This is a genomic window from Cellulomonas triticagri (genome assembly GCF_003696205.1).
Classification (GTDB): domain Bacteria; phylum Actinomycetota; class Actinomycetes; order Actinomycetales; family Cellulomonadaceae; genus Cellulomonas; species Cellulomonas triticagri.
The window spans coordinates 1-55,402 of sequence record NZ_RFFI01000005.1 but is presented as its reverse complement, the minus strand read 5'-3'; the positions used below and the strand labels follow the sequence as shown (position 1 = coordinate 55,402).

The window sequence follows — 55,402 nt, the reverse complement described above, 5'->3', positions numbered from 1 at the left end:
CGCGCTCCTCGGAGTACGTGGTGGGGCCGCCCCAGTACTGCTCGAGGAACATCGTGAGCCGGCGCCGGGCCGGGCCGAGGTCGGCCTCCGGGTACATCGGGGCGAGCACCGGGTCGGTGGCGACGCCCTCGTAGAACACGTCCACCAGCCGCTCGAACGTCGCGTGCCCGCCGATCGCCTCGTAGAACGACTGCCGCCGCCGGGCCTCGGCGTCGTCCGGTGCGGACGCGGGCGCGGGGGAGGCGGCGCTCAGCGGCAGCGGCGTGCGGGCGGGCTCCGGGGTGGTCATGCCGCCAGTCTCGCACCGCGCGCACCCCGACCCGGGTGCGTGGCCCGCGCCCGGCGGCGGTGCCCCGGACGGCGACTAGGCTGGGGGTCCAGGAGGCCGCCCGTCCCACGGCGGCCCGCGGGGGCCAGATCCGGCACACGGCACGACGGGGGTTCGATGAGCAAGGCAGAGCAGATCCTGGTGGCCCTGGGTGGCGGCGGCAACGTCGTGGACCTGGAGCCCTGCATCACCCGGCTGCGGGTCGAGGTGACCGACCCCGCCCAGGTGGACGAGGCGGGCCTCAAGGCGACCGGCGCGTTCGGCGTCGTCCGGTCCGGCCGCATCGTGCAGGTCATCGTCGGTCCCGAGGCGGACAGCCTCGCGGCGGAGCTCGACGGCCTGCGCTGAGCGCACGCACGACGGCCCCCGGTCACCTGGTGACCGGGGGCCGCGTCGTGCCCGCACCCCGGGGTGCTCAGCCCTCCGGCGACGTGCGCTCGCGGTGGGCCTCCAGGGCCTCGCGCTGCCCGGCGAGCGGGATGTCCGCCGCCTCCAGCGCCTCGCGCACCGCGGTCCGCAGCGCGCGGGCGACGGCCCACTGCCGGGCCGGGGCGGTGCGCTGGATGACCTTGAGGCTGACGGCGTCGAACGTCAGGTCCTCCGCGGTGGTGACGGTCGCGGCGCCCTCGATGGCGGCGCCGATCTCCGGGATGTCGGCGAGGGTCGCCGCCGCCTGGATCAGCAGGTCCTGCACCCGGTCGAGGTCCGCGAAGTAGTCGACCTTGACCTCGACCACGGCGTTCGCCCAGCCCTGGGTCTTGTTGCCGACGCGCAGCATCGAGCCGTTCGGGACGTACCAGAGGGTGCCGTCGCCGTCGCGGATCTTCGTCACGCGCAGCCCCACGGACTCGACGGTGCCCTGCGCGGGGCCGACGTCCACGACGTCGCCGACGCCGTACTGGTCCTCCAGCAGCATGAACAGCCCGGACAGGAAGTCCTTGACCAGGGACTGCGCGCCGAAGCCGAACGCGACGCCGATGATCCCGGCGGACGCGATGAACGGGGCGATGTTCACCCCGAGCTGGTCGAGGACGAGCAGCACCGCGATGGAGCCGACGACGATGGCCGCCGTCGAGCGCAGCACCGACCCGATGGTGCGGGCTCGCTGGGCGCGGCGGGCGTTCGCGACGGGGGTGACCTTGCGCAGCGCGGCGGCGACCTCGGTCCCGCCGAGCGGCTTGCCGATGCCCCGCTGCAGCAGCGAGGTGCCGTCGGCGATGTGCTCGGAGACGGTCTTGATGAGGCGGCGGACCAGCAGCAGGACGATGCCCGCCGCGACCACGATGATCGCGATGCGCAGGCCGGGGCCGAGCAGCCAGTCGAGGAACGCGTTGGCGCCGTCGGCGACCTGGTCGCCGGCGTCGGGTGCCGCCGTGGGCAGCGCGGGGAGGAGGGAGGGGATCACCCCGACACGCTAACGGCAGCCCCCGACGGCACGCCGCCCGTGCTGGGGGCCGCCGGGCGGACGTGCACGCGTCCCGCACACCGCGTGCACGTCCGCCCCGCGCTCTCTTGAGCGCCCGTCAGCCCCGGGCGAGGACCGCGGCCAGACCGGTGCGGTCCGCCACGAACTGCAGCTGCTCGACGGTCAGCGCGATGGTGCGGGACAGGGCCCGCCCGCCGTGCCCGACGCCCTTCTCCCGCCGCACCAGCACGGGCGCGACAGCCGGGTCCGCGGACGTGGCGGCCTGGAGCGCGGCGCCGAGCTTGCGGGCGTGCAGCGGGTCGACGCGGGTGTCGCCGTCGAAGATGGTGAACAGGGTGGCCGGGTAGGCGGTGCCGTCGACGACGCGGTGGTACGGCGAGTACCCGAGCAGCCAGTCGAGCTCCTCCGGGGTGTCGGCGTCGCCGTACTCGTCGGTCCAGGTCACCCCGAGGCCGAACTTCTGGTACCGGACCATGTCGAGCAGCGGGGCGGAGCACACGACCGCCGCGAACGTCTCCGGGTGCCGGGTGAGCGCCGCGCCGACGAGCAGGCCGCCGTTGGACCCGCCCCAGCAGGCGAGCCGGTCCGTGGTGGTCCAGCCGCCGTCCACGAGGTGCCGGGCGACCGCCTGGAAGTCCTCGAAGACGTGCTGCTTGTGCGCGCGGCGCCCGTCGCGGTGCCACGCCTCGCCCTCCTCGCCGCCGCCGCGCAGGTTCGCGACGACGTAGACGCCGCCCGCCTCGACCCACGCGAGCGTGGTCGCGGAGTAGGCGGGGTCCAGGGAGATCTGGAAGCCGCCGTACCCGTAGAGGATCGTCGGCGCGGGCGCGAGGGGCCGCCCGTCGGCGTCCAGGGCATCCGCCCGGGCGACGACGAACGCGCGCACCGGCGTGCCGTCGGCGCTGGGCACGACGACCTGCTGCACCCGGACGTCCGGCAGGTCCGCGAGGGCGCCGGGCGGGGACGCCCACAGCGACGTGGTGCCGGTGGTGGCGTCGTAGCGGTGCACCTCGGTGACGGTGGTGTGGTCGGTGTACGTGAACCACACGTCCGGGCCGCCGTCCGGGCGGGTGACGAGACCGCCGGTGGAGCCGAGGCCGGGCAGCGCGACCCTCCCGGCGTCGCCGGCCAGGCGGGCGCCGGTGACCGGGTCGTGCGCGGTGATCTCGCTGACGGCGTGCCGCCGCCAGGCCGCCAGCAGCCGGACGGGCGTGGTGTCGTCCCCGCCGCCGTCCACGACCGCGACGTCCTCGAGCACCGCCTCCGGGTCCTCGGCCAGCAGCGTCCGCCACCGCGGCACCGCCGGGTCCTGCGGGTCCGCGACGGCGAGCCGCCCCCGGTCGGCGTCGAGCGTGGTGTGCACGTACAGCCGACCGTCCCGCCCGACCCACGCGCCGACCTCGGCGTCGTAGCCGACGGCGACCTCGCGGAACTCCGGCACCGCGCCCGGGGCCACCGCCGACAGGTCGGCGATCCAGACGTCCGTGCGCGGGGCCGTGCCCGCCGAGGCGGAGACGATCAGCCAGCGGCCGTCCCGGGACACCGAGACGCCGTAGTAGTTGGTCATGTCGAGGCCGTCGCCGAACACCTCGACGTCCTGCGCGGCGTCCGTGCCGACGACGTGGCGCCACACCCGGCGGTGGTACTGCTTCTCGCCCTCGGGCAGCAGGTCGGGCGCGAGGCGCCGCACGTAGAAGAACGCGGCGCCGCCCGGCTCCCACGCCACGGGGGAGTAGCGCGCCCGGTCGACGGGGCCGTCCACCAGCGCACCCGTGGTGACGTCGAGGACGTGCAGGACGCTCTCCTCGGTGCCGCCGTGCGACACCTGGTAGGCGAGCAGGTCGCCCTCCTTGCTCGGCTGCCACGCGTCGAGCGTCGTGGTGCCCGCCGGGTCGATCACGACCGGGTCGACCAGCACCCGCTCGCGCTCGCCGCCCGGGGCGTCCGGGTCGGGCTCGGCGACGACGACCACCGCGTGCTCCTGCTCCCCGGTGCGGCGCGCGAAGAACCGGCGGTCCCCGCGCCACGCGGGCGTCCCGACGAACCCGGCGCCGAGCAGCGCGGCCAGCCGCGCGGTCAGCGGACCGGTGCTCAGCGGGCCGTCCGCGAGGTCGCCCGCCGCGGCGCGCGCCCGGTAGGCGGCGTACAGGTCGTCCTGCGCGGTCGACCACGCCTCGGTCTCGTCGGCGTCGGCGTCCTCCAGCCACCGGTACGGGTCGGCGACGGCCCGTCCGTGCAGGTCCTCGACCAGGTCGAGGCGCCGGGCGGCGGGGTACGCGGACGGGGCGCCGGGCACGGCGGAGGTGGGGGCGGCGGGGTCGACGGTCATGCGCGCCACCCTACGGCGCACCCCGCGCGTGCCCCGAGGGGGCCGCGCGGAGCGCGGCGGCTGCCGAGGGGCGCTCGACGTGACGGCCCGCCGTCCGCACCCGGAGGCGGGAAACCCCACGTCGGTAGCGTGTGCGCGGCGCGGTGCCCGGCAGGGGGCGCCGGGCTCTGGCAGGATCGGCGACGTGGCCGACCCCGCACCGCCGCCGACCGAGTCCCTCGTGCGCCTCGCGAGGGCGCACGGTGTCGCCCCGGAGTTCCAGGAGTTCAACGGCGGCCCGAAGCAGGTGTCCGCCGCGACCCTCGTCGGCGTGCTCGGCGCGCTGGGCGTCGACGCCAGCACCCCGGAGCGGGTCGAGGTCGCGCTGCGCGACGCCGAGGACGCCCCGTGGCGCCGCGTGCTGCCCCCCGTCGTGGTGGTGCGGCGCTCGCAGGGCGCGCAGGTCCCGGTGCACGTCACGCACGGGGACGCGGTGCGCGCCTGGATCGAGGTGGACGGCGTCGAGGGGCGCGGCCGCCGCGCCGCGAAGGGCGACGCCGGTCGCGTGGACCTGGAGCAGGCCGACGTCGTCGTCGAGCCCCGCACCGTGGACGGGCGCGAGGTCGGCCGGGCGACGTTCGTCGTGCCCGCCGACCTGCCGCTCGGCTGGCACCTGCTGCGCACCAGCGGGCCGTCCGGCGAGGGGACGGCGCCGCTCGCCGTCACCCCGGACCGCCTCGACCTGCCCGCGGCGCTCGCGGACCGCAGCGTGTGGGGCCTGATGGTCCAGCTGTACTCGGTGCGCTCGCGGGCGTCGTGGGGCGCGGGGGACCTGCGGGACCTCGCTGACCTCGCGTGGCTGTCCGGGCGCGAGGCGGGCGCGCAGTTCGTGCTGGTCAACCCGCTGCACGCGGCCGAGCCGGTCGCGCCGATGACGCCGTCGCCGTACTTGCCGACGACCCGCCGGTTCGTGAACCCGCTGTACCTGCGGGTCGAGGACGTGCACGAGGCCGGGTACCTCGGTTCGGCGGACCGGGCGCTGGTGGACTGGTCGGCGGAGCAGGCGCTCGCGCTGGACACCGACGACGGCCCCATCGACCGGGACGTGGTGTGGACGGCGAAGAAGGCCGCGCTGGACGTGGTGTTCGCGGTCCCGCGGTCGGCGGCCCGGCAGTCGGCGTTCGCGGAGTTCCGCCGCCGGGAGGGTCGCGGGCTGGAGGACTTCGCGCTGTGGTGCGCGCTGGTGGAGCGGGACGGCCCGCCGCCGTGGCCCGCCGACCTGCGCGACCCCGCCGCCCCCGGGGCGCTGCGGGCCCGGGCCGACCTCGCGGACCGGGTGGAGTTCTACTGCTGGTTGCAGTGGCTCGCGGACGAGCAGCTCGCCACCGCCCAGCGCACCGCCCACGAGGCCGGGATGTCCGTGGGCGTCATGCACGACCTGGCCGTCGGCGTGCACCCGTCCGGTGCGGACGTGTGGGCGCTCGGGCCGGTGCTCGCGCGGGGCGCGTCGGTCGGTGCCCCGCCGGACATGTACAACCAGCAGGGCCAGGACTGGTCGCAGCCGCCGTGGCACCCCGCCGAGCTGGAGCGCGTCGCGTACCGGCCGTACCGGGACCTGCTGCGCACCGTTCTGCGGCACGCGGGCGCGGTGCGGATCGACCACATCATCGGGCTGTTCCGGCTGTGGTGGATCCCGCGCGGCAACAGCGCCGCCGACGGCACCTACGTGCGCTACGACCACGACGCGATGATCGGCATCCTCGCGCTGGAGGCGCACCGCGCCGGGGCCGTCGTCATCGGGGAGGACCTCGGCAACGTCGAGCCGTGGGTGCGTGACTACCTGTCCGACCGGGGCGTGCTGGGCACGTCGATCCTGTGGTTCGAGAAGGACGCCGAGGGCCGCCCGCTGCCGCCCGAGGACTACCGGCGGCTCGCGCTGTCGTCCGTCACCACCCACGACCTGCCGCCCACCGCCGGGTACCTGGCGGAGGAGCACGTCGCGCTGCGCGAGCGCCTCGGTCTGCTGACCGAGCCCGTCGCCGACGTCCGGCGGGCCGCCCGCACCGAGCGGGAGGCGATGCTGACCGCCCTGCGGGAGCGCGGCCTGCTGGGCGACGACCCCACCGAGCGCGAGGTCGTCGAGGCCCTGCACCGGTGGATCCGGCGCACCCCGAGCGCGCTCGTCGGGGTGTCGCTCGCCGACGCGGTCGGGGAGCGACGTGCCCAGAACCAGCCCGGCACCGACAACGAGTACCCGAACTGGCGGGTGCCCCTGGCCGACGGCGCCGGCCGGCTGGTGCTGCTGGACGACCTGTTCGGCTCCGCGCGGTTCCGGTCGCTGGCGGCGGCGCTCGCGGAGGGCTGAGCGCCCGTCAGCGCCAGCCGTGAGAGGCGTCCGGCCACGGCTCCGGGCACGGGTCGCCGAGCGGCCCGGTCAGCTCGAAGTGCCACGACTCGTTCGCGTACGTCCGGCACAGGCCCGTCTCCTGCTGCCGGTCGCCCAGCCACAGCACGCCCTCGGTCGGGCCGACGTCGATCGCGAGGCCCTGGACGTGCGCGGACACGTCCGGGGGCAGCACCCAGCGGTGCGCCTCGGCCTCGCTGCCGTACCGGGCGACGGCCTGGTCGACGAGCGCCTGCTGCTCGTCGGCGGACCGCCACCCGGAGGTGATCCGCAGCTCGACGCCGTCCGCCGCCGCGAGGGCCTGGGCCGCCTCGAACCGGGCGAGCAGCTCCGGGTCCAGCCCGCTGACCTCGCGGGTCGCCGGGGGGTCGTCGCCGGTGCCGGGGGACTCCTCGGGGGTGGCGCCGCCGGGTGGGGCGGCTGGGGCGCCGTCGACGGCGAGCGGCCGGTCCGTCGGGCCGACGACCTGGGTGAGCGCCGCCGGGCCCCGGGTGACGAGCCACCCGCCGCCGGCCGCGAGCACGGCCAGGGCGAGCAGCAGCAGGAGCACGGGCACGCGCCGGGACCTGGGGGTGCGGCGCCGGGGTGCGGGTCGGGGTGTCGTCATGCTGCCCAGCGAACCGCCCGGACGGGGCCGCGGTCGTCGCCCCGGGGGAGGTCCGTGCCCGGTCCGCGTCCTGACCGTTCGACCCAGACCCGGGGTCTGCCGTCCACCCCGGGTCTGACCCCCGCCCGCTCGTCGAGCCGCGGCTCGCTCGGGTGGCGCGCATGTCCCCCTCCTGGCCGCCGCGGCGCGTGCGCGTCGTCGGGACCAGCGGGTCGGGCAAGACGACCTTCGGGCGGGCGCTCGCCTCGCGCCTGGGCGTGCCGTTCGGGGAGCTCGACGCGGTGTTCTGGGGGCCGGGCTGGACGCTGAAGGAGCCGGAGGACGGCCGCGCCCTGCTGCGCGAGTTCCTGGCGGCGTCGCCCGACGGCTGGGTGCTCGACGGCAACTGGCGGTCGCGGCGCGACGGGCTGGCGGACGACGCCGACGTGGTGGTGTGGCTCGACTACCCGCGCCGGGTCGTGATGCCACGTGTCGTGCGCCGCACGCTGGCGCGCGGGCTGCTGCGGCGGGAGCTCTGGCACCGCAACCGGGAGGACCTGCGCAACCTGCTGCGCCGGGACCCGGAGGAGAACATCGTGCTGTGGGCGTGGACCAGCCACGGCCCGAACCGGGACCAGCTCACCGCCGACGCCGCGCGGGGCGACGTGCCCGTGGTGCGGCTGCGCACCCCGGGTGCCGCCCGCCGCTGGCTCGCGGCGCTGCCGGGCTGAGGAACGACCGAGCCCCCGGCCGCGACGAGGCGGCCGGGGGCTCGGGGCGAAGGTCGCTCAGACCTCGTGGTAGTGCCGGTCGGCGGCCTGCGCGGCGAGCATCCGCCGCACGCCGTCCCGGGCCTCGACCACGAGCCGGCGCAGCGCGGGCGCGGCGTCCGGGTGCGCGTCGAGCCACGCGTCGGTCGCCCCGGCGACGTCCACCGCGCCCTCGCCCGCGTCGTCCGCGAGCTCGGTCGGGTAGAGGCCGGTGACGATGTTCTGCGCCATCTCGTTGGTCTTCTCGGCCCAGACCTGCTCCAGCGCGGCGAAGTACGGCGCGACGTACGGCCGCAGCAGCGCCCGGTCGTGCACCCGACCGAACCCGCCGATGGTGGCGGCCTGCAGGGCGTTCGGCAGGGCGTCGGACTCCACGACGGCGGCCCACGCGGCTGCCTTGGCCTCGGCGGTCGGCAGCGCGGCGCGGGCGGCCGCGGCGGCGCGCTGGCCGGTCGCGGTCGGGTCCGACTCGAGCTGCGCGTCGATCTCGGCCTCGCCCGCGCGGCCGCCGGCGACCAGCGAGGTCAGCAGCTCCCAGCGCAGGTCGGTGTCGATGGACAGCCCGTCCAGGCGGGTGCCGCCGTCCAGCAGCGCCGCGACGGCGTCGAGCTGCTCGGGCGTCGAGGCCCGGGCCGCGAACGCCTTGACGAGCTGCAGCTGGGTGTCGGAGCCGCCCTCGGCGTCGGTCGCGAGCGTCCACAGCGTGTCGGCGGCGGCGACCTCGGTCGCGGAGCGGTGCTCGGCGGCGACGTACAGGTCGAGGGCGGTGTGCAGCTGGCGCAGCAGCACCAGCACCACCGACGAGTCCGTCTCGTGCGCGATGTTGCCGAGCAGCAGGTCGACGTAGTCCCGCGCGGGAGTCTCGCCGTCGCGGGTCGCGTCCCACACCGCCGTCCAGACCAGGGTGCGGGGCAGCGACTCGCCGAAGTGGCCCAGGTGCGCGACGGCCGTCGCGAGCGAGCGCTCGTCCAGCCGGACCTTCGCGTACGCGAGGTCGTCGTCGTTGAGCAGCAGCAGGTCGGGGCGCTGCTCGCCGACGAGCGCGGGCACCTCGGTGCGCTCGCCGTCCACGTCGAGCTCGACGCGCAGCGTGCGCTCCAGGCGGGTCTCGCCGTCGGCGTCCGCGACGACGTCGTAGCCGCCGACCACCAGGCGGTGCGGGCGCTGCACCGGGTGGGTCTCCGGGACCTCCTGGCGCACGGTCAGGGCGGTGATCCGCTCGACGCCGTCGGTGCCGACCTCGGAGGTGATCTCGGGGCGCAGCAGCGTCACGCCGGACTGCTCCAGCCACAGCGCGGACCACGCGGACAGGTCGCGGCCGGAGGTGGCCTCGAGCTCGGTCAGCAGGTCGCGCAGCTCGGTGTTGCCCCACGCGTGCTTCTGGAAGTACGCGCGCACCCCGGAGAAGAACTGGTCCTTGCCGACCCAGGCGACGAGCTGCTTCAGCACGCTCGCGCCCTTGGCGTAGGTGATGCCGTCGAAGTTGACCTCGACGTCCTCCAGGTCGCGGATGTCCGCGGCGATCGGGTGCGTGGAGGGCAGCTGGTCCTGCCGGTAGGCCCAGCCCTTCTCCAGCGAGGAGAACGTCGTCCACGCCGAGGTCCAGCGGGTCGCCTCGGCGGTCGCGAGCGTGGACGCGTACTCCGCGAACGACTCGTTCAGCCACAGGTCGTCCCACCAGCGCATGGTCACCAGGTCGCCGAACCACATGTGCGCGAGCTCGTGCAGGATCGTCACCGCGCGGCGCTCGACCGTGGCCTCCGGCACCTTGGACCGGAAGACGTACGACTCCAGGAACGTGACCGCGCCCGCGTTCTCCATCGCCCCGGCGTTGAACTCCGGCACGAACAGCTGGTCGTACTTCGCGAACGGGTACGGGAAGCCGAACTGCTCCTCGTAGAACGCGAAGCCCGCGCGGGTGATGTCGAGGATGTTCTCGGTGTCGAGGTGCTGGGCGAGCGACCCGCGGCAGTACACGCCGAGCGGGATCGTGCGGCCGTCGCTGGACGTGAGCTCGCCGTGCTCGTGGTGGTACGGGCCCGCGATCACCGCGGTGATGTACGACGCGATGCGCGGCGTCGGCTCGAACGTCCACGTCGCGGTGCCGTGCTCGGCACCGCCGTTGCGGTTCACGCCGCCCTCGACCGCGACGGGCTCGCCGACCGCGGGGGAGTTCGACACGACCTGCCAGTGCGCGGGCGCGGTCACGGTGAACGCGAACGTCGCCTTGAGGTCGGGCTGCTCGAACACGGCGAACACCCGGCGGGAGTCCGCGACCTCGAACTGCGAGTACAGGTACACCTCGTCGTCGACCGGGTCCACGAACCGGTGCAGGCCCTCGCCGGTGTTCATGTACGCGGCGTCCGCGACGACCACGACCTCGTTCTGCTCCGCCAGGCCGTCCAGGGCGATGCGCGAGTCGGCGACCACGGCGGCGGGGTCGAGCTCGGTGCCGTTCAGGACGACGCGGTGCACCGTCGGCGCGATCAGGTCGAGGAACGTGCTGGTCCCGGCCTCGCGCGCGGTGAACCGCACGGTGGTGGTGGAGGCGAACGTGGTCGGACCCGTGGTGAGGTCGAGCACGACGTCGTACGACTGGACGTCCACGATCGCGGCCCGGGTGCGGGCCTCGTCGCGGGTCAGGTTCTCAGCGGGCACGCGGGTGTCTCCTCGTAGGGTCGGGTCAGCGGCCGTGCCGAGGCATCATTCCACCGATCAGGCCAACATCCGCACTTCGGGCGCAGGTCGGTGACGGCGCCTCCGTGCAGCGCACGGACCCGTCCGGCGTGACACGGGGCGGGGGGTGGGGGGCATGATGGCGGACGGCCCGGTCGACGACCGGGCCGACCCGACCCGCCCGGAACGACCGCAGCGCCGCCGGCGCCGCACCCGTGAGGAGCCCGACCCGTGACCGAGACGCAGCCGCCCGCGACGCGTGACACCGCCGACTTCTGGTTCGACCCCGCGTGCCCCTGGGCGTGGATGACGTCGCGCTGGATGGACGAGGTCACCCGGGTCCGGGACGTCGACGTCCGGTGGCACGTCATGAGCCTGTCGGTGCTGAACGAGGGCCGGGACCTGCCCGAGGAGTACCGGACCCTCATGGACGAGTCCTGGGCGGCGGTGCGGGTGCTGGTCGCGGCGCAGGAGCTCTACGGGCGCGAGCACCTCAAGCCCCTGTACGACGCGCTGGGCACCCGGCGGCACCCGGGCGGGCGCACCGACACCTGGGGCATCATCCGCGAGGCGCTGGACGAGGTCGGGCTGCCCCAGTCGCTGCGGGCGTACGGCGACACCGACGAGTTCGACGAGCAGCTGCGGGCCTCGCACGCCGAGGCGATCGCGCTGGTCGGCGACGAGGTCGGCACCCCGGTGGTCGCGGTGAACGGCACGGCGTTCTTCGGCCCCGTGATGACCCCGGCGCCGAAGGGCGAGGACGCCGGCCGGCTCTGGGACGGGTTCGTGCTCGTCACGGGCGTCCCCGGCTTCTACGAGCTCAAGCGCACCCGCACCAAGGGCCCCGTCTTCGACTGAGCCCGCACGACCTGCACGACACCGCCCACCAGTCCCCCGCCCGGAGGTCACCATGGGAGCGTTCGCGAGCCTGAGCCGCGGCGTGAAGATCTTCCTCGCCGTGGACGTCGTCCTCGTGCTGGTCCTCGTCGTCGCCGCGATCGTGGTGCTCGGCGGCGGCCCGGACGACGGCGACCCCGCCGCCACCGCGCCGAGCACGTCCGCCGCGCCCGCAGCGACCGACGAGGGGTCGGACGGCCCGAGCAGCGGCGACGAGCCGACCTCGGTCGAGACGTCCGACGAGGCGACCACGTTCGCGTCCCCGTCCGGCAACATCTCCTGCACGATGTCGCCCGACGGCGTCACCTGCCAGATCGCGAACAAGCAGTTCGACGTCCCGCCCGCCGAGGGCTGCACCGGCACCACCGGGCACACCATCGTGCTCAGCGAGGCCGACGGGGTCACGACGCCGTGCGTCGAAGGCCCCGCGCCGGTGGCCGCGTCCGCGGACACCCCGGTGCTGGACTACGGGCGCTCGCAGCAGGTCGCCGGGTACACGTGCACGTCCGGGACGGACGGCATGGCCTGCGTGGTCGCGGACTCCGGCGTCGGGTTCCGGGTCGCGACGGCGGCGCTGACGAACCTGCCCTGAGGCACCCTCGGCACGACGACGGGCCGCGACCACCCGAGCGGGGTGGTCGCGGCCCGTGCCATCACCAGATGCGGACGCGGTCCTCCGGGGCGAGGTACAGCCCGTCGCCCGGCTGCACGTCGAACGCCGTGTAGTACTCGTCCACGTTGCGCACGACCGCGTTGCAGCGGACCTCGTCGGGGGAGTGCGGGTCCACCGCGAGGCGGCGGATCACCTCCTCGTCGCGGCCCTTGGCCTGCCAGACCTGCGCCCAGCCGAGCAGGACCCGCTGCGTGCCGGTGAACCCGTCGACCTCGGGCGCCTCGTCCAGCGACGTGCCGAGCGCGATGCGGTACGCCTTGAGGGCGATGGACAGCCCGCCGAGGTCGCCGATGTTCTCGCCGATGGTGAGCGCGCCGTTGACGTGGTGCGACCCGTCGAGCTGCTTCGGCGAGAACGCGTCGTACTGCGCGACCAGCGCCGACGTGCGCTTCTCGAACTCCGCGCGGTCGGACTCGGTCCACCAGTCCTCGAGGCGGCCCTGGCCGTCGTACTTCGAGCCCTGGTCGTCGAAGCCGTGGCCGATCTCGTGCCCGATGACCGCGCCGATGCCCCCGTAGTTCACGGCGTCGTCCGCGTCGGCGTCGAAGAACGGCGGCTGCAGGATCGCGGCCGGGAACACGATCTCGTTCATGCCGGGGTTGTAGTACGCGTTGACGGTCTGCGGGGTCATGAACCACTCGTCGCGGTCGATCGGCTTCCCGATCTTGGCGAGCTCGTAGTCCTGCTCGAACGCCGAGGCGCGGCGCACGTTGCCGACCAGGTCGTCGGCGCGCAGGTCCAGGCCCGCGTAGTCGCGCCACTTCACCGGGTAGCCGATCTTCGGGGTGAACGCGTCGAGCTTGGCGAGGGCCTTGGCCTTCGTCTCCTCGCCCATCCAGTCGAGCGCGGTGATGGACTCGCGGTACGCCTCCACCAGGTGGCCGACCAGCACCTCCATGCGCTCCTTGTGCGCCGGCGGGAAGTGCCGGGCGACGTAGACCTCGCCGACGGCCTCGCCGAGCACGCCCTGGACCAGCGAGACGCCGCGCTTCCAGCGGTCCCGGAGCTCCTGCGCACCGGTCAGGGTGCGGCCGTGGAAGTCGAAGTTCGCCTCCACCAGCGCGGACGACAGGTACGGGGCCCGCGCGGTGATCGCGTGGTACGCCAGCCACGCCTGCCAGTCGGCGACCGGCTCCGACGCCCACAGCGCCGCGAACGCGGTCGCGAACGACGGCTCGCGCACCACCAGGTCGTCCAGTGCCGCCTGCGGGGCGCCGAGCGCGCGCGCCCACGCCTCCCAGTCGAAGCCGGGCGCCGACGTGGCGAGCTCCGCCAGCGTCGTCGGGTTGTACGTGAGGTCCGCGTCGCGGTCCTTCACGACGTCCCAGTGCCCGGCGGCGATCTTCGTCTCGAGCTCCAGCACCCGGCCCGCGCCCTCGTCCGCGGCATCCTGGTCCGCGGCCCAGCCGCCGAGGAGCAGCATCCGCGCGACGTGCGGGCGGTACGCGCCCAGCACCTCGGCGTACTGCTCGTCGCGGTAGTACGACTCGTCGGGCAGGCCCAGGCCGGACTGCGTGAGGTAGACGACGTACCGCTCGGGGTCCTTCGCGTCGTTGTCCACCCAGAACCCGGCCGCACCACCCGCGCCCGTGCGCTGGAGCGTGCCGAGCACGTCGGTGAGGTCCTGGCGGGTGGTCGCCGCCGCGACCGGCGCGAGGTCCGCGCGCAGCGGGTCGGTGCCTGCCGCCTCGACCGCGTCGGTGTCCATGAAGCTCGCGTACAGCGCACCGATCTGCGCCTGCACGCCACCGCCGTCCGCCTGCTCCGCGGCCTCGGTGATGATGTCGCGGACCTGCTCCTCGGCCTGGTCGTGCAGGGCGCGGAACGAGCCGTCCATCGCGCGGTCCGCCGGGATGACGTGCTGCGCGACCCAGCGGCCGTTGACGTGGGCGTACAGGTCGTCCTGCGGGCGCACGGCCGGGTCGAGGGCCGAGGTGTCGATGCCGCTGCGGGTCATGGGTGTCAGGGGTCCCTTCGGTCCGGGCCGGTGCGAGGACTCGCACCGCCGACCAGCCTAGGACGCCCCCGGGGCGGGTGCCGGTGGACGCGGCGGCGCCGGGACCGCCGCGGTGGGGCAGGATGGCCCCATGCGTATCCATGTCGCCGCCGACCACGCCGGGTTCGAGCTCAAGGTCGCGATCGTCGAGCACCTGCAGGCCGCCGGCCACGACGTCGTCGACCACGGCGCCCACGAGTACGACCCCCAGGACGACTACCCGTCCGTCTGCTTCGCCGCGGGCGAGGCCGTCGTCGCGGACCCGGGCAGCCTCGGCGTCGTCATCGGCGGGTCGGGCAACGGCGAGCAGATCGCCGCGAACAAGGTCCCCGGCGTGCGTGCTGCCCTCGCGTGGAACGACGACACCGCGCGCCTCGGCCGCCAGCACAACGACGCGAACGTCGTCGCGATCGGCGCCCGGCAGCACTCTGTGGACGAGGCGCTGGCGCTGGTGCAGGCGTTCGTGGACGAGCCGTTCAGCGGCGACCCCCGCCACCAGCGCCGCATCGACCAGCTCGCCGCGTACGAGTCCGCCCGCGGCTGACGGCCGACGCGCTGGGCGCTGCGCCCGAGTCGCGCGCGACGGCGGGGTGGACCGGGGTCAGAAGACCCAGGTGCAGACCGGGGCGAGCGGGCTGGTGAACGCCGTGGACGCGCGGTGCAGCGTGGCCGCGTCGCGGCCCGTGACCAGGCCGGCCCCGGCCAGCGCGGTGAGCGTCCGGCCGCCGAGGTAGGCCGCGCCGAGCTCCCGCACGTCCAGGGTCAGGTCCGGGGCGGCGTCACCGGCGGGCTGCACCGTCGCCGGGTAGGTGCCGTCCGGGCCCGCGTCCCCGGTGACCAGCCGCCACCGGCCCGCGTTCGCGGGCAGCAGCGCGTCCGTGACATCGAGGACGGCGTCGACCGGCGCGGCGTACCGGCGCCCGGCGAGCGCCGCGGGCACGTCGAGGAGCCGGAGCCAGATGTTGTCGTCCACCTTGGCGGCGGCGCGGCGCGGCTCCACCAGCAGGTGCAGCAGCAGGTCGTCCACCGGGAGCAGCCGGGCCTCGACGCTCACCGTCAGGTCGAGGTCCAGCAGCGCCGACCAGAGCCGGTGCGTCGCGGCGGCGTCCAGCGCCACGGCCTCCCGCACCTGCACCGTGTACGCCGGATTGCCGTCCGTCCAGGCAGCCTTGCGGCGCAGGATCGCGTACCCACGCGGCTCACCGGCGGTGTCGTGCACGGTCAGCAGCCGCGCGGCCTCGCCGCCCTCGCGCCACGGCGGCGGGTCCGCGACCGCGATGCGGCGCCGCGCGTCGCTCCCGCGGGCGATCCACCCGGGACGTCCCGCGCCGGCGGCGACGTGCACCCGGTCCACGAGGTCGAGGTGCGCGTCGGCGTCGAGCGTCGCGAACCGCACCGTCAGATCGGCCGCGCCGGGCACGTCGCGCAGCGCCGAGCCCCGGGGCACCGTCACGCCGACGTTGTCCGCCGCCGACCCGTACCCGAACCGCCCGTAGATGCCCGCCTCCATCGCGAACAGCGCCGAGACGACCTCGCCCCGCGCCAGCGACCGGTCGAGGTGCGCGCCGATCATCGCCGACAGCAGCCCGCGCCGCCGGTGGTCGGGACGCACGCCCACCCACGTGAGCCCGGCGCACGGCACCGACCCGCCCGGGGTCGGCAGCGTGAACGCGTACGACCCGTGCGCGGCGACCAGCGCACCGGACCCGTCCTCGACGCCGACCGTGCGGTCCGCCGGGATCGGGAACGGCACGGCCGCGTCGTTCGCCGGGTCGCGCGGCGGCATCGCGAAGGCGATGCTGTCGACGTCGCGGAACTCGTCGACGCGCTCGGCGGGGACGACGGTCAGCCGGTAGCCGGCGGGCACGGGGCGCATGCCCTCATCGTGCGCGCACTCGGCGGCGGTGGTCACGTGTTTTCGCAGGTCGGTCCCGGCTACCCTCGGGGCGACGCGCGCGGAGGAGGCCGAGTGGACGACGACTACCTGGAGGCCGTCCTCGACGTGGTCGAGGCGATCCCGTCGGGTCGTGCGATGACCTACGGGACGATCGCCGAGGTCGTCGCGGACCGGTTCGTCGCCGCCGGGCTGCCCGCGCGGGGCGGGCCCCGTCAGGTGGGGCAGGTCATGGCGCGCGGCGGGTCCGGGGTGCCGTGGTGGCGGGTGGTCAACGCCGCGGGCTCACCCCCGGCGCACCACGCCCGCGCCGCGCTGGAGCACCTGCGCGCCGAGGCGACGCCGCTCAGCGCCGACGGCACGCGCGTGGCCCTGCGCCGCGCGATCTGGTTCCCGGACGACTGACCGTCGGAGCCGTCAGCCACCCGGGCCGGCGAACCTCAGCTCGATCCTGACCTGGGTCGTGAGGAACCGCAGCAGCTCGTCGCGGTGCTCCTCGTACTCACCGTCGCCGCACATGACATGGGCAGTCAGGGCGAGGTCACCGCCGTCGCGGAAACCGATGGCATCACCCTGCAGGAGACCGCTGGCGTCGGCGAAGCGGGTGCGGGCGAAGCCCATCTCGAAGATGACGCCCTCAGGCGTGTGTGCCAGGACCGCCGGGACGCCCAGCAGGCCAGCCGGTGCGAAGTCGACCTCGGTCCCGAGCGCGGCAGCACCCCGCCGAACGATGTCGTGCACGACCTCGGACGCGGTCGGGGTCTCCTTGCTCCCGTACCCCTGGAGGCGGGTGAGGCTCACCTGGCAGCGCGAGTCTGCGACCTGCCAGGATGATGTCCCGGTCGACGACGGGAGTGCGGTCCAGGTCGCCGGTGGGCTGGCGAGCCAGGTCATCCCCTCCGGCGTCGCGTCCACCATCATCAGCATCTCGAGGTCGGCCTCCGTGAGGGGCGCGCTCGGCGCGGCGGGTGCCTCGCGGGCGGAGGACGTGGGCGGAGCGTCCACGTCGTCGGGCCCGCCGACCTGGGTGCACCCGGCCAGGGCGACCGGGGCCAGAGCGGACAGAGTGACGAGTGCCGTGGCCGACGCGCTCCGCATCCCGGTCTCCTCCGAGTCTGGTCCGGCTCGGGCTCCGGACGTCAGACGACGAGACTCGCAGCCCCACGACCACCGTGGCGCTACCCACAGCACCTACGCGGTGGCGTCTGGTGCGTGCCCGACGGAACGACGACAGGGCGTGCACGTGACGTGCACGCCCTGTCGCCGGGCGCTGGCTCCGTGCTGATCGGCGTCAGTGCGCCGTGACCGGCTCCGCCGAGGCACCCGCGGCCACCGGGGCCGCCGCCACGCGCGCGGCGCGGTCGGCGCGGGTCCGGAACAGCACGGCCGCGAGCACCGCGCCGCCCGCGAAGATGCCCGCCGACCACGCGTAGGCGGTGTCGAACGAGTGCAGCGCCGCCTCGGCGAGCACCTGCGGGCTCGGGGCCCCGCCCGTGGTGTGGTCGGTGACGTACGCCGCCGCGGCGGTGGCCGCGAGGGTGTTCAGCAGGGCGGTGCCGATGGCGCCGCCGACCTGCTGGCTGGTGGACACCAGGGCCGACGCGGCCCCGGCGAGCCGCTGCTCGACGCCGAGGGTGGCGAGCTGGAACGACGCGGGCATGATCGACGCCATCCCGACGCCCATGAGCACGAGGCCGGGCAGCACGTGGCTGGCGTAGGCGGTGTCGGCGCCGAGCGTGGTGAAGGTCAGCATCGCGCCCGCGGCGAGCAGCATGCCGATGGGCACGAGGACCTTCGGGCCGAACCGGGGGATGAGCAGGTTCGACTGGATCTGCGCCGTCACGATGATGGACAGCACCATCGGCAGGAACGCGACGCCGGTGCGCATCGGGGAGTAGCCGAGCGTCGACTGCAGGTAGTACGTGAGGAACAGGAAGACGCCGAACATGCCGGACCCGGCGACGAGGATCGCGACGTAGGAGGCGCCGCGGTCCCGGTCGAGGATCACGCCGAGGGGCAGGACGGCGTGCGGGGCGGTGCGCTGGCGCAGCACGAAGCCGATCAGCAGCAGCACGCTCGCGGCGAGCGGCCCCCAGGTGGCCACGGAGTCCCAGCCCTGGGGCTCGGCCTGCGAGAAGCCGAGGACGAGGGCGAACAGGCCGGTCGAGCCGAGCAGCACGCCGGGCAGGTCGAGGCGGTGGCCCGCGGTGCCGACGAGGCGGGGGAGCAGGGCGAGCCCGGCGACGAACGCGACGGCGGCGATGACGACGTTGACGTAGAGGTTCCAGCGCCAGTCGAAGTTCTCGGTGAGGTAGCCGCCGAGCAGCAGGCCGATGGCGCCGCCCATGCCCGCGATGGCGCCGAAGATGCCGAACGCGCGGCCGCGCTCCTTGGGGTCGGTGAAGGTCGTGGTCAGCACGGACAGCGCGGCGGGGGCGAGCACGGCGCCGAAGACGCCCTGCAGGGCGCGGGCGGCGACGAGCAGCCCGAAGGTCCCGGCGGCGCCGCCGAGCGCGGACGCGACGGCGAACCCGACGAGGCCGATAAGGAACATGCGGCGGCGCCCGAACATGTCGGACAGGCGGCCGCCGAGCAGCAGCAGGCTGCCGAACGCGAGGGCGTAGGCGGTGACGATCCACTGCCGGTCGTTGTCGCTGAAGCCGAGCTCGGCCTGGGCCGAGGGCATCGCGATGTTCACGATGGTGGCGTCGAGCACGACCATCAGCTGGGCGAGGGCCACGGTGGCGAGGACGAGCCAGCGCCGGCCGTGGGCGGCGGGGGTGGTCGCCGTGGGGGTGGCGGGTGCGGACATGGCGGTGCTCCGGGAGACGTCGGTGTGGGGGTGCAGCGACCATAAACCAAGACCGGTGAGTTCCGAAACCCCCCGGTCTCGATTTGGTTCCGGACGTGAGCATGGGCACAATGGCGCACGACGAGAGGAGCCGGACATGTCAGCGCGCGACGACGCGACGCCCGGGGCGTCGGACCCGGCGCCGGCACCGGCCAGGCGACCGGGACGACGGCGCGACGAGTCCAAGGACGAGCTGATCCTCCAGGCCGCCCGCGAGCTGCTGATGGAGCGCGGCTACGCCGGGATGACCATGGACGCCGTCGCCGAGCGCGCCGGGGCGGGCAAGGCCACCGTCTACCGCCGCTGGCCGTCCAAGACCGACCTCACCGTCGACAGCGTGCTGTGCAGCAAGCAGGTCACCATCGACGAGGTCCCCGACACCGGCTCGCTCCGCGAGGACCTGCTGAGCATCTTCACCATGGCCAGCCGGATGAAGAACGACGAGCTCATGACCGGGCTGCTCACCGCGATCCGCGACGAGCCCGAGGTGCGCTCGGTGTTCCACGAGGCGTTCGTGGCCGGGCGGGTCCGGCTCGCCCGGCAGGTGCTGGAGCGCGCGCACCAGCGCGGGGACACCGCCCCCGGCGTGGACCTCGACATGCTCGCGGCCGTCGGGCCCGCGATGGTGCACTACCACAAGGTCGTCACGCACCAGCCGATGGACGCCGCCTTCGCGGAGCGCCTGGTGGACACCGTCATCGAGCCCCTGGCGACGGGTCGCCCGGCGCTGCTCCCCGAGGCCCGCTGACGCCCGGCCCCTCCGGCGCGCCCACCAGGAACGGCTCCAGCAGCCCCGGTGCCGCGGCGACGGCGAACCGCAGCGCCTCGTCGGCAGCGATGTCCGGCGCGTCGTACCGGCCCCACCCGGCCGAGGTCATCGCGGCGACGCTCCGCAGCCCGAGCCGACGCTGCAGCAGCGACTCCCGCAGCGCGATCGTGCTCACGGCGTCCCGGCGCAGCGCGGTGGTGGCCCGCGCGGCCAACCCGGAACGCAGCACGACGTAGTCGCCGACGACGGCGTGCCCGAGGGCGCGGTACGCGACGACCGCGGCGAGCAGCGCCACCGGCCACAGCACGGCGCCGCCCCACGGGGCCCACGCGGGCAGCACCTCGGTCGACGCGAGCCAGGCCAGCACGGCCGTCACGGCGAGGCTGGTCGCGGTCGCCCACCACAGCCGCCGGCGCAGGGCGCCGCGCGCGTGCCGGACCAGGGGCGCGCCGACCGGGTCGGGGTCCGCGTCGAGCACGGCCCGCGCGACCGGCCACGCCACCGACGCCGGACCGCGCGGCAGCACGGCGGCGGGCTGCGAGGACGCCCAGACGGACAGGCCCGTGGTGATCACCGAGGTGTCCGCCATGCCCATCCACCGCCACAGCACCGGCTCGGACACGGTCACCCCGCGCAGCCGCCGGTCGTCCCGGTTCACCTCGCGGGTGGTGAGCAGACCCTGCCGGGTGCGCAGGTGCGTGCCGGCCTCGCCGGGGACGCGCGCGAGCTCCAGGCCCCAGGACGTCGCCAGGTAGCTCGCCGCCATGCCGACGGCCCCGACGACGAGCACGAGCAGGAGCCCGACGAGGACCGTGCCGACCCGACCGAGGCGGTCCCAGGGCAGCATCGCCTCGACCCAGCCCACCGGGTCCAGCCCGAACCCGGTGAGCAGCCAGTACGCGCCCCAGAGCAGCCCGGCGGCCGTGACGAACGACCAGATGCTCACCATGTTGTAGACGACCCACCAGGGCCGGAACCGCGCGAGCACCCGCACGCCGTCGTCCGCGGCGGACGGGGAGTCCGCGACCCGGTCCAGCAGCACCGCCCGCAGCCGCTCGGCGTCGCGCCGCGACACCGCGTCCAGCGTCAGCGCCGACTCGCCCGCGGCGACCTGCTGCCCGGCGCCGACCAGCACGACGCGCAGCCCGGACAGCCGGTGCCGCAGCCGGGCCGTGGTGTCGACGCTGCGGATCCGGTCGCGGCGCACCGAGCGGTACCGGCGCACCAGCAGTCCGGACCGGCGCTCGACGTACTCGTCGGTGACGCGGTAGCGGGTGACCGCCCAGCGCACCGCGTCGAGGACGGCGCCGACGACCCCGAACGCCCCGAGCGCGAGCAGGGGCCACAGCGAGGACCAGGACGCCTCGACGCCGAACACCCCGACGGCGACGGCGGTGGGGGACAGCGACAGCAGGGTCCGGGCGAGGTCGACGGCGATCATCCGCGGGGCGAGCCGGGACCAGGGCGTGCCGTCGTCGGCGACGGGGTGGTCCGCCTCGACGACGCCGTCGACCGCGTCGGCGGGCGCCTCGGCCGGGAGCGCCGTCCTCACTGCCCCGACGGGCCCGGCGTCGGGCTCCCCGGTCACGTCGCGTCCCCGGGGGTCTGCTCGGTGACGGCCGTCAGACGTTCCGCGAGCTCCGCGGCGAGGTCGGCGTCGAGGCCGCGGATGCTGATGGCGCCGCTGGACGACGCGGTGGTGACCCGCAGGGTGGCGAGCCCGAGCGCCTGCTCCAGGGGCCCGCGCACGGCGTCGACCGTCTGCACCCGCGACAGCGGGGCGACGCGCCACTCCCGGACGAGCCAGCCGGTGAGCCCGTAGACGGCCAGGTCGGTCGCCTCCCACCGGTGCACGGCGTACCGCACCCGGGGTTCGACCACCGCGCGGGCCGCGGTCCACAGCGCGGCGAGCACGAGCGGGGCCGTGAGCCAGGGCCGGGCGGGCTCCCAGAGCCACCAGACGACGCCGATGACGACGGTCACGGCGCCGGCCGAGGCCAGCGCCCGCAGCAGCCACCACCGGCGCGCCCGCGGGTCGACGCGGTGCCGGGGCGGGCGCAGCCGGAGCGGGACGTCTCTTGGCGGCGACAGGTCGTGGGGGACGGGCGGCGTCGGGTCCATACCGCAGTCAAGCACGCGCCCTCGGGCGCCGAGAGGACGGAGTCGGCCTGTCGCGCGGGGCCCGCGCACAGGCCGACTCCGTACCGTCGGCGCCTGCTGGCGCTACGTGAGCTCGCGGCGGGAGGAGATCACGCCCGTGTCGAAGCCCGCGAGGTGCAGGCCGCCGTGGAACCGGGCGTGCTCGATCTTCACGCACCGGTCCATGACGACCGTCAGCCCGGCCGCCTCGCCGCGCCGCGCGACGTCCTCGTGCCAGGACCCGAGCTGCAGCCACAGGGCCGGTGCCCCGACGGCGAGGGTCTCGTCCAGCACGGTCGGCAGGTCGTCGTGCCGCCGGAAGACGTCCACCAGGTCCGGGACGACGGGCAGGGCGTCGAGCGACGGGTAGACGGGCTGCCCGAGGATCTCGGTCTCACGCGGGTTGACGAGGTAGACGTCGTACGGCGACGACGACAGCAGGTACGTCGTGACGAAGTACGACGCGCGCGCCGGGTTGTTGGACGCGCCGACGATCGCGATGGACCGGGTGCGGCGCAGCAGCGCGAGCCGGTCGGGTGCGCTCGGGCCCTGCCAGGTGCGGGTGGGCGTGCTCATCAGTTCGCCTCCGGGACGGAGCAGGCCGCGCCGCCGGCGATGCCGGTCACGGCACCGCCGACGACGGGGGCGACGGGGACGGTCGGCCGGGCGGCGGCCGCGGCGGCGCCGTCGGACGACGCGGGTGCCTCGACCGGGGCGGTCGCGGCCGTGAGCGCCTGGTCGAGGTCCCAGAGGATGTCCTCGGGGTCCTCCAGTCCGACGCTGATCCGCACCAGGTCCTCCGGCACGCCCGCGGCGGCGAGCTGGTCGGCGGACAGCTGCTGGTGCGTCGTGGACGCCGGGTGGATGACGAGGGTGCGGGCGTCGCCGACGTTGGCGAGGTGGCTGGCGAGCTGCAGGTGCTCGATGAACCGGCGGCCGACCTCCCGCCCGTCGCGGTCGGGGGTGGCGGCGAGCCGGAACGCGAACACCGAGCCGGGGCCGAGCGGCAGGTAGTGCGCGGCGCGCTCGTGGTGCGGGTGCGAGGGCAGACCGGCCCAGTGCACGGTGGTGACGCGCGGGTCGGCGTCGAGCCACTCGGCGACGGTCCGCGCGTTGGCGAGGTGCGCGTCGAGCCGCTGCGGGAGCGTCTCGACGCCCTGGAGCAGCTGGAACGCGGACTGCGCGGACAGCGACGGGCCGATGTCCCGCAGCTGCTCGGAGCGCAGCTTGGTGAGGAACCCGTACTCCCCGAAGTTCTCCCACCACTTCACGTTGTTGTACGACGGCACGGGCTCGGTCATCTGCGGGAACTTGCCGTTGCCCCAGTCGAACCGCCCGGACTCCACGACGACGCCTCCGAGCGTGGTGCCGTGCCCGCCGAGGAACTTCGTGGCGGAGTGGATGACGATGTCGGCGCCGTGCTCGATGGGCCGCACCAGGTACGGGGTCGAGAGCGTGGCGTCCACGACCAGCGGGACCCCGGCGGCGTGCGCGACCTCGGCGAGCCCGGCCAGGTCGGCGACCTCGCCGGAGGGGTTCGCGACGACCTCGGTGTAGACGACCTTGGTCTCGGGGCGGATCGCGGCGGCGTAGTCGGCGGGGTCGGTGCCCGCGACGAACGTCGTCTCGACGCCGAACCGGCGCAGCGTGACGTCGAGCTGCGTCACGGTGCCGCCGTAGAGCTGCGCGGAGGCGACGACGTGGTCGCCCGCCCCGACCAGCGCGGCGAACGTGATGAACTCCGCGGCCATGCCGGAGGCGGTGGCGACGGCGCCGATGCCGCCCTCCAGGGACGCGATGCGCTCCTCGAACGCCGCGACCGTGGGGTTGCCGAGCCGGGAGTAGATGTTCCCGTACTTCTGCAGGGCGAACAGGTTCGCGGCGTCCGTGGTGTCGTTGAACACGAAGGACGTCGTCTGGTAGATCGGCACGGCGCGCGCGCCGGTCGCGGCGTCGGGGATGGCCCCGGCGTGCAGGGCGCGGGTGCGGAAGCCGAAGCGGTGCTCGCTGGTCATGCTCGGGTTGCCTCCTGGTCCGGGGCGGTGGTGGGGGCGAGGGTAGTCCCGTCCCGCAGCAGGGCGGCGACCTGGTCCACCGCCCACGGGTTCTGCAGGGACGTGACGTCGCCGAGCGGACGGCCGTCGTGCAGGTCGGCGAGCAGGCGGCGCAGGATCTTGCCGGAGCGGGTCTTGGGGACCTCCGGCACGAGGACGAGGTGCTTCGGCTTGGCGACCGGGCCGATCTCGCGGGCGACCTGGGCTCGCAGGTCCTCGCGCAGCGCGGCCGCGGCGGCCCGCCAGGCGGCGACGTCCGCCACCGGGCCCGGCGGCACGGACGGCACGACGAACGCGGCGACGGCCTGCCCGCCGACGGCGTCCGCGACCCCCGCGACCCCGGCCTCACCCACGGCGGGGTGCGCGACGAGGGCGGACTCGATCTCGATGGTCGACAGGCGGTGCCCCGCGACGTTGACGACGTCGTCCACGCGCCCGAGCAGCCAGACGTCGCCGTCGGCGTCCCAGGACGCGCCGTCCCCGGCGAGGAAGTAGCCGTGCGCGGCGAACGGCCGCCAGTACGAGTCGAGGTAGCGCTGCGCGTCGCCCCACACGGTGCGGGCCATGCCGGGCCACGGGCGGTCGATCACCAGGTACCCGCCGGAGCCGCGCGGCACCTCGGCGCCGGCCTCGTCCACGACCTTGGCGGACAGCCCGGGCAGTGCGCGGGTGGCGGACCCGGGCTTCAGCGTCGTGACGCCGGGCAGCGGGGCGATCACGGCGGCACCGGTCTCGGACTGCCACCAGGTGTCCACGACGGGTGCGCGGTCCGCGCCGAACTGGGTCCGGAACCACACCCACGCCTCGGGGTTGATGGCCTCGCCGACGGTCCCGAGCAGCCGGATGCTCGACAGGTCGTGCCCGGCGGGCAGCCCGTCGGGGAACCAGGTCATGAAGGTCCGGATCAGGGTCGGGGCGGTGTAGTAGACCGTGACGCCGTAGCGCTCGATGACCTCGAGGTGGCGCTCGCGGTGCGGGGTGTCGGGGGTGCCCTCGTAGATGACCTGGGTCAGCCCGTTGCTGAGCGGCCCGTAGATCTCGTAGGTGTGCGCGGTGACCCACGCGAGGTCCGCGGTGCACCAGTGCACGTCGTCGTCGCGGGCGTCGAACACCGCCCAGTGCGACCAGGACGCGTGCGTGAGGTAGCCGCCGGTGGTGTGCACCAGGCCCTTCGGCTTCCCCGTGGTGCCCGAGGTGTAGATGATGAACAGCGGGTGCTCGGCGTCGAACGCCTGCGCCTCGTGCTGGTCGGACGCGGCGTCCACGACCTCGTGCCACCAGACGTCGCGGCCGGGCGTCCAGGCGACGTCCTGGCCGGTGCGACGGACCACGAGCACGTGCTCCACGTGGTCCAGGCCCGCGACGGCCTCGTCGGCGGCCGACTTCACCTCGACGGCCTGGCCCCGGCGGAACTGCCCGTCGCTGGTGACCAGCACCTTCGCGCCGGTGTCCTGCACCCGGAACCGCACGGCCTCCGCGGAGAACCCGCCGAACACCAGGGAGTGCACCGCGCCGATGCGGGCGATGGCGAGGGTGACGACCACCGTCTCGGCGATGACGGGCAGGTACACCACGACCCGGTCGCCGGGGCCGACGCCCAGGTCCGTCAGGGCGTTCGCCGCGCGGGACACCTCGCGCTGCAGGTCGGCGTACGTGATCGACCGCCGGTCGCCCCGCTCGCCCTCGGCGTGGATCGCGACCTTGTCCCCGCGCCCGGCCGCGACGTGCCGGTCGACGCAGTTGACGGCGGCGTTCAGCCGGCCGCCGACGAACCACTGCGCCTCGGGGACCGTGAGGTCGCCCTCGGCCCCGCCCTCGACGGGCACCGCGGGGGACCAAGTGTGCGCGGTGTGCCACGGCTCCGCCCACTCCAGGCGGCGCGCCGCGTCCTCCCAGAACCCGACCGGGTCCGCCTCGGCCAGCGCCAGCAGGCGGGCGTGCTCCTCGGGGTCGATGTTCCAGTCGCCCGCGGGTGCGGGGAAGGTCCGGGACTCGGTCTGCAACGCGTCGAACGTCATGCCCACCTCTTCAGCAGCGACTTCTCGGCGAGGCCGATCAGCGCGTCGGTCGTCTTGCCCAGCAGCGCCAGCAGGAGGATCGCGAGGATCGCCCGGTCGACGCGGCCGTTCTGCCCGCTGTCCATCAGGAGGAACCCGACACCCATCGACGAGGCGATGAGCTCGGCGGCCACCAGGAACAGCCAGGACTGCGCCAGGGCGAGCCGCAGCCCCGCCACCACGGACGGCACGGCCGCGGGCAGCTGCACGGCCCCCAGCAGCCGCGCCCCGCGCAGCCCGTACGCACGCCCGGCCTCGACCAGGTGCGGGTCGACGTGCCGCAGCGCGGCGACGACGGTCGTGTACACGGGGAAGAACGCCCCGATCGCGATGAGCGTCAGCTTGGAGTCCTCACCGATCCCCATCCAGAGGATGAGCAGCGGCACCCACGCGAGCGACGGCACGGCGCGCACCGCGCCGAGCGTCGTCTCGAGCAGCGACCCGGCCAGCCGGGACAGCCCCACCAGCGAGCCGACCGCCAGGCCGAGCGCCGCCCCGATCAGGAAGCCCAGCACGACGCGCTGCGTCGAGATCGCGACGTACTGCCCGAGCAGCCCGCGCTCGACGAGGTCGACCGCCGCTGTCCAGACCGACGCCGGGCTCGGCAGCTGGTACGGCGCGACCAGCCCGGTCGACGTCACCACCTGCCAGGTCACCAGCAGGACGGCGGGCAGGGCCAGGCCCAGCGCCAGCCGCACGGGGCGGCGGGACAGCGGGCCCGCACCCGGGCGGGCGGCGTGCCCGGGGCTGAACGGGTTCAGCCCGGGCACGGCCCGGCCGCGGGTGTCGGTGACCGGCGCGCTGGTGCCGGTGACGGTGACGCTCATCAGCCGGCGATGGTGCTCGGGTCGGCGGCCTCGGCGTACGTCGGCTCGAACAGCTCGTCAAGCGCCGCGTCCACGAGGTCCTGGCTCGCGACGTCGCCGGACTCCACGAAGATCGGCCCGACGACCTCGAGCACCGCGCGCTGCGCGTCGCCCGGGACCGGGTCGATGTCCAGCGTCGTGCGCTCGGTGATCACCGTCTCCGCGACGGCCGGGTCGATGCCCGCGACCTCCGCGAGGATGCTCACGACCTCGTCCGGGTTCTCCTGCGCCCAGGCGCGCGCCTTCTCGTACGCGTCCACGACGACCTGCGCCAGGTCCGGGCTGGCGTCGAGGAAGTCCTGCGTCGCGTTGAGGAACCCGTAGGTGTTGAAGTCGACGTTCCGGTACAGCAGCGTCGAGCCCGCCTCGGCCTCGCTCGCGGCCATCAGCGGGTCCAGGCCGGACCACGCGTCGACGGAGCCGTTCTCCAGCGCCGCCTTGCCGTCCGCGTGCTGCAGGTTCTGCACCTCGACGTCCGCCGGGTCCACGCCCGCCTCGTCCAGCGCCTGCAGCAGGAAGAAGTACGGGTCGGTGCCCTTGGTCGCGGCCACGGACCGGCCCGCCAGGTCGGCGACGTCCGTGATGTCCGAGCCCTCGGGGACGACCAGCGCGGCCCACTCGGGCTGCGAGTACACGTCGATCGTGCGGATCGGCGAGCCGTTCGACCGCGCCAGCAGCGCCGCCGAGCCAGCCGTCGAGCCCACGTCGACCGCCCCGGCGCGCAGCGCCTCGTTCGCCTTGTTCGACCCCGCCGACTGCACCCACTCGACCGTCACGTCGTCGCCGAGCGTCGACTCGATCCAGCCCTGGTCCTTGATCACCAGGCTCAGCGGGTTGTACGTCGCGAAGTCGAGCGTCAGCGTGTCGGCGCTCCACCCCTCGGCGGTGGTCCCGTCCTCGGGGGCGGCCTGCGCCTCGCCCTCGCCGGCGACGCAGCCGGCGAGCAGCAGGGTCGCGGCGACGGCGCTCGCGCCGAGGGCGATCGGGCGGCGCGCGAGGCGGCGTGCGGTGGTGCGGGCGGTCATGGCGGTCTCCAGGGGTGGGGGTGGGGGAGGGATCAGATGGAGTGGTGCAGGTCGGGGTCGTGCACGTGGTGGTGCGTCGGGACGCCGAGGCCGTCCAGCAGCTCGGCGCGCAGCTCGGAGAGCCGGGCGTCGGCACGGTCCCGCGGCCGGTCACCGGGCACGGTGATCACCGACCGGACCGACGCGGCACCCGGGGCGGCCGGGTCGAGCGCGGCGAGCAGCACCACGCGGTCGGCCAGGTACAGGGCCTCTTCCACGTCGTGCGTCACCAGCAGCACGGTCGTGGGCCGGGAGGCGTGGACCTCGAGCAGCAGGTCCTGCATCCGCAGCCGCGTGAGCGCGTCGAGCGCCCCGAAGGGCTCGTCGAGCAGCAGCACCCCCGGGCGGCGGGCCAGCGCCCGGGCCAGCGACGCCCGCTGCGCCATGCCGCCCGACACCTGCCGGGGTCGCAGCCCGGCCGAGCCCGACAGGCCCACGAGGTCCAGCAGCCGGGCCACCTGCTCGCGGGCCTGGGTGCGCGGGGTGCCGCGCGGCAGCCCCAGCGCGACGTTGTGCGCCAGCGTCCGCCAGGGCAGCAGCCGCGGCTCCTGGAACGCCACCGCGGTCCGCGCGTCGTACGGCGCCACCGGGGTCCCGCCGAGCAGCACCTCGCCCGCGTCCGGGGCGTCCAGCCCGGCGACCTGCCGCAGCAGCGTCGACTTGCCGCAGCCCGACGGGCCGATCACCGCGACGACCTCGCCCGCGGCGATCTCCAGGTCCAGCCCGGCCAGCACGGGGCGCGGGCCGGACGGGGTGGCGAACGTCCGGGCGACGCCGCGCAGCGCGACGGGGCGGGCGTCGCCGACGGCGGCCGGGGCGGGGTCGGTCGCCGTGCTGGTGATGGCGGTGCTGCTGGGGGTGCGGGTCATGGGGGTTCCCGTGTCGTCTGGCCACCGGGGGGTGGCGCTGTGCGGCGAGGCGGTGCGGGCGCGTGCTGCGCCGCGCGGTGCGTGGGGTGCGTGGGGTGCGGGCGACGCTGGCGGCCGGTGCTGCGCGCGACCGGACGGCGTCAGGGGCGGGCTCGTCCGGCGGTCCGCGGGGCGGATCGGCGGTGGCCTGCGGCCGGGAGGTCCGGTGGCTCGGTGCGGCGCGACCCGGGCGTGGTGCCAGCGCGGGTCAGGCGGCGCGGTGGGAGCGCGGACAGCTCGCCATGGGGCGACAACAGCGGCGTCCGGCGGGCATCAGGAGGCCCGGGCGGGGGGTGCGCGGGTGCGTCGACCGGGCCACGGGCCGTCTCCTCTCGATGCCTCGACTCAAAGTCCCACATGATGAGACGCGACTGCTCACGCCTCGGGATCGCTCCGACAGTAGCGGTCGCGACCCCTGCTCACAAGCCCGCGTCCGCGGGGTGGGCGGCCGGTCGGGAGCAGGTCAGGGGCGGGTGACGCGGAGGGTCACGTGGGTGAGGACGCCCGCGAGCAGCCCCCAGAACGCCGCCGACACCCCGCCGACGCTCACCCCGGAGACCGTCACCAGCAGGGTCACGGCGGCGGCCTCGCGGTGCGTGGTGGGCGCGAACGCCCCGGCGAGCGAGGACGCCAGCGTCCCCACCAGCGCGAGCCCGGCGGCGGCGGCGATCAGCCCGGCCGGTGCGGCGAGCGCCACCGCGGCGACGGCGGCGGACCCCGCGCCGAGCACCAGGTAGCCGAGCCCCGCGACGACGGCGGCGCGCCACCGGCGGCGCGGGTCCGGCCCGCCCTCGGGCCCGGCGGCCAGCGCGGCGCTGATCGCGGCGAGGTTGATCGCGTGCCCGCCGAACGGTGTCGCGAGCACCGTGCCGATGCCGGTCACCAGCATCACGGGCCGCAGCGGCGCCGCGAACCCGAACCCGGCGAGCACGGCCACGCCGGGGATGTTCTGCGACGCCATCGTCACCACGAACAGCGGGACGGCCACCGACACCACGGAGCCCCAGGTCAGCGCGGGGGTGGTCCAGGTCGGGCTCGGCAGCAGGTCGGCGGCCGCGAGGTCGCGCACCCCCGGCGAGGCGAGTGCCAGCGCCACGGCCAGGCCGATCGCGGCGGGCGTCGCCCAGCGCGGCGCGAGCCGCAGCAGCACCAGCCAGACCAGCACCACGGGGCCGACCAGCAGCGGCCGGTCGACCACCGCGAGCACGGGTTGCAGGCACAGGTCCACGAGCACCCCGGCGAGCATCGCGCTCGCGATCGGGACGGGGATGAGCCGCACCCACCGCTCGAGCCGCCGCCACAGCCCGACGGCCGCGAGCAGCAGCCCGCAGACCAGGAACCCACCCACGGCCTCGGGCCACCCGCCCGCGGCGGTGCCGGTGGTCGCGAGCAGGGCCGCGCCCGGGGTGGACCAGGCGACGGTGATCGGCAGCCGGGTGCGCCACGCGAGCAGCACGGTCGCGGCGCCCATCGCGACCGTCACGGCGAGCAGGCCCGACGCCGCCTGCGTGGGCGTCGCCCCGACGGCGCGGAGCCCGCCCAGCACGACCGCGAACGCCGAGGTGAACCCGACCAGCGCGGTGACCACACCGGCGGCGACGTGCGTCCCGCGGTCAGGCGGCGTCGCGGCGGCGGGGCCGGCGGTCGGGGTCGTCATCCGCCGGACGGTAGCCGAGCCGTGTGTCGGCGGCGTTGCCCGTCCGCCCGTTCATCAGGGGGTCAGGGCGCGCACGATCCGCTCGAGCTGGTCCGGGGCGGCCTGGATCAGCAGCGTCGTGACGACGGTGCCGCGCCACGCCTCGGCCTGTTCCCGCACGTCGGCCTCGGTGCCGACCAGCGCGACGTCCCGCACCAGCTCCGTGGGCACCGCGGCGGCGGCGCGGGCGCGGTCCCCGGCAGCCCAGTGCGCCTGGATCTCGGTGCAGGCGTCGGCGTACCCGAGCCGGGCGAGCGCGTTCGCGTGGAAGTTCGCGCCCTTCGTGCCCATGCCCCCGGCGTACAGCGCGACGAACGGGCGGACGGCGTCGGCCGCGGACTCGACGTCCTCGCCGAGCACGACCGGCACCGTCGCGGTCACCTCGAACCCGGCCTGCGCCTCGGCGTCCGCGGGACGGTCGCGGCGGGCGGCGAACCCGTCGGCGAGCAGCGTGCGGACCTCGTCGTCCAGCCGGGGCGCGGAGAACAGCGGCAGCCAGCCGTCGGCGATCTCGGCGGCGAGCGCGATGTTCTTCGGGCCCTCGGCGGCCAGGTGGATCGGCAGGTCGGCCCGCAGCGGGTGCACCGTGGACCGCAGCGCCTTGCCGAGCCCGGAGCCCTCGTCGGCGGGCAGCGGCAGCCGGTAGAACGCGCCGTCCGTCCGCACGGGCGCCTCCCGGCGCAGCACGTCCCGGACGATCGCCACGAACTCCCGGGTGCGGGCGAGCGGGCGCGGGTACGGCAGGCCGTACCAGCCCTCGACGACCTGCGGCCCCGACACCCCGAGCCCGAGCGTGAACCGTCCGCCGGACAGGTGGTCCAGCGTGAGCGCCGCCATCGCGGTCGCGGTCGGGGTGCGCGCGGCGACCTGCGCGACCGCGGTGCCGAGCCGGACCCGGGACGTCCGCGCGCCCCACCAGGCCAGCGGGGTGAACGCGTCCGAGCCGTACGCCTCGGCGGTCCACACCGAGTCCAGGCCGAGCCGGTCGGCGTCGAGCACCGCCTCGGCCGCACCCGGTGGGGGACCCGCCGACCAGTAGCCCGTGTGGTAGCCCAGCCGCATGCCGCCTCCTGCCCTGCGCGCTCGCCGGTGAGCGCGTCGAGGCCATCGTGCCGTGCGCGGACGGGTCCGGCCAGAGCGCGGTGATCCGGGCGTCCGTCGGTGCTGCGTGCACCCGGGCGGATCAGGGGAGGTTGAGTCGTTGGCGTCGGAGCGGCCACCAGATCGCGGCTGCGAGACCGATGGCGGCGAGGTTCACCGCCGCGGTGACGGGGAGCACCGTCTGCGCGACCGAGGTCAGGTCTCGCGGTCGCATGGCGAGGGGCAACGCGGTGGCGTACTGGCTGATGCCGAAGTACTCCGTGTCGATGCCCATGGTCCAGACGTAGTCCGGGTGCTGGAGCCGGACGAGCGCCAGCTGGAGCGCGCCGATCGCGATGATCAGGACGGCGAGCGCCCCGATCGTGGAGATCAGCGCCCACGTGCGGGCGCGCAGCGGCTTCGTCGCGAGCGCCAGCAGGACGGCGAGGGCGAGGAACGCGGTCAGTGACACGACCCGGGTGCCGGCGGCGTAGGCGATCTGCGCGGCGCTCGGCCCGGCGTCCCGGACGACCCAGGCCGCCGCCCAGCACCCGACCTCCACGACGGCGAGGACGGCGAGCCAGATCAGCAGCGCGAGCCCACGGACCAGGACCGCCGCCCGCCCCCCTCCCGGGACGGAGAGCAGGAGGTAGTCGTCGGCCGCGTGCAGGACACGGAACACCTCGTAGGCGGCGTACGCGCAGGCGAAGCACCACAGCACCATCGTCAGCAGCGACCCGGTGATCAGCACGGCCTCCTGGTCGTGCCAGACAGCGGTCGCGACACCGCACGCGAGCAGCGCCGCGGTGAGTCCGCCGTAGGTGCCGCGGTACCTCAGCAGCTGGATCCTCAGGTCGTCGCCCATCGCGCCGCCACCTCCTGCTTGTAGACGTCCTCGAGCTCGGTGCCCGCGGGCAGGTCCGCGACCTGGTCGTGCCGCAGCACCTGCCCGTCGAGCAGCATCGCGACCTCGTCGAAGAGCTCGCCGACCTCCTGGATGATGTGCGTGCTGATGATCGTCACCGAGTCGGGGGGACGGAGCCGGCGTACGAGGTCCACCAGCAGCCCCCGGGTGTAGGGGTCGACGGCAGCCAGCGGCTCGTCCAGCACGTACAACGGGACGCGCCGCGCGAACGTCAGGGCGACGTGGGCCTGCTCGGACATCCCCTTGGAGAGCTCGCCGACCCGCCGCGAGCGGTCGAGCCCCAGCGTGTCGAACAGCTCGCGGGCGACCTCGGGGCTGAAGTCCTCGTACCGGGACCGGAACAGCGCCTCGCACTGCTCGATGGTCAGGAACGGGTAGAGGTAGGGGTAGTCGGGCATGTACGACACACCGCCGCCGGGGAGGTCGATGCGGCCCTGGTAGCGCTCGAGCAGGCCGACCAGGCAGCGCATCAGCGTGGTCTTGCCAGCCCCGTTGGGGCCGAACAGGCCGACGATCTGGCCCCGGGCGGGGATGGTGAGGTCGACGCCGCGCAGGACCTGGCGTCGCCCGAGGCGCACACGCAGGTCGGAGATCTCGAGGAGTCCGAGGTCGGGCACGGGGGTCACCTCGGGTCCAGGCCGCCCTGGTCGGCGAGATCGACGACGGTGTCGCTGGACTCCAGGGCCGTGAGCATGTCGCTCATGACGAGAACCTTCCCTCAAGGCGGGGAGCCTGGGGCGGCTGAACTCCTCGACGGAACGATATGAGGGTGGATCGGGCAGCAGGAGGACCTACGTCCGTTGCCTCGGCGAACTGTCCCGGGTGCTCGCCTCTCCGGAGGGGGCGGCGGGCCCCCGCTGCACACGGCGCGGCTCCAGGTCGCCGGTGCGGCCGTGCTCGACGTCCGCGGAGATGAACCGAACCACTGCGTCAGTGCGCCCTAGTCGAGCGCCGGGTCGCCGCCGAGGACCTCCAGGTACGGGGCGACCGCGGGGAACACCCACGTGAACAGCGCGGCGACCGCCCCGGCGAGCAGCACGAGCGCGAGGAGCACTCGCACCGGCAGCGGTCCGGGCAGGTGCCGGAAGACCCAGGCGTACATCAGGCGGTCCCCTCCCGGAGCTGCGGCGGCGTGCCGTCGGCACGGTCCAGCCAGCCGACGAACCGTGCGTAGGTGATCCAGCGGTGGTCGTTGCCGTACTCACCGAGGGTCAGCGAGTGGCAGGTGGTGAGCGTGAGCGTCCGCTCGGTGGGCTCGACGCCGGGCTGGCGGGGCACGGGCAGCAGCACGTCGGTGGTGTCGGGGGTGACGATCTCGTCCCCGGTGACCTCGTAGACGTACCAGGTGGTCGCGGTCTCCACGATGATCGGGTCCCCGGGCTCCAGCCGGTTCACGTACCGGAACGAGTCGCCGTAGGAGCGCCGGTGCCCGGCGAGCACCGTGTTGCCGACCTCGCCGAGCTGCTGCGTGCTGGAGTACCGCCCGGCGAGCGCGCGGTCCAGCAGGTCCTGGGAGGTGCCCTCCACGACGGGCATGGCGTTGTTGGTCAGGCCCTCCCAGCGGGGGACGGTCAGCACGCCGATGGTGCCGCCGTGTGCGACGGGCTCGGCCACCGGCGGGTCGTCGGTCCGGAGCGGCGTCTCCGCGGCGGCAGCCGCGGGAACCGCCTGCCGGAAGGCGTCCACGACCGCGTCCGCCTCCCGGCCGGCGACGACCGACGTCCACCACAGCTGCCAGACGACGAAGAGGGCCAGGACGACGCCGAGCGTGAGCAGCACCTCGCCGAGCACACCGGCGACGACGGCACCGGCGGAGCCGGGGCGGCGGCGGGCATGGCGTCGGGTCGAGGGCATCCGCAGACGGTAGGCGGCCTCGCCACCACCCAGTCCCGCCACGGGATCACCTACGCAGATCGCGGCCGCCGGGCGCTCTATCGTGTGCGCAGGCGTGCACCCCCGCGCGCGACCCCGCACCACGGAAGGACCCCGCCATGCCCGGCGCCGTTCACCACATCGCCCTCGTGGCCCACGACAACAAGAAGGTGGACCTGCTCCGCTGGGCGGAGTTCAACAAGGGCACGCTCTCGCGGCACCACCTCTACGCGACCGGCACCACGGGCACCATGCTCGAGTACGAGCTCGGCCTGCCGGTGACCCGGCTGCTGTCCGGCCCGGTCGGCGGCGACCAGCAGATCGGCGCGAAGATCGCCGAGGGCACCATCGACATGCTGGTGTTCTTCTGGGACCCGCTGGAGCCGCAGCCGCACGACCCCGACGTGAAGGCGCTGCTGCGGATCGCCGCGGTGTGGAACGTCCCCATGGCGGCCAACGCCGCCACCGCGGACATGCTCATCTCGTCGCCGATGCTGGCGGAGGCGTGGACCAGCCGCCCGGAGATCGGCGCGCGCACCTGGGACGGCAGCGCCCCCTCCGCCTGACGCGGGCACGCACGACGACGCCCCGGACCGGGCAGCGGGGCCCGGTCCGGGGCGTCGGTCGTCTCAGATGTAGATCGCGGGGTCGTCGACCTCGGGCTCCGGGGGAGCGGTCGACGGCTTCTGCCGGATCTTCGCGGGGACGCCCACGGCGACGGAGCCCGGCGGGACGTCCTTCAGCACGACGGCGTTCGCACCCACCTGGGCGTCGTCGCCGATCCACACCGGCCCGAGCACCTTCGCGCCCGCGCCGACCACCACCCGGTCGCCGACCGTGGGGTGCCGCTTGCCGCGCTTCATCGTCTTGCCGCCCAACGTGGCACCGTGGAACAGCACCACGTCGTCTCCGACCACCGCGGTCTCGCCGATGACGACACCCATGCCGTGGTCGATGAACAACCGGCGCCCGATCGTCGCGCCCGGGTGGATCTCCACGCCCGTGACCGCGCGGGACACCTGGGACAGCAGCCGGGCGGGCAGCCGCAGCGCGGGCTCGCGCCACATGCGGTGCGCGACCCGGTGCACCCACACGGCGTGCAGACCGGGGTAGGCCAGCGCGACCTCGACGCCCGACCGCGCGGCGGGGTCCCGGCGCCGGGCGGCGTCCAGGTCCTCGCGCAGGGTCCGCGCGAACCGCCGGACGCGTCGCCAGTGCGCGACGGCGTCCGGTGTCGGGCGGGGGCCGCGCGCCGGGTGGGGCACGCGGTCGCCCGTCGCGGGCAGCCGGGTGGTCGAGGTCATGGTGGGGGTCCCGTCAGTCCAGGAGGTCGGCGTACAGGATGGAGGACAGGTAGCGCTCGCCGAACGACGGGATGATCACGACGATCAGCTTCCCGGCGTTCTCGGGGCGCTTGCCCAGCTCGATCGCGGCGTGCAGCGCGGCACCCGAGGAGATGCCGACCAGCAGCCCCTCCTCGGTCGCGGCTCGGCGGGCGACGGCGACGGCCGTCTCGGCGTCCACGTCGATGATCTCGTCGTAGATGCCCGTGTCGAGGATCTCGGGGACGAAGTTCGCCCCGATGCCCTGGATCTTGTGCGGGCCGGGCTGGCCGCCGTTGAGGATCGGCGACTCGGCGGGCTCGACGCCCACGATCTGCACGCCCGGCTTGCGCTCCTTGAGCACCTGTCCGACGCCGGTGATCGTGCCGCCCGTGCCGATGCCCGCGACGAGGATGTCGACCTCGCCGTCGGTGTCCGCCCAGATCTCCTCGGCGGTGGTGCGGCGGTGGATCGCCGGGTTCGCCTCGTTCGCGAACTGCCGGGCCAGAATCGCACCCGGACGCTCGGCGACGACCTCGTTCGCGCGGTTCACGGCGCCCTTCATGCCCTCGGACGCGGGCGTGAGGATCAGCTCCGCGCCGTAGGCCCGCAGCAGCGCGCGGCGCTCCTTCGACATCGACTCCGGCATCGTCAGCACGACGTCGTAGCCGCGCGCCGCGCCCACGAACGCCAGCGCGATGCCGGTGTTCCCGGACGTGGCCTCGACGATGGTGCCGCCCGGCTTCAGCTCGCCGGACGCCTCCGCGGCGTCCACGATCGCGACACCGATGCGGTCCTTCACCGACGAGGCGGGGTTGTAGAACTCGAGCTTGCCGACCACGGTGGCGTCGACGCCCTCGGTGAGCTTGTTGATCCGCACCAGCGGGGTGTTGCCGATGAGCTGCGTCGCGTCGTCGTAGATCCGTGCCATGGGAGCCGTCCTTGTGTCGTTCCTACGGGGTCGGTGCGGTGCGCGCGGCGTGGGCGTACCCGGCCGCGGGTCGGGGGCGAGCGCTGGAGGCCGGGGCCCGCACGGGTCCCCGACGTGGCGCCGCAGCACCACGGAGCGGCCAGCGCTCTACAGACAGCGACAGGTGCGGGGCGCACGCGGGGCGGGGCGCCCGGCGGCGTGCGCGAGGAGCGGCGTGCGGCGCATGCCCGGCTCCTTCCCGTCGTGGTCGGCGTCGAGGCCGATGGGCCCGACAGTAGCGGTAACGCGCGAGGGGCGACAAAGATGCCCGGACCCCGTCGGCCCAGGTGGCACGATGCCGGGATGGACGACGTGCGCGACGACGCGGTGGACGTGCTGGGCGGCGACTGGGTGCGACGCACCCTGCCCCTGCGACCGGACGCCCGCGGGCTGCCGGTGGCCACGCTCGTGCACCGGCGCGGTGCCGGGACCGACCCCGCGCGCCCGGCGGTGCTGTACGTGCACGGGTTTGTCGACTACTTCTTCCACGACCACGTCGCCGACGCCCTCGACGCCCGCGGGTACGACCTCTACGCCCTCGACCTGCGCGACTACGGGCGCTCGATCCGCCCCGGGCGCCCGCCCAACGACACCACCGACCTCGCCGTGTACGCCGAGGAGATCGACGCCGCCGTCCGCGTCGTCCGGGAACGGCACGAGCGCGTCGTGCTGCTGGGCCACTCGACCGGCGGGCTCGTCGCCGCGCTGTGGGCGCACCACCGCCGCGGGCGCGGCCTGGTCGACGCCGTCGTGCTGAACTCCCCGTGGCTCGACCTGCGCGGGACCTGGCTCGAACGCACCGTGCTGACCTGGCTGCTCGTCCACGTCGTCGGGCGCGTCGCCCCGGGGCTCGTCGTGTCGCACCTCGGCGAGCACTACGGCCGCGCGCTGCACGCCGACACCGGTGGCGAGTGGAGCTACGACCTCGCGTGGAAGCCCGCCGAGGGGTTCCCCGTCCGCGCCGGGTTCGTGCGGGCCGTCCGCCGCGGGCAGGCCGACGTCGCCCGGGGTCTCGACATCGACGTGCCCGTGCTCGTCCTCGCCTCCGACGCCACCGGGCCCGACGACCGGTGGCACGACGCGCTGCTGACCACGGACTCCGTGCTCGACGTCGCCGACATGCGGCGACTCGCACCCCGGCTCGGGCGGCACGTCACGTTCGAGGAGGTCCCCGGCGGGGCGCACGACCTCGCCCTGTCGCCCGCGCCGGCGCGCTCCCGCTACCTGACGGCGGTGGGGGACTGGCTCACGCAGACGCTCGCCCGAGCCTGAGCCGCGCGCCCTTCCCCCGGGAGCGCCGGTGGGCGGCGAGGTCGGGCGCTCGGCGTCCCACCGAGCCACGTGCGGCGGCAGTACTCACAGGTCGCGACGTCGCAGGTGCAGGACCGAGGTCACCACCGCCGCGACCCCCCAGCCGGCGAGCAGCGCGACGCCGACGAGCCAGGGCATGGGCGTGCTTCCCGAACCTGTGACGGCGACGCTGCTCGCGTTGAACGGCAGCGCCGCCGCGACGCTCGGGAGCACGCGGTCCAGGAACGGGACGACGAGGATCGGCGCGAGCAGCACGACCGCCATGCTGAGCATCGCGTGGCGCAGCAACGTCGTCAGAGCGGCCGCCAGCACCGTCACCGTGATCGTCGCGCACAGGAACCCGAGGGCCACGCGGTGCTCCGGCAGACCGCCGCGACCGGCGCCGGGGTCGGTCTGGAGCCGGATGCCGCGGTCGATCCCGAAGACCAGCAACGCGCACGAGCCGTTGACCAGCGACAGCGCGAGCAACCGGGCCAGAGCGAGGCGGGTCCGGGACGGAACGGCCGTCAAGCCCACGACGAGCTCCCCGGACCGGTGGTCCGCGCCTGCGCAGACCGACGCGATCGCTGCGAACACGAGCAGGCAGACCGAGAACGCCAGCGTGTCCGGGAGCGTGCCGGGCTCTCGACCGTCCGAGGACACCCGAGCCGTCGCGAGCGCGGCAGGCGTGACGGCCAGCATCGCCACCAGGGCGAGGAGGACGCGGACGCCGGTGAGCGTCAGGCACCGGGTGGTTTCGGCGCGTGCCGCCGCCACGGACGGTGCCAGGGCCGCGGCCATCGCCCGGTTCATCCGATCTCCCGGTACCGCAACGCGCCGAACCACGTGGCCGCTCCCGCCGTCAACCATCCCAGCAGGATGACCAGGCCTGCCGCCACCGACGGGTCGGTGGCGTCCGGGGCGTACCCGAACAAGAAGGTCTTCGCCGCGATCATCGGCAGCAGTCCGTGGACGAGCGGCGAGAGCGGGAGCAGGACCCCCGACAGCGCCAGGACGAGCACCGCCACGATGGCCACGAGGGCAGGCATGGTGCTGCGCAGGACGGTCGTCAACACGCCGGCAACCACGGACATCACGGCGGAGTAGGTCAGCACCTTCGCGCCCACCAGCATCCCCGCGGCCGAGAGGACGACGTCGCGTCCCTCTGCGGGCAGGGCGAGCAGCAGGACGACGTCCGACATCACGAACGCCAGGATGGTGACGACGACACCCAGCACCACGGAGACGATGATCTGCACCGTCGCCAGCCGCCACCGGTTCGGAACTGCTGCCGCGGTCGTGCGGATCTGGCCCGTCCGGTACTCCTGGCCGCAGACGACCGCGATGAGGAGTGGGACGAACAGGGCCGCGCTCTGGTAGGGCGAGGAGAGGATGCTGTCCCGCACCGCCGTCTCGAACGAGGCGACGGTGCCGTCGTAGGCGACGAAGCGGCCATCCTCGAGCGTCTGCGCGAGGTCGGCCAGGAGCGAGACGTTCATCTGGGCGAAGTACACGTTGAGCGCGAGGATCACGCCCGCCCCGATCCAGAGGCTCCGCAAGGTCAGGGCTTTGGTGAGCTCGGCCCGGAGCGCGGCGCGGGTCGGGCCCGCACGGCCAGGGTTCGGCCGGTGCGGCGCGGTCGGCGCCGTCATACGGAGACCGTGGTGTGGTGGAAGTAGGCGGCCTCGAGCGACTCGAAGCCACCGGCGACCTCGGTGATGGTTCCCTCGGCGCGCACCTGGCCCCGGGCGAGGACGACGACGCGCTCGGCGACGGACTCGAGCTCGGTCATGAAGTGGCTGGAGACGAGCACCGTGGCTCCCTCTGCAGTACGGCGACGCAGGAGCTCCCGGATCCAGCGGATTCCCTCGGGGTCCAGCCCGTTCATCGGCTCGTCGAGCACGAGGACGTCGGGGTCACCGAGGAGCGCTGCCGCGATGCCCAGCCGCTGCTTCATGCCCAGGGAGTACTGCTTGACCCGCGAGCGGGCCGCACCGGTGAGGTCGACCTGCTCGAGGACCTCGTCCACGCGACGTCGACTGATCCCGTTGGTCTGGGCGATCCACCGCAGGTGGTCGACACCGCGTCGCTCCGGCACGGGCGCCGCGTTGTCGAGCAGTGCCCCGACCCGGCGCAGCGGGTACGGGCCCAGGTCCCCGTACTGGCATCCGTCGACGGTCGCGGTCCCGTGCGTCGGTCGGGTCAGGCCGAGCAGGGCCCGGATCGTCGTGGACTTTCCCGAGCCGTTCGGCCCGATGAGACCGGTGACAGCACCCGGGGGCGCCGTGAACGTCACGTCGGCGACGGCGACCTTCGTCGAGTACCTCTTGGTCAACCGGCTGATCTCGATCATCGACGACCTCTCGTCTCCAGGGTCCAGGGCGGTTCGACGACCCGCGTCGGGCGGAGCCGGCCACCGCCGTGGGCTCGCCGACGGGCCCTCCCCCCACCTCGACGCACGCGTGCGCCAAGCCGGCGCGCGCCGGTGCGAGGACCGATCCCTCAGGCGGCAAGAGTCTGGTGACACCCGTCACCCCTAGGTGTGATGACCCGAACCCCTGGGTGCTACGGACCCGGTGCGACAGTGCGATTGAGGGGTGCGTCCTCGCGGGAGTTGCGCGCGTCTAGGTGGTGCACCGCCGTACCTGCCTCGCAGACGGCGTCGTCGAGCAGCCGGTCGAGCAGAATCTCTCGGCTGTGCGGCACCGCGTCGTCCCCGACCTCGGACGGCGATCCGCGAGTGGGAGCAGGACCGCTAGCCGCGACCCCCCCACCGCGCCTGACCGCTGCTCGCGCGTGGTCAGAAGAGCGGCCAGGGGACCGCGGGCATCTCACCCTCGGGGGACGGGAAGACGCCCGCGTCCAGCAGGCGGGTGCTGCGCACCGCCAGCGCTGCGACCTCCGTCGGGTCCAGCAGGGCGCCCAGCGCGGTTCCGAGGTCGCCGGCGAGCCCGTCGCGCACCCGATCGACCCCCGCGCGCTCGTCGGCGGTCAGCGGCTCCCCGAGCCACCCCCACAGCACGGTCCGCAGCCGGGGCTCGACGTGGAACGTCACCCCGTGGTCCACGCCCGCCCGGTGCCCGTCCGCCAGCGGCAGCACGTGCCCGCCCTTGCGGTCGGCGTTGTTGAGCAGCACGTCGAGCACCGCCATGCGGCGCAGCGCGGGGGAGTCCTCGTGCACCAGCGTCACGTGGCGCCCGTCGCCGTCCTCGCCGTCGAGGACGGTCCGCCACCCGGTCGCGGGCACGGCGTCGGCGGGGACGAGGTCGACCGGGTCGAGGGCGGCGCCGTCGGCGCCCGCCGGTGCCTCCTGCCAGAGCTGCACCATCCCCTCCCCGAGCGGGCCGTCGCGCAGCCACGTGCGGGGCACGACACCCCACCCGGTCGCCTCGGACACGAGGTACGCCGCGCGCTCGCGCCGCGCGAGGGTCCCGTCGGGGAAGTCCCACAGGGGCTTCTCGCCCGCGACGGGCTTGTACACGACCCGGGTCGTCCCGATCCGGCCGAGGAACGTCGCGTTCGACGCGACCGTGATCCGTCCGAGGACCTTCAGCGGCCCCGCGTCGAGGTCGTCGGGGTCGTCGCTCACCAGGTGCCGGGGGCCGGGCACTCGTGCCCGTCGGGGTCCACCGGTCGGCCGCAGCGCGGGCACGCGGGGCGCCCCGAGGCGACGACCCGGCGGGCGCGCTCGGCGAACGCCCGCGCGGTGCCGACGGGCATGCGCAGCACCAGCGCCTCCTCGGGCTCCGGGTCCTCGGCGGCGAGGCGCGCGGCCTCCTCCTCGGACTCGACCTCGATCAGCGGGAACGCCTGCACCACGACCTGCCCGGTGCTGCGGTCGAACGACAGGCTGAGCTGCCCGAGCCGGAAGTCCTCCTCGACGGGCTGCTCCACGGGGTCGTCGTCCACGAGCTCCGCGACGGCGGCCTCGGGGACGCTGTACCGGTTGCCGTCCTCGACCATGAGGCCGTCGAGGACCTCGTCGATCTTCTCCGCGAGGGACGCCGCCCACTCCTTCTCCATCGCGACGGAGGTGGTGCGGCGTCCGGTGCGGGCCTGCAGGTAGAACGTGCGGGCGCCGGGTCGTCCGACCGTGCCGATGACGACGCGGTCGGGCCAGTCGTGCTCGTGGACGAGTGTGGCCATGCCCCCCATGCTAGGAGCGCCCGGCGACATCCACCGACCGGTCGCCCGGTCCCGCCCCGCCGCCCACGGCCGCGTCGCCAGCCGGTGCCGCCCCGCGCAGCCAGGACAGGTCCCCGGCCTCGGTGCTGGTCGCGACGACGTCCGGCCGCTCCGCCCCGTACCGCACGACCGACACCGACGCGGGCGACGCCCCGATCCGCTGGAACAGGTCGAGGTGCATCCCGAGCGCGTCCGCGAGCACCGCCTTGACGATGTCCCCGTGGGTCACGGCGACCCACACCGCGCCGGGCCCGTGCTCGGCGGTGACGGCGGCGTCCGTCTCGCGCACCGCCGCGACCGCGCGGGCCTGCATCGCCGCCAGCGACTCCCCGCCGGGGAACACCGCCGCGCTCGGCTGCCGCTGCACCGTCGACCAGAGCGGCTCGCGCGCGAGGTCGGCGAGCGGCCGCCCCTGCCACGCGCCGTAGTCGCACTCCGTCAGGCGCTCGTCCACCCGCGTCTGCGGCAGCGGCTCGTGCCGGGTGGTGATCGCGGCGGCGGTCTGGCGGCAGCGCTCCATGGGGCTCGTCACCACCAGGGCCAGCGGGACGACGGCGATGCGCTCCCCGGTGCGGTCGGCCTGGTCGTGGCCGACCTCGTCCAGCAGCACGCCGGGGCTGCGCCCGGCGAGGATCCCGGTGGCGTTCGCTGTGGTGCGGCCGTGGCGGACGAGCAGGACGGTAGCCATACGCCGAGCCTAGGAGTCACGCCCGGCCGCGCGCGTCCGCTACCGTCGCCGGGTGCAGACCGCGGGAGTGGTCGGCGGCGGTCCGGCGGGGCTGATCGCCGCGGAGGTGCTGGCCCGGGCCGGCGTGGCGGTGACCGTCCACGACCGGATGCCCTCGGTGAGCCGCAAGCTGCTGCTCGCCGGGCACGGCGGCCTCAACATCACGCACTCCGAGCCCCTGGACCGGATGCTGCCGCGCTACGGTGCCGCCGCCGAGCGGCTCGCGCCGATGATCGAGGCGTTCACCCCCGACGACCTGCGCGCGTGGTGCGCGGGCCTGGGGGAGGCGACGTTCGTCGGCTCCAGCGGCCGGGTGTTCCCCCGCTCGTTCCGCGCGACCCCGCTGGTCCGCGCCTGGCTGACCCGCCTGGACTCCCTCGGCGTGACGATCCACAAGCGCCAGCGCTGGACCGGCTGGACCGCCGACGGCGCGGGCCTGACGTTCACCGGCGTCGGCGCCGCCGACGACGGCACCCGCACCGAGGCGTCCTACGACGTCGTGCTGCTCGCCCTCGGCGGGGCGTCCTGGCCCCGGCTCGGCTCCGACGGATCCTGGGTGGACCTGCTCGCCGCGCGGGGCGTCGCCGCCGCGCCGCTGCGCGCCGCCAACGTCGGTGCGCGCGTCGCGTGGACCGCCGGATTCGCCGAGCGGTTCCAGGGTGTCCCGCTCAAGCACGTCGCTGTCTCGGTGCGCGGGCAGGACCAGGCGCCCGTGCGCGGCGACGCGATGGTCACCCGCACCGGCATCGAGGGCGGCCCTCTCTACGCCACGGGCGCCGCCGTCCGCGCCGCGCTCGACGCCGACGGCCGCGCCGTCCTGCTCCTCGACCTGCGCCCCGACCAGGACGCCGCGCGCCTCGCGGACCGCCTCGCCCGGCGCCGTCCCAAGGACTCCCGCTCGACGTGGCTGCAGCGCAGCCTCGGCCTCGACCCCGTCGCCGTCGGCCTGCTGCGCGAGGCGACCGGCAACGCCGTCCCCGACGACCCGGCCGCCGTCGCCGCGCTGATCAAGGCCGTCCCGGTCGTCGTCACCGAGGCCATGCCGATCGAGAAGGCCATCTCCAGCGCGGGCGGGATCCGCTGGTCCGAGGTCGACGACGACCTCGCGCTGCGGGCGCTGCCCGGAACCTTCGTCGCGGGGGAGATGCTCGACTGGGAGGCTCCGACCGGCGGGTACCTGCTGCAGGCGTCCTATGCGACGGGGGTGGCCGCGGCGCGGGGGATGCTCGCGCGGCTCGGCGTGGCCGGGGCCGCATCGGCGGGTCCCGAGGTGCCGGGACGGGCAGGGGAGCGGATGACGGGAATCGAACCCGCGTAGCCAGTTTGGAAGACTGGGGCTCTACCATTGAGCTACATCCGCGCAGGCCCACGGTGGGGCCGCCGGACCAGGGTACCGGCTCCGACGGGGGTACCCGCGCCACTAGACTCGGCGCCGCACGGGATGTGGCGCAGGTTGGTAGCGCGTCCGCTTTGGGAGCGGAAGGTCGTGGGTTCGAATCCCGCCATCCCGACCGACCGAGCCAGCCAGCGCGAGGGCTCCTGACCGGTACCGACGGTCAGGAGACCTCGTCGCGCTGGGGTTGAGCCGCCCGTCCGGGCGCCGGGGTGAGGCGGCGGGACGTCGGCTGGTTCCGGTTCGACTGCTCGCCCCTCATCGGACGGGAAGGAGATCGACGAGCGGAAGGGGGTCGCCGCGCAGTCGGGCGTGGGTCTCGACGTCGAACCTCCGGTCCCCGTACCGCAGCTTCTCCCGTTCCACGCCTTCCGCCAGAAACCCGGCGCGTCGCGCCACCGCGCAGGACGCGGGATTGTCCACCCGGTGCCCGAGCTCGAGGCGATGCAGGCCGAGCTCGTCGAACGCGACCACCGCCATCGTCGCGAGAGCACGCGTCGCAAGCCCCTGGCCCCGGGCGGGCTCGGCCAGCCAGTACGAGATCCACGCGGTTCCGTGCCTGTGCTCGACCGCGCATGCGGCGACGGTCCCGACCACCCGTCCGTCGAGCTCCACCGCCAGGTAGTGGTCCGCAGGTCCCCACGCCGCCATGGTCTCGACCACGTCGATCCGGCCCTGCGGGCCCGCGAGTGCCGCAGCCGGGACCTGCCTGTCCAGGTCCGTGGATCCGAGCAGGGCGTCCGCGAGGTCCCCGACGTCCGCCGGGAGCCAGCGCCGGAGCACGGGGCCTGTCCCTCGGGAGGACGCGGCAGCCGCCGGGTGATGCTGGGCGTCGGTCTCAGGCGTTGGCGGCACGAGTGCACGGTAGCGTCGCCGCGCAACCGGTCGCCCGACATATTCCTCCGCACAGCGGACGGTGCGGGCGGGGTGACCTCCAGCTGGAATCGTGATGATGTGACGCGCCACAGTCGGCACAAGCCCCCGGGGTGCGGTCGGCGCGACGCTCTCCTGGAGCCCGCTGCACGGATCGGCGAGATGGGTGACCGATCCGCTCACCAGATCAGCCGACCTCGTCCGCCGGCCCCTCGGCCACGATGACGACCCGCCCCCGGATCTCCGCCCACCGCACCAGGAATGCCCCCTCGTCCAGCCGCTTGCGCCGCAGCCACCCCGACACCTCGGCGTTGTGCTTGCTGGCGTTGCAGGACGCGCACGCGGGGACGACGTTGTCGACCGTGTACCGCCCGCCGCGCGAGATGGGCAGCACGCAGTCCTTCTGCAGCGCGGGTCCGACGGCCCCGCAGTAGGCGCAGCACCCCCAGGCGTCGAGGAGGTCCTGCCACTGCTCGGCGGTGAGGTCGTTGTCGACGCGGGCGAGGCGGCGCTGGCGGCGCTTCGCGTACCGGGCGCGGGCGGCGGGCGAGGTGCGGAACTGCGGGGGCACGCGCCGACCGTACCGCCTGCGGGCTGTCGTCCCGGGCAGTGTGACGGCGCGCGCACACGGGCGCCCACGCCCGCACGTGCCACATCCGTAGGGCGTCTGTCGAACTTCGACTTGACCTGGCCTTGACGTAACCTCGACCGAGCCGCGCCCCTGGTGCGGCAGCTCACGGACGCGAGTCCGGGTCCCGGCTCGCGTCGGGAGCCCGCGCGCGTACGGTCGGCGGGCCCCGCGCCCGTCACCCGTCCGGACAGAGGAGGTGCCCGCCGATCCGCGGCGGGCCGACCCGGATGCCGAGGCCGCCCCGCGGCCGGACAAGGACGACGCATGACCGCACGACACCCCCGTTCCCGCCGCCTGGCCGCTGCCGCCGGGATCTCCGCCGTCGCCCTCGCGCTGGGCGCCTGCTCGAGCGCGGCGGGCGCCGCGGACGGCGAGGAGTCCCGCGAGATCACGATCGCCGCCGTCCCGGGCTGGGACGACGGCAACGCGGTCACCGAGCTCTGGCACGCGGTGCTGGAGGACGAGGGATACGACGTGACGATCGAGTACGTCGACATCGCGACGACGTTCCTCGGGCTGAGCGCGGGCGACTACGACCTGTACCTGGGCTCGTGGCTGCCGGTGACGCACGAGGACTACCTGGCGCAGTTCGGCGACGACATCGAGACGGTCGGCGTGTGGAACTCCGACGCGCGCAACGTCATCGCGGTCAACGCGGACGCCCCGGTGGACTCGCTCGCGGACCTGGCGGCGCACGCCGACGCGTTCGGCAACCGCATCGTCGGGACGGAGGCGGGCGCCGGTCTGACCCGGCTCACCCAGGACGAGGTCATCCCGACCTACGGGCTGGAGGGCATGGAGTTCATCACGTCGTCCAGCGCCGCGATGCTGGCCGAGCTCGACGGGGCGATGGTCTCGGGCGAGGACATCGCCGTGACGCTCTGGCAGCCGCACTGGGCGTACGGCGAGTACGACCTGAAGAACCTGGAGGACCCGGAGGGCGCCTTCGGCGATGCCGAGGAGATCACGATCCTGGCGCGCACCGGTCTCGCCGAGGACCTGCCGGAGGTCCAGGGGTGGCTGAGCGACTTCACGATGGACCTGGACCGGCTGTCCGGCCTGCAGGCCGCGCTGTTCGTGGACAACCCGTCGGGGGAGTACGAGGAGCGGATCGCGACGTGGATCGAGGGGAACCGCGACTGGGTGGACGGCCTGACGGCCTGACGTCAGCGGTCGCGGTCCCCGTCGACCGTGAAGCCCTCGCGGGCGCGGCGCTCGTCCAGCGTCTCCAGCTCCTGGAAGAACGTCACCTGCCACCCGTCGGGCCCGGCGACCCGGGCGTTGACCGAGCGGAACGGCGTCCGGGTCGGCGGGGCCAGCACCTCGGCCCCGCCGGCCTCGGCCGCGGCGACCGCGTCGGCGGTGCTGGTGACCTCCAGCGCGAGCCGCAGGGCCGGGCCGGTGCCGGGCGGCATGCCCTCGACGGCGTCGACGGCGCGGGCGTGCTCCCGCGTGGCGAGCTCGATGGTCGCGGTCCCGGCGTGCAGGATCGCGACCCGGTCGTCCCCGGTGGTCGCGTAGGCCGCCTGCTCGGGCATTCCGAGGACGTCGCGGTAGAACCGGATCGCCTGGTCGAAGTCGTCGGTCTCGATGATGAGGCGCAGCTGGCGCGGCGTGGTGGCGTCGGTCACGGACGCCATGGTCGTCCCGGGACCGGGGGAGCGGTCAAGACCCGGGTCGGGTCCGGCCGAGGCGCCCGGCGAGCAGGGTCGTGGTGAGCACGCCCGCGACCGCCTGCGCGGCGAGCAGCCCGACGAGGACGAGCAGCTGCACCTGGGCGGCCTGCGCGGGTCCGGCGCCGCCGAGCAGCAGCCCGACGAACGCCCCCGGCAGGGTGACGAGCCCGGCGCTGCGGGTCTGGTCGATGCCGGGGACCAGGGCCCGCCCGACGGCGACGCGCGCGTGCTCCGCGACGGCCTGCCGCCCGGTGGCACCGAGGGCGAGCCAGCCCTCCACGACGTCCCAGCCGGTCCGCAGGTCGTCGCGCAGCCGCAGGCCGGTGACGGCGGTGGCGGACATCGCGCCGCCGATCATCTGCGCGGCGAACGGCACGAGCGTCGGCGTCCCGGGGGCGAGCGCCCCGCTGGCGACGACGGGAAGGACGGCGGTCGCGGCCCCGGCGAGCACCGCGAGCGTGAGCGGTGCGGCGGTCGCGGTGCCGAGGCCGACGCGGCGGGTGGCGGTCCAGCCCGCGACCGCGACCATGACCACGAGGTACGCGGCCGCCGCGCCCGGGTGCCGGAACACCCACGCGATGACGACGGCCACCGCGACGAGCTGCACGGCGGCGCGCAGCACCGCCACCGCGGTGTCCCGTCGGACCCGGACGCGGGCGGCGCCGGTCACGGCGAGGAACACCCCGAGCAGCAGCGCGCCGGCGAGCGCGGTGCGCAGGACGGTGGCGGTGGTCACGGGCGTGCACGCTACCGCTGGACCTGTTCGGGGTACTCGGGGCGCCGATGTGTGCTTCGATAGGTAGACGAGGTCGTCTACCGAGGAGGCGTCATGGCGGAGCAGCAGGCGGGACGGGGCGGGGAGATCGCCCGCACGGTCGGGCGGATCGGCCTCGGGGCGGTGCTCGCGTTCGCGGGCACCAGCCACCTGACGTTCGCCCGCGAGGAGTTCCAGGCGCAGGTGCCGCCGTGGATCCCCCTGGACGAGGACCTCGTGGTGCTCGGCTCCGGCGTCGTCGAGATCGCGCTCGGCACGGCGCTCGCGGTCGCCCCGGCGCGGCACCGGGCGAAGGTCGGCTGGACGGCCGCCGCGTTCTTCGTCGCGATCTTCCCGGGCAACGTCTCGCAGTACCTCACGCACACCGACGCCTTCGGGCTCGACACCGACGCGAAGCGGCTCGCCCGGCTGCCGTTCCAGGCGGGACTGGTGGCGTGGGCGCTGTGGGGGACCGGCGCGTGGCGCGACCACCGGCGCCGCCGCCGCGACGCCCGCTGAGGTGACCCCCGCGTTCACCTCCGAGGGGTAGCGGCGGCCCGTCCCGCACGAGGATCGTGGAGCCCACCACGGCGTGCGGGGCGGAGGGGGCGGGGACGGTGGTCGGTGACGTGCGGGACGCGGGGCAGGACGAGCGGGCGGTCGCCCGGGTCGCGGAGCGCAGCGGGCAGCGGCTCGCGGCGTGCGCGGGCCTGCGCGACGGGACGCTGCTGGACGTGAACGACCCGGACCGGGCCGCGCTGCGGGTGGACCGCGTGACCCGGTACCGCGCGGGCGCGGGCGCGGTGGCGCCCCCGGCTGTCGCGACGCCCGCCGACCTGGTGCACGCGGCGGCGCAGCGCCTGGGCGACCGGGTGCCCGAGCGGCTCGCCGCGACGGCGCGACCCGAGGCCGCGGTGCTGCTGGAGGCCGTGGTCAACCAGCCCGACTTCCTGCCCGCCCGCTACCTGGAGGACGGCGTCGTCGCGCAGCGCGCGGTGGGCCGGGTCGTGGTCCGCGACGACGGGCACGTGTCCGGGTACGGGACGGGCTTCCTGGTCTCCCCGCGGCTGCTGCTGACCAACCACCACGTGCTGCCGGACGCGGCCGTGGCGGCCGACGCGCTGCTAGAGCTCGAGTACCAGGAGGGCACCGACGGTCGGCCCCGGGCGGTCACCACCGTGGTCCTGGACCCGGCGACGCTGTTCGTCGCGGACGCCGAGCTGGATTTCGCGCTCGTGGCGGTCGAGCCGGTGGCCGACCTCGCCCGGTTCGGCTGGCTGCCGCTCACCGCCGCGCAGGGCACGGTCGTCGTCGGCGAGGAGGTGACGATCGTCCAGCACCCCGCCGGGCGCCCCAAGGAGGTGGTGCTGCGTGCCAACGAGCTCGTGGACATCGCCGAGCAGGTGCTGCACTACGTGGCCGACACCGAGCCGGGGTCGTCGGGGTCGCCGGTGTTCAACGACCAGTGGGAGGTGGTCGCCCTGCACCACGCGAGCGTGACCAGCCCGGACCCGGGCAGCACGTACGCGGTGGTGAACGAGGGCATCCGGATCAGCCGCGTGCTGGCCCGGCTCGCGCGCGCCGACGTGGACCCGGCGGGCCGGGCGCTGCTCGACCAGCTCGGCACCGCGCCCGCCCGGGTCGCGGTACCCGTCGGGACGCCCGGCCCCGGGCCGGAGACGGCGCCCGGGCGCGTCCCGGACACCGTCGTGGAGGTCCCGCTCCGTGTCACCGTGTCGCTGGGCACCGCCACCAGCCCCCCGGCCACGCCCCCGACCCCGCCCGGCGTCCTCGTCACGGAGGCCGTCGACCGGGACTACACGAACCGGCGGGGGTACGACCCCGACTTCCTCGGCCTGCCGCTCCCGCTGCCCGGCCCGGGGTCGCACGCCGCCGACGTGCTGCCCCCGCTGGCGTACCACCACTTCAGCGTCGTCCTGCACCGCACCCGGCGGCTGGCCCTGGTGGCGGCGGTGAACATCGACGGCACCGCCCTGGCCGCCCCGGTGCGCACGCGCGACCGGTGGATCCTCGACCCGCGCCTGCCCGCCGACCAGCAGACCGGCCCGGACGTGTACCTGGACAACGCCCTGGACCGTGGTCACCTGGTCCGCCGGGTCGACCCGGCGTGGGGCGCGCTCGCGGCGGCTGCGAACGACGACACGTTCCACTACACGAACTCCGCTCCGCAGCACGAGGACGTCAACCAGGGGGCGGCGCTGTGGCTCGGCCTGGAGGACTTCGTGCTGGGCGTCGTCGCCCGCGACCGGCTGCGGGTCAGCGTGCTCAGCGGCCCGGTGCTCGCGCCGGACGACCCGCCGTACCGCGGGGTGCTGCTGCCCCGGCAGTTCTACAAGCTGGTGGCGGTGCGCGAGCCCGGCGGGGACCTCGCGGTGTCGGCGTACGTGCTCAGCCAGGCCGACCGGCTGCCCGGGGTGCTGGCCGACGAGGCGACGTTCGGCGGCTACGGGACGTTCCAGGTGCCGGTGGCGACGGTCGCGGACCTCACCGGCCTGGATCTCGGGGCGTACACCCCCCACGACGCGCTCGCCGCCCCGGTCGGCCCCGGCGGTCGGGAGTCCGTGGCCGTCGGGCACCCGCTGCGCACCTTCGGCGACACCGTGCTTTGGCGGCGGTCCTCGCCGGTGCCGTAGGATCGACGGGCCGGTGCGGCGAGCCATGCCCGCACGCGCCGAAGCGTGCCGCCCCCCGAGGGCGTCGGGCCCAGCCCGAGACCGTGCGCTGCGCGCCCACGCCGGACCCCCGGCGCACACCGTCCGAGCAGTTGGAGAGCACTGAAGTGAAGAGCGCCGTCGAGACCCTGGAGCCCACCAAGGTCAAGCTGACCGTCGAGGTGTCGTACGACGAGCTCAAGCCGAGCATCGACCACGCCTACGCGCACATCGCGGAGCAGGTGAACGTGCCCGGCTTCCGCAAGGGCAAGATCCCGCCGCGCATCATCGACCAGCGTGTCGGCCGCCCCGCGGTCATGGAGCACGCCGTGAACGACGGCCTGTCCGGCTTCTACGCCGAGGCCGTGCGCGAGAACAAGCTGCGCCCGCTGGGCCAGCCCGAGGTCGACGTGCAGAAGGTCCCGGGCCTCGTGGCCGGCGACACCGACGGCGAGCTCGTCTTCGAGGCCGTGGTCGAGGTCCGCCCCGACATCGAGGTCCCCGCGCTGGACGGTCTGTCCGTCACGGTCGAGGGCACCGAGGTGACCGACGAGGACGTGCAGGGCCGCCTGGACGCGCTGCGCGAGCGCTTCGGCACCCTGGTCGGCGTCGACCGCCCGGCCGCCGAGAAGGACTTCGTCGTCATCGACCTGGTCGCGAAGATCGCCGACGAGGAGGTGGACACCGTCTCCGGCGTCTCCTACCAGATCGGCTCGGGCAACATGCTCGAGGGCCTGGACGAGGCCCTGACCGGCCTGTCCGGCGGCGAGACCACCACGTTCACGACCACCCTGGTCGGCGGCGAGCACGCCGGCGAGGAGGCCGCCGTGACGGTCACCGCGACGACGGTCAAGGAGCGCGAGCTCCCCGAGGCCGACGACGACTTCGCGCAGATGGCGTCGGAGTTCGACACCGTCGAGGAGCTCCTGGCGGACCTGCGCGAGCAGGCCGGCAAGGTCAAGGGCCAGAACCAGGCCGTGCAGGCGCGCGACCTGCTGCTGGAGCAGCTGCTGGAGCAGGTCGAGATCCCCGTCCCGTCGGGTGCCGTCGAGGCCGAGGTGCACCGCCACCTGGAGTCCGAGGGCCGCCTGGACGACGACACCCACCGCACCGAGGTGACGGAGCAGGCGCAGACCGCGCTGCGCAACCAGATCCTGCTGGACACCCTGGCCGAGAAGCTCGAGGTCAAGGTCAACCAGGGCGAGCTCGTGGACTACCTCGTGAGCGCGTCGCGCCAGTACGGCATGGACCCGAACACGTTCATCCAGACCGTCGACCAGCAGGGCCAGATCCCGGCCATGGTCGCCGAGGTCGCGCGCTCCAAGGCGCTGGCCGTGGCCCTGCGCCACGTCGCCGTCGTCGACGGCGCCGGTGCGGCCGTCGACCTGTCGGAGTTCATCGGCACGGACGAGGAGGAGGCCGCGCAGGCCGCCCTCGAGGAGGCCGCCACCGCGGCCGCCGACGAGACCGAGGTCGAGGAGACCGAGGCCAAGGCCTGAGCCACCCCGCTCCCCGCAGGGCCCCGCACCGGACGGTGCGGGGCCCTGCGCCGTCTCCGGGCCGAGCGCGGTCCGGGGTCACCCGCTGACGGACCCAGGCGCTCGGGAGGTGGGTACCCCGGGGCGACGCGCGCGGGGAACCCCCTGGGCCGACCCGGCGGGACGCCGCCCCCGACGGACGGTGGACCCGGGCGGTACCCACACCGCCACCCAGGAGCGCGTGGGGGACCCCCACGGGCGCGTGAGGGGAGCGGGAACGTGGATACCGTCGACACCATGGGCACCGCGGTCAGGGTCAGTCTCGTCGAGGACGAGCTGATGCTCCGCCGGATGCTCGAGCAGCTGCTGCACAGCCGACCCGGGGTGGCGCTCGTGCACTCCGTCGGCGGGTTCCAGGAGGCCCGGCTGGTGATGACGCCGGGCAGCACCGACGTCGCGATCGTGGACGTGCAGCTCGGCGACGGCGACGGCGTCGCGCTGGGCGCCCGGCTGCAGCGTGCGGACCCCGACGTCGGGGTGCTGCTGCTGTCGTGCCACGACGCGATGCCGGCGTTCCTGCTCGCCCAGGAGACCGCCACCAAGCCGTGGAGCTACCTGTCCAAGCGGTCCAGCTTCGCGATCACGACGCTCACGCGCGCCATCGCGGCGGCCGCCGCGGGTGAGCAGGTGGTCGACCCCTACCTGGTCGAGCGCTCGTCGGCCCGGTCCGACACCCAGGTGTCCCGGTTGTCGCCCGCGCAGTTCCGGGTGCTCGCCCTCGTCTCGCAGGGCCGGACCAACGACTGGATCGCGGGAGAGCTGGGGATCGCGGTCCGGTCCGTGGAGAACCACCTGCTCGCGGTCTACCGGATCCTGGGTCTCGACTCGGACGGGCACAACCGCCGGGTGCTCGCCACCCTGGCGTTCCTCCAGCAGACCAGCCGGTACCCGGCGACGTGATCCGTCGGCTCGCGGCGGCGACCTCACCGACCGGCGTGGTGACGCTGGTCGGGCTGCTGAACGCCGTCCTGTTCGCGCTGATGGCGTTCGCGCACTGGGTGGGGTGGGGCGGGCCCGACGGTCTCGAGTCGTCGGGGATGACGCCGGGGCAGGTGACGGCGACGTCGGTGTTCGTCGTGGTCGTCGACCTGGTGTGCGCGTTCGCCGCGGTCTCCCTCGTGGTGCTGACCCGGCCGCTCGGCCGCCGCTGGCGGTACCGGCTCGGCGCCGTTCTCACGGTGAGCGCCGCCGTCGCGGTGGTGCGCGTGGCCGCGCTCGGTGACGTCGGCCGGCCGGTGACGCTGGTGGACGACGTCCTCGACGGGGCCGCGACGGGCCTCGGCTACGTGGTCGCGCTCGTCGGCGCCCTGCTGGTCGCCGACCTCGTGGTCGCCTACGAGGCGCAGATGCGGGCGCGGACGGCCGCCGAGGTCGCCTCGGCGCGGCAGGTCGCCCGCCTGGAGGCGCAGGAGGGCGTGCGCCGGCGGCTGGTCGCGGACCGGCTGCACGGCGCCGTGCAGAACCGGCTCGTGCTGCTCGCGGCGGGGATCGACCAGGTGGTCGAGCGGCTGGAGCCGGACCGTCCCGACGACGCCGCCGCGCTGCGTCGGATCGCGGACCAGCTCGCGGAGGTCAGCGAGCGGGACGTCCGGGCGCTCAGCCACGAGCTGTTCCCGACCGCGGTGGACGTGTCGGTGGTCCGGGCGGTGCGGACGCTGCTGGACCGGCTGCCGCCGTCGGTGGCGGGGGCGCTCGACCTCGGCCCCACGTACCGGGACCTCGTCGACCACGGCACGGACGACCCGATCGTGCTGCCCGACCGGCTCGTGGTCGTGGACACCGTCGAGGAGGCGCTCACGAACGCCCTCAAGCACGGCCGGGCGCACCGCGTGCGGGTCCGGCTCGACGTCGAGCGGTGCGTGGCCGGCGACGCACCGCTGTGGTTGGTCGGCGTCGTGCGCGCCGACGGGCGCGGGCCGTCGGGGCACGTGGTCCTCGGTGGGCTGGAGCGGCTCCGCTCCCGGCTGGCGGCGCGCGGGGGTGGCCTGCACCTGACCGGCGACGAGCGGGGCTCCGTCCTCCGGTTCGACCTGCCGCTGCGCACCGCCGCGAGCCCCGAGGACACGCTGCCCGGTGACTGCGTGCCCTGAGGGGAACCGATGCTCCGCGTAGGTGGAACTACTCAGCGCGGGGTCCGGCCCGGCCGCGCCGCGCGGAGGCTCATCGGGCGCGGCGGCGGGCGCCGCCGGCACGAGGAGGCGCAGGTGGAGAGCGAGTCGACGCGAGCCGCTGTCGAGGAGGTGCTGACGTGGGTGGCGTCCGGGTGCGACGTGCTCGTCCGCGGACGGGTGGCGTCGGACGCCGCTGCCGTGCTGGACCTGCTGCAACGCTGGCCCGGAACCGGAGGAGTGCTGATCCGACCCGGTGGGGACCTGCCGCTGTCCGCCCTGCGGACGCATCCCGGGGCGCCACGCCGTGCGTCGGGGCCGACGTCGGTGGCCGACCTGGCCTCCTGGCTGCGGTTCGAGGTCGGGACGACCCACGGCCTGGTGCTCGTCGACGACCCGCAGGAGGTGGACCTCGACTCGCTGCGCCTGATCGCCTCGGTCGCCCGGCGCGCGGAGGCGCGGGTCGTCGCCGGCACCGGCGCGGACCTCCTGGCCGACGGCGGCCGGTGGTGCACGGTGCTCGCCCGGCGCGCCCCGGTGGAGGTGCGCGTCGCCCCGCTGGCCCTGCCGGACACGCACCTGCTGCTCGAGCGCGTGCTCGGCGGACCCGTGGACGCCGAGGTCACCGCGGACGTCGCCCGGTGGTCCGGGGGCGTCGCCCAGGTCGTCGAGCTGATCGGCCGCGCCGCGTGGACCGTCGGGGTGCTCGCGGTCCGCGACGGCGTCCGCACCCGGGTGCGGCCGTGGGAGGAGGTCCCCCTGGGGGCGGTGGCGCACCTGCTGCTGGCCGAGGCCGGAGCCGACCAGGTGGCGACGCTGGAGCGCGTCGTCGCCACGGACCCGCCCCCCACCCTGGCGGAGGTCGAGGCGTGGGCGGAGCCGGGGGTGCTGGACCGGCTCGACGCGTGCGGGCTGCTCCGCCCCGTCGGCCCGGACGCCCGCCTGGCCGTCGACCCGCCGGCGCTCGCCCGGGCGCTGGTGGCGCGGGCAGGACGCCGCCGCGTCCGCCCCTGCCCCGCGGCCG

Annotated in this window: 53 protein-coding genes and 2 tRNA genes (1 of these 55 cut by a window edge); 19 read left to right on the top strand and 36 right to left on the bottom strand. The window is 75.1% G+C overall.

Annotation, left to right across the window (positions count from 1 at the left end):
• On the bottom strand, positions 1 to 289 hold the 5' portion of the coding sequence (locus EBM89_RS01860) for a globin (RefSeq protein ID WP_122147753.1). The gene continues 185 nt to the left of window position 1, outside the view; only the first 289 of its 474 coding nucleotides appear in the window; the start codon lies at positions 287 to 289; the stop codon falls past the left edge of the window.
• 156 nt (positions 290 to 445) lie between these two features.
• On the opposite strand from EBM89_RS01860, the gene EBM89_RS01855 reads away from it, so the two are divergent.
• Positions 446 to 676: a PTS sugar transporter subunit IIB gene (locus tag EBM89_RS01855; RefSeq protein ID WP_122147752.1), complete on the top strand. Its 231-nt coding sequence runs from the start codon at positions 446 to 448 to the stop codon at positions 674 to 676.
• Positions 677 to 743: 67 nt separating this feature from the next.
• Here EBM89_RS01855 and EBM89_RS01850 read toward each other — a convergent pair whose 3' ends face one another.
• Together EBM89_RS01850 and EBM89_RS01845 are read right to left on the bottom strand one after the other, a co-directional pair.
• Positions 744 to 1,733, bottom strand: coding sequence for a mechanosensitive ion channel family protein (locus EBM89_RS01850; RefSeq protein WP_122147751.1), 990 nt, complete (start codon positions 1,731 to 1,733; stop codon positions 744 to 746).
• 118 nt (positions 1,734 to 1,851) lie between these two features.
• Positions 1,852 to 4,083: a prolyl oligopeptidase family serine peptidase gene (locus EBM89_RS01845; RefSeq protein WP_122147750.1), complete on the bottom strand. Its 2,232-nt coding sequence runs from the start codon at positions 4,081 to 4,083 to the stop codon at positions 1,852 to 1,854.
• Positions 4,084 to 4,267: 184 nt separating this feature from the next.
• Here EBM89_RS01845 and malQ point away from each other — a divergent pair, with 184 nt between their 5' ends.
• The gene (gene malQ, locus EBM89_RS01840; RefSeq protein WP_233571472.1) at positions 4,268 to 6,427 is read left to right on the top strand and encodes a 4-alpha-glucanotransferase; all 2,160 of its coding nucleotides are present in this window, start codon (positions 4,268 to 4,270) and stop codon (positions 6,425 to 6,427) included.
• 7 nt (positions 6,428 to 6,434) lie between these two features.
• On the opposite strand, the gene EBM89_RS01835 is transcribed toward malQ, so the two are convergent.
• Positions 6,435 to 7,022, bottom strand: a complete 588-nt coding sequence (locus tag EBM89_RS01835; protein ID WP_158609433.1) for a M15 family metallopeptidase — start codon at positions 7,020 to 7,022, stop codon at positions 6,435 to 6,437.
• Between the two features lie 212 nt (positions 7,023 to 7,234).
• On the opposite strand from EBM89_RS01835, the gene EBM89_RS01830 reads away from it, so the two are divergent.
• Positions 7,235 to 7,783, top strand: coding sequence for a P-loop NTPase family protein (locus tag EBM89_RS01830; RefSeq protein ID WP_122147769.1), 549 nt, complete (start codon positions 7,235 to 7,237; stop codon positions 7,781 to 7,783).
• A gap of 57 nt (positions 7,784 to 7,840) precedes the next feature.
• Here the strand turns inward: EBM89_RS01830 and pepN are convergent, their stop codons facing one another.
• Positions 7,841 to 10,480 (bottom strand): aminopeptidase N, encoded by a 2,640-nt coding sequence (gene pepN / locus EBM89_RS01825; protein WP_122147748.1) that lies wholly within the window; start codon positions 10,478 to 10,480, stop codon positions 7,841 to 7,843.
• Between the two features lie 249 nt (positions 10,481 to 10,729).
• Here pepN and EBM89_RS01820 point away from each other — a divergent pair, with 249 nt between their 5' ends.
• Together EBM89_RS01820 and EBM89_RS01815 are read left to right on the top strand one after the other, a co-directional pair.
• On the top strand, positions 10,730 to 11,356 hold the full coding sequence (locus EBM89_RS01820) for a mycothiol-dependent nitroreductase Rv2466c family protein (RefSeq protein ID WP_255414329.1): 627 nt from the start codon (positions 10,730 to 10,732) through the stop codon (positions 11,354 to 11,356).
• A gap of 52 nt (positions 11,357 to 11,408) precedes the next feature.
• The gene (locus tag EBM89_RS01815) at positions 11,409 to 11,987 is read left to right on the top strand and encodes a DUF6636 domain-containing protein (RefSeq protein ID WP_122147747.1); all 579 of its coding nucleotides are present in this window, start codon (positions 11,409 to 11,411) and stop codon (positions 11,985 to 11,987) included.
• 61 nt (positions 11,988 to 12,048) lie between these two features.
• Here the strand turns inward: EBM89_RS01815 and EBM89_RS01810 are convergent, their stop codons facing one another.
• Positions 12,049 to 14,025 carry a M13 family metallopeptidase gene (locus EBM89_RS01810; protein WP_122147746.1) on the bottom strand — a complete coding sequence of 659 codons (1,977 nt, stop codon included), beginning with the start codon at positions 14,023 to 14,025 and terminating at the stop codon, positions 12,049 to 12,051.
• A gap of 130 nt (positions 14,026 to 14,155) precedes the next feature.
• Between EBM89_RS01810 and EBM89_RS01805 the strand changes: the two genes are divergently transcribed.
• Entirely contained in the window at positions 14,156 to 14,608 is a 453-nt protein-coding gene (locus EBM89_RS01805) for a ribose-5-phosphate isomerase (protein WP_122147745.1), read from the top strand.
• 57 nt (positions 14,609 to 14,665) lie between these two features.
• Here EBM89_RS01805 and EBM89_RS01800 read toward each other — a convergent pair whose 3' ends face one another.
• Positions 14,666 to 15,940 (bottom strand): GNAT family N-acetyltransferase, encoded by a 1,275-nt coding sequence (locus tag EBM89_RS01800; protein WP_122147767.1) that lies wholly within the window; start codon positions 15,938 to 15,940, stop codon positions 14,666 to 14,668.
• 93 nt (positions 15,941 to 16,033) lie between these two features.
• Between EBM89_RS01800 and EBM89_RS01795 the strand changes: the two genes are divergently transcribed.
• Entirely contained in the window at positions 16,034 to 16,363 is a 330-nt protein-coding gene (locus EBM89_RS01795) for an MGMT family protein (protein ID WP_122147744.1), read from the top strand.
• Positions 16,364 to 16,375: 12 nt separating this feature from the next.
• On the opposite strand, the gene EBM89_RS01790 is transcribed toward EBM89_RS01795, so the two are convergent.
• Together EBM89_RS01790 and EBM89_RS01785 are read right to left on the bottom strand one after the other, a co-directional pair.
• Positions 16,376 to 17,056: a hypothetical protein gene (locus EBM89_RS01790; RefSeq protein WP_122147743.1), complete on the bottom strand. Its 681-nt coding sequence runs from the start codon at positions 17,054 to 17,056 to the stop codon at positions 16,376 to 16,378.
• Positions 17,057 to 17,249: 193 nt separating this feature from the next.
• Positions 17,250 to 18,770, bottom strand: a complete 1,521-nt coding sequence (locus EBM89_RS01785; protein ID WP_122147742.1) for an MFS transporter — start codon at positions 18,768 to 18,770, stop codon at positions 17,250 to 17,252.
• A gap of 136 nt (positions 18,771 to 18,906) precedes the next feature.
• Here EBM89_RS01785 and EBM89_RS01780 point away from each other — a divergent pair, with 136 nt between their 5' ends.
• Positions 18,907 to 19,557, top strand: coding sequence for a TetR/AcrR family transcriptional regulator (locus EBM89_RS01780; protein WP_158609432.1), 651 nt, complete (start codon positions 18,907 to 18,909; stop codon positions 19,555 to 19,557).
• Here EBM89_RS01780 and EBM89_RS01775 read toward each other — a convergent pair.
• The 14 genes from EBM89_RS01775 to EBM89_RS01715 form a co-directional block, all read right to left on the bottom strand.
• Entirely contained in the window at positions 19,505 to 21,166 is a 1,662-nt protein-coding gene (locus EBM89_RS01775; RefSeq protein WP_233571471.1) for a PH domain-containing protein, read from the bottom strand. The two genes, EBM89_RS01780 and EBM89_RS01775, sit on opposite strands and share 53 nt — an antisense overlap.
• Positions 21,163 to 21,699, bottom strand: coding sequence for a PH domain-containing protein (locus EBM89_RS01770; protein WP_122147740.1), 537 nt, complete (start codon positions 21,697 to 21,699; stop codon positions 21,163 to 21,165). Before EBM89_RS01770 ends, EBM89_RS01775 begins: the two co-directional genes overlap by 4 nt.
• Before the next feature lie 102 nt (positions 21,700 to 21,801).
• Positions 21,802 to 22,293: a CoA-binding protein gene (locus tag EBM89_RS01765; RefSeq protein ID WP_122147739.1), complete on the bottom strand. Its 492-nt coding sequence runs from the start codon at positions 22,291 to 22,293 to the stop codon at positions 21,802 to 21,804.
• Positions 22,293 to 23,732: an O-acetylhomoserine aminocarboxypropyltransferase/cysteine synthase family protein gene (locus tag EBM89_RS01760; protein ID WP_122147738.1), complete on the bottom strand. Its 1,440-nt coding sequence runs from the start codon at positions 23,730 to 23,732 to the stop codon at positions 22,293 to 22,295. Before EBM89_RS01760 ends, EBM89_RS01765 begins: the two co-directional genes overlap by 1 nt.
• The gene (gene acs / locus EBM89_RS01755; protein WP_122147737.1) at positions 23,729 to 25,789 is read right to left on the bottom strand and encodes an acetate--CoA ligase; all 2,061 of its coding nucleotides are present in this window, start codon (positions 25,787 to 25,789) and stop codon (positions 23,729 to 23,731) included. The genes EBM89_RS01760 and acs overlap by 4 nt, the downstream gene beginning before the upstream one ends.
• Positions 25,786 to 26,655 carry an ABC transporter permease gene (locus EBM89_RS01750; protein ID WP_122147736.1) on the bottom strand — a complete coding sequence of 290 codons (870 nt, stop codon included), beginning with the start codon at positions 26,653 to 26,655 and terminating at the stop codon, positions 25,786 to 25,788. Before EBM89_RS01750 ends, acs begins: the two co-directional genes overlap by 4 nt.
• Positions 26,655 to 27,719, bottom strand: coding sequence for an aliphatic sulfonate ABC transporter substrate-binding protein (locus EBM89_RS01745; RefSeq protein WP_122147735.1), 1,065 nt, complete (start codon positions 27,717 to 27,719; stop codon positions 26,655 to 26,657). Before EBM89_RS01745 ends, EBM89_RS01750 begins: the two co-directional genes overlap by 1 nt.
• Before the next feature lie 32 nt (positions 27,720 to 27,751).
• A complete protein-coding gene (locus EBM89_RS01740; protein WP_122147734.1) occupies positions 27,752 to 28,627 on the bottom strand; it encodes an ABC transporter ATP-binding protein in 876 nt (291 codons plus the stop codon).
• A 502-nt stretch (positions 28,628 to 29,129) separates the two neighbouring features.
• Complete coding sequence (locus EBM89_RS01735; protein WP_122147733.1) at positions 29,130 to 30,323, bottom strand: benzoate/H(+) symporter BenE family transporter; 1,194 nt, start codon at positions 30,321 to 30,323, stop codon at positions 29,130 to 29,132.
• A 54-nt stretch (positions 30,324 to 30,377) separates the two neighbouring features.
• Positions 30,378 to 31,424, bottom strand: coding sequence for an LLM class F420-dependent oxidoreductase (locus EBM89_RS01730; protein ID WP_122147732.1), 1,047 nt, complete (start codon positions 31,422 to 31,424; stop codon positions 30,378 to 30,380).
• A 121-nt stretch (positions 31,425 to 31,545) separates the two neighbouring features.
• A complete protein-coding gene (locus tag EBM89_RS01725; protein ID WP_122147731.1) occupies positions 31,546 to 32,307 on the bottom strand; it encodes a hypothetical protein in 762 nt (253 codons plus the stop codon).
• Complete coding sequence (locus EBM89_RS01720; protein ID WP_147463420.1) at positions 32,292 to 32,984, bottom strand: ATP-binding cassette domain-containing protein; 693 nt, start codon at positions 32,982 to 32,984, stop codon at positions 32,292 to 32,294. Before EBM89_RS01720 ends, EBM89_RS01725 begins: the two co-directional genes overlap by 16 nt.
• A gap of 323 nt (positions 32,985 to 33,307) precedes the next feature.
• Positions 33,308 to 33,469 (bottom strand): hypothetical protein, encoded by a 162-nt coding sequence (locus tag EBM89_RS21755; RefSeq protein ID WP_199731936.1) that lies wholly within the window; start codon positions 33,467 to 33,469, stop codon positions 33,308 to 33,310.
• Positions 33,469 to 34,221: a class E sortase gene (locus EBM89_RS01715; protein WP_122147765.1), complete on the bottom strand. Its 753-nt coding sequence runs from the start codon at positions 34,219 to 34,221 to the stop codon at positions 33,469 to 33,471. Before EBM89_RS01715 ends, EBM89_RS21755 begins: the two co-directional genes overlap by 1 nt.
• 137 nt (positions 34,222 to 34,358) lie before the next feature.
• Between EBM89_RS01715 and EBM89_RS01710 the strand changes: the two genes are divergently transcribed.
• Positions 34,359 to 34,805, top strand: coding sequence for a methylglyoxal synthase (locus EBM89_RS01710; RefSeq protein WP_122147729.1), 447 nt, complete (start codon positions 34,359 to 34,361; stop codon positions 34,803 to 34,805).
• A gap of 63 nt (positions 34,806 to 34,868) precedes the next feature.
• Here the strand turns inward: EBM89_RS01710 and epsC are convergent, their stop codons facing one another.
• Together epsC and cysK are read right to left on the bottom strand one after the other, a co-directional pair.
• On the bottom strand, positions 34,869 to 35,543 hold the full coding sequence (epsC, locus tag EBM89_RS01705; protein WP_122147728.1) for a serine O-acetyltransferase EpsC: 675 nt from the start codon (positions 35,541 to 35,543) through the stop codon (positions 34,869 to 34,871).
• Between the two features lie 13 nt (positions 35,544 to 35,556).
• Entirely contained in the window at positions 35,557 to 36,492 is a 936-nt protein-coding gene (cysK, locus tag EBM89_RS01700; RefSeq protein WP_122147727.1) for a cysteine synthase A, read from the bottom strand.
• A 342-nt stretch (positions 36,493 to 36,834) separates the two neighbouring features.
• Here cysK and EBM89_RS01695 point away from each other — a divergent pair, with 342 nt between their 5' ends.
• Positions 36,835 to 37,803, top strand: a complete 969-nt coding sequence (locus tag EBM89_RS01695) for an alpha/beta hydrolase (RefSeq protein WP_122147726.1) — start codon at positions 36,835 to 36,837, stop codon at positions 37,801 to 37,803.
• A gap of 84 nt (positions 37,804 to 37,887) precedes the next feature.
• On the opposite strand, the gene EBM89_RS01690 is transcribed toward EBM89_RS01695, so the two are convergent.
• The 6 genes from EBM89_RS01690 to EBM89_RS01665 all read right to left on the bottom strand — a co-directional run bounded on the left by EBM89_RS01690 (position 37,888) and on the right by EBM89_RS01665 (position 42,694).
• Entirely contained in the window at positions 37,888 to 38,634 is a 747-nt protein-coding gene (locus tag EBM89_RS01690; protein ID WP_122147725.1) for a hypothetical protein, read from the bottom strand.
• Complete coding sequence (locus EBM89_RS01685; RefSeq protein WP_122147724.1) at positions 38,631 to 39,473, bottom strand: hypothetical protein; 843 nt, start codon at positions 39,471 to 39,473, stop codon at positions 38,631 to 38,633. The genes EBM89_RS01690 and EBM89_RS01685 overlap by 4 nt, the downstream gene beginning before the upstream one ends.
• Positions 39,470 to 40,174 carry an ABC transporter ATP-binding protein gene (locus EBM89_RS01680; RefSeq protein WP_122147723.1) on the bottom strand — a complete coding sequence of 235 codons (705 nt, stop codon included), beginning with the start codon at positions 40,172 to 40,174 and terminating at the stop codon, positions 39,470 to 39,472. The genes EBM89_RS01685 and EBM89_RS01680 overlap by 4 nt, the downstream gene beginning before the upstream one ends.
• A gap of 447 nt (positions 40,175 to 40,621) precedes the next feature.
• The gene (locus EBM89_RS01675; RefSeq protein WP_199731935.1) at positions 40,622 to 41,410 is read right to left on the bottom strand and encodes an SCO1664 family protein; all 789 of its coding nucleotides are present in this window, start codon (positions 41,408 to 41,410) and stop codon (positions 40,622 to 40,624) included.
• Positions 41,407 to 41,967, bottom strand: coding sequence for a DUF3090 domain-containing protein (locus EBM89_RS01670; protein WP_122147763.1), 561 nt, complete (start codon positions 41,965 to 41,967; stop codon positions 41,407 to 41,409). Before EBM89_RS01670 ends, EBM89_RS01675 begins: the two co-directional genes overlap by 4 nt.
• Before the next feature lie 10 nt (positions 41,968 to 41,977).
• Entirely contained in the window at positions 41,978 to 42,694 is a 717-nt protein-coding gene (locus tag EBM89_RS01665) for an MSMEG_4193 family putative phosphomutase (RefSeq protein WP_122147722.1), read from the bottom strand.
• A gap of 52 nt (positions 42,695 to 42,746) precedes the next feature.
• Here EBM89_RS01665 and EBM89_RS01660 point away from each other — a divergent pair, with 52 nt between their 5' ends.
• Positions 42,747 to 44,051: a TIGR03862 family flavoprotein gene (locus tag EBM89_RS01660; protein WP_122147721.1), complete on the top strand. Its 1,305-nt coding sequence runs from the start codon at positions 42,747 to 42,749 to the stop codon at positions 44,049 to 44,051.
• Here EBM89_RS01660 and EBM89_RS01655 read toward each other — a convergent pair.
• Positions 44,023 to 44,093 (bottom strand) — tRNA-Gly (locus EBM89_RS01655). The two genes, EBM89_RS01660 and EBM89_RS01655, sit on opposite strands and share 29 nt — an antisense overlap.
• Before the next feature lie 77 nt (positions 44,094 to 44,170).
• On the opposite strand from EBM89_RS01655, the gene EBM89_RS01650 reads away from it, so the two are divergent.
• Positions 44,171 to 44,244: transfer RNA gene (locus EBM89_RS01650), tRNA-Pro, on the top strand.
• A 140-nt stretch (positions 44,245 to 44,384) separates the two neighbouring features.
• On the opposite strand, the gene EBM89_RS01645 is transcribed toward EBM89_RS01650, so the two are convergent.
• On the bottom strand, positions 44,385 to 44,909 hold the full coding sequence (locus EBM89_RS01645) for a GNAT family N-acetyltransferase (protein ID WP_122147720.1): 525 nt from the start codon (positions 44,907 to 44,909) through the stop codon (positions 44,385 to 44,387).
• Positions 44,910 to 45,186: 277 nt separating this feature from the next.
• Positions 45,187 to 45,570 (bottom strand): HNH endonuclease, encoded by a 384-nt coding sequence (locus tag EBM89_RS01640; protein ID WP_122147719.1) that lies wholly within the window; start codon positions 45,568 to 45,570, stop codon positions 45,187 to 45,189.
• 324 nt (positions 45,571 to 45,894) lie between these two features.
• On the opposite strand from EBM89_RS01640, the gene EBM89_RS01635 reads away from it, so the two are divergent.
• Entirely contained in the window at positions 45,895 to 46,794 is a 900-nt protein-coding gene (locus EBM89_RS01635; RefSeq protein WP_122147718.1) for a glycine betaine ABC transporter substrate-binding protein, read from the top strand.
• A 2-nt stretch (positions 46,795 to 46,796) separates the two neighbouring features.
• Here EBM89_RS01635 and EBM89_RS01630 read toward each other — a convergent pair whose 3' ends face one another.
• The gene (locus EBM89_RS01630) at positions 46,797 to 47,261 is read right to left on the bottom strand and encodes a VOC family protein (RefSeq protein WP_233571470.1); all 465 of its coding nucleotides are present in this window, start codon (positions 47,259 to 47,261) and stop codon (positions 46,797 to 46,799) included.
• A 34-nt stretch (positions 47,262 to 47,295) separates the two neighbouring features.
• Entirely contained in the window at positions 47,296 to 48,042 is a 747-nt protein-coding gene (locus EBM89_RS01625; RefSeq protein WP_199731934.1) for an ABC transporter permease, read from the bottom strand.
• Positions 48,043 to 48,135: 93 nt separating this feature from the next.
• Here EBM89_RS01625 and EBM89_RS01620 point away from each other — a divergent pair, with 93 nt between their 5' ends.
• The 6 genes from EBM89_RS01620 to EBM89_RS01595 form a co-directional block, all read left to right on the top strand.
• Positions 48,136 to 48,579: a DoxX family protein gene (locus tag EBM89_RS01620; RefSeq protein ID WP_122147716.1), complete on the top strand. Its 444-nt coding sequence runs from the start codon at positions 48,136 to 48,138 to the stop codon at positions 48,577 to 48,579.
• A 56-nt stretch (positions 48,580 to 48,635) separates the two neighbouring features.
• Positions 48,636 to 50,714, top strand: coding sequence for a DNA/RNA non-specific endonuclease (locus EBM89_RS01615; RefSeq protein ID WP_199731933.1), 2,079 nt, complete (start codon positions 48,636 to 48,638; stop codon positions 50,712 to 50,714).
• Positions 50,715 to 50,860: 146 nt separating this feature from the next.
• The gene (gene tig / locus EBM89_RS01610; RefSeq protein ID WP_122147715.1) at positions 50,861 to 52,231 is read left to right on the top strand and encodes a trigger factor; all 1,371 of its coding nucleotides are present in this window, start codon (positions 50,861 to 50,863) and stop codon (positions 52,229 to 52,231) included.
• Positions 52,232 to 52,507: 276 nt separating this feature from the next.
• Entirely contained in the window at positions 52,508 to 53,170 is a 663-nt protein-coding gene (locus tag EBM89_RS01605; protein WP_122147714.1) for a response regulator transcription factor, read from the top strand.
• Positions 53,167 to 54,360, top strand: a complete 1,194-nt coding sequence (locus EBM89_RS01600; RefSeq protein WP_122147713.1) for a sensor histidine kinase — start codon at positions 53,167 to 53,169, stop codon at positions 54,358 to 54,360. The genes EBM89_RS01605 and EBM89_RS01600 overlap by 4 nt, the downstream gene beginning before the upstream one ends.
• 114 nt (positions 54,361 to 54,474) lie before the next feature.
• Positions 54,475 to 55,402: hypothetical protein (locus tag EBM89_RS01595; RefSeq protein WP_439647154.1), on the top strand; the 928-nt coding region annotated here is incomplete at its 3' end.

Excerpts from the sequence above, each read along its gene's own strand:
- EBM89_RS01790 (WP_122147743.1), bottom strand. The coding sequence starts at position 17,056 with ATGCGGAGCGCGTCGGCCACGGCACTCGTCACTCTGTCCGCTCTGGCC.
- EBM89_RS01810 (WP_122147746.1), bottom strand. The coding sequence starts at position 14,025 with ATGACCCGCAGCGGCATCGACACCTCGGCCCTCGACCCGGCCGTGCGC.
- EBM89_RS01635 (WP_122147718.1), top strand. The coding sequence starts at position 45,895 with ATGACCGCACGACACCCCCGTTCCCGCCGCCTGGCCGCTGCCGCCGGG.
- EBM89_RS01765 (WP_122147739.1), bottom strand. The coding sequence starts at position 22,293 with ATGAGCACGCCCACCCGCACCTGGCAGGGCCCGAGCGCACCCGACCGG.
- EBM89_RS01685 (WP_122147724.1), bottom strand. The coding sequence starts at position 39,473 with ATGACGGCGCCGACCGCGCCGCACCGGCCGAACCCTGGCCGTGCGGGC.
- EBM89_RS01695 (WP_122147726.1), top strand. The coding sequence starts at position 36,835 with ATGGACGACGTGCGCGACGACGCGGTGGACGTGCTGGGCGGCGACTGG.
- EBM89_RS01690 (WP_122147725.1), bottom strand. The coding sequence starts at position 38,634 with ATGAACCGGGCGATGGCCGCGGCCCTGGCACCGTCCGTGGCGGCGGCA.
- EBM89_RS01665 (WP_122147722.1), bottom strand. The coding sequence starts at position 42,694 with ATGGCTACCGTCCTGCTCGTCCGCCACGGCCGCACCACAGCGAACGCC.
- EBM89_RS01830 (WP_122147769.1), top strand. The coding sequence starts at position 7,235 with ATGTCCCCCTCCTGGCCGCCGCGGCGCGTGCGCGTCGTCGGGACCAGC.
- cysK (WP_122147727.1), bottom strand. The coding sequence starts at position 36,492 with ATGGCACGGATCTACGACGACGCGACGCAGCTCATCGGCAACACCCCG.
- EBM89_RS21755 (WP_199731936.1), bottom strand. The coding sequence starts at position 33,469 with ATGTACGCCTGGGTCTTCCGGCACCTGCCCGGACCGCTGCCGGTGCGA.
- EBM89_RS01780 (WP_158609432.1), top strand. The coding sequence starts at position 18,907 with ATGTCAGCGCGCGACGACGCGACGCCCGGGGCGTCGGACCCGGCGCCG.
- EBM89_RS01770 (WP_122147740.1), bottom strand. The coding sequence starts at position 21,699 with ATGGACCCGACGCCGCCCGTCCCCCACGACCTGTCGCCGCCAAGAGAC.
- EBM89_RS01710 (WP_122147729.1), top strand. The coding sequence starts at position 34,359 with ATGCCCGGCGCCGTTCACCACATCGCCCTCGTGGCCCACGACAACAAG.
- EBM89_RS01800 (WP_122147767.1), bottom strand. The coding sequence starts at position 15,940 with ATGCGCCCCGTGCCCGCCGGCTACCGGCTGACCGTCGTCCCCGCCGAG.
- EBM89_RS01620 (WP_122147716.1), top strand. The coding sequence starts at position 48,136 with ATGGCGGAGCAGCAGGCGGGACGGGGCGGGGAGATCGCCCGCACGGTC.
- EBM89_RS01725 (WP_122147731.1), bottom strand. The coding sequence starts at position 32,307 with ATGGGCGACGACCTGAGGATCCAGCTGCTGAGGTACCGCGGCACCTAC.
- EBM89_RS01680 (WP_122147723.1), bottom strand. The coding sequence starts at position 40,174 with ATGATCGAGATCAGCCGGTTGACCAAGAGGTACTCGACGAAGGTCGCC.
- EBM89_RS01845 (WP_122147750.1), bottom strand. The coding sequence starts at position 4,083 with ATGACCGTCGACCCCGCCGCCCCCACCTCCGCCGTGCCCGGCGCCCCG.
- EBM89_RS01805 (WP_122147745.1), top strand. The coding sequence starts at position 14,156 with ATGCGTATCCATGTCGCCGCCGACCACGCCGGGTTCGAGCTCAAGGTC.
- EBM89_RS01735 (WP_122147733.1), bottom strand. The coding sequence starts at position 30,323 with ATGACGACCCCGACCGCCGGCCCCGCCGCCGCGACGCCGCCTGACCGC.
- EBM89_RS01750 (WP_122147736.1), bottom strand. The coding sequence starts at position 26,655 with ATGAGCGTCACCGTCACCGGCACCAGCGCGCCGGTCACCGACACCCGC.
- EBM89_RS01730 (WP_122147732.1), bottom strand. The coding sequence starts at position 31,424 with ATGCGGCTGGGCTACCACACGGGCTACTGGTCGGCGGGTCCCCCACCG.
- acs (WP_122147737.1), bottom strand. The coding sequence starts at position 25,789 with ATGACGTTCGACGCGTTGCAGACCGAGTCCCGGACCTTCCCCGCACCC.
- EBM89_RS01745 (WP_122147735.1), bottom strand. The coding sequence starts at position 27,719 with ATGACCGCCCGCACCACCGCACGCCGCCTCGCGCGCCGCCCGATCGCC.
- EBM89_RS01785 (WP_122147742.1), bottom strand. The coding sequence starts at position 18,770 with ATGTCCGCACCCGCCACCCCCACGGCGACCACCCCCGCCGCCCACGGC.
- EBM89_RS01855 (WP_122147752.1), top strand. The coding sequence starts at position 446 with ATGAGCAAGGCAGAGCAGATCCTGGTGGCCCTGGGTGGCGGCGGCAAC.
- epsC (WP_122147728.1), bottom strand. The coding sequence starts at position 35,543 with ATGACCTCGACCACCCGGCTGCCCGCGACGGGCGACCGCGTGCCCCAC.
- EBM89_RS01740 (WP_122147734.1), bottom strand. The coding sequence starts at position 28,627 with ATGACCCGCACCCCCAGCAGCACCGCCATCACCAGCACGGCGACCGAC.
- EBM89_RS01760 (WP_122147738.1), bottom strand. The coding sequence starts at position 23,732 with ATGACCAGCGAGCACCGCTTCGGCTTCCGCACCCGCGCCCTGCACGCC.
- EBM89_RS01670 (WP_122147763.1), bottom strand. The coding sequence starts at position 41,967 with ATGGCCACACTCGTCCACGAGCACGACTGGCCCGACCGCGTCGTCATC.
- EBM89_RS01605 (WP_122147714.1), top strand. The coding sequence starts at position 52,508 with ATGGGCACCGCGGTCAGGGTCAGTCTCGTCGAGGACGAGCTGATGCTC.
- EBM89_RS01715 (WP_122147765.1), bottom strand. The coding sequence starts at position 34,221 with ATGCCCTCGACCCGACGCCATGCCCGCCGCCGCCCCGGCTCCGCCGGT.
- EBM89_RS01815 (WP_122147747.1), top strand. The coding sequence starts at position 11,409 with ATGGGAGCGTTCGCGAGCCTGAGCCGCGGCGTGAAGATCTTCCTCGCC.